Consider the following 53,264-nt stretch of genomic DNA (forward strand, 5'->3'; position numbering starts at 1 on the left):
GGTAATTTTCAGCTATGAAGAGTTTTTTCTTATGGTTTAATTTTTCCAAATGGTAAATTTTTTATTAAGCAAATGATTTTTTGATAAAAATTTTGGATTTTAATCGTGGTAAGAGAAACGGTAGTGGTGTTGAATGCTATGCAAAAGTCTAGTATTTATTAAAAAACGATGATGTGAGTATCGATTTGAAGTCTATTTTTTTTACGGTCACTGTTTTATCCAGCGTGATTGCATTCATGCCAAATGTTTATGCAAAAACACCTGCTCAAGCGGATAAAGTCCTTCGGGTTGCTTTTGAAGCACCAGATGATGGTTTTGACATGGTTAAAACTTTCAATTTTTATAGTGGGAATGTGGCGGATGTAATTTTTGAAAGGCTTGTGCAATATGATTATCTGGCAAATCCAGTTAAACTGATCCCTGCAACAGCGAAAAAAATGCCGACTATTGAAAAAAATGGGCAAGTCTATATCTTTAAAATAAAATCAGGGATTTATTTTACGGATGATCCTGCATTTAAAGGCAAGCGCAGGGAGCTGGTAGCCGAAGATTATGTTTATTCCATTAAACGTATTTTAGATCCTAAAAATCATGCCTCATCATTTTCTTTTATTGATAATAAAATTGTGGGTGCCAATGCACTGGTCGAACAAGCCAAGAAAACTGGAAAGTTTAATTATGATGCCAAGATAGAAGGTCTTAAAGCATTAGATAAATATACGATTCAATTCACATTAACTCAACCTGATTATAACTTTCCTTATATTCTTGCTTATAGTTCATTTGGTGCAGTTGCACGTGAAGTTGTTGAATATTATAAAGATCGTCTTGCGATGCACCCTGTAGGTACGGGGCCTTATATGCTAAGTAAATATGTACCTCGCAGTAAAATTGAGTTGGTGGCCAATCCTGATTATCGAGGCTTTGTCTGGAATTTCAAATCCTCAGGGACGGAATGGGACAATCAACTGGTCAGGGAAATGAGCGGCAAGCAAATGCCTCAAATTGGCAAGGTCAATATCAGCATTATCGAAGAAGAACAGTCTCGCTGGTTAGCATTTCAATCCAAGCAACTTGATTTTGATAAAGTCACAGAAAATGCCATCCCCAAAGTTCTGGATCAAAATAACCAGTTAAAACCCGCGATGCAGAAACAGGGCATTCGTCTCTATGCCAATAAAGAGGCTGAGATTACCTATTCTATGTTGAATATGCGTGATCCAGTGGTGGGCGGAAACAGTCTGGATAAAGTGGCTTTAAGACGTGCCATCGCTCTGTCTTTTAATGTGAATGAATATATCCGGATATTACGCAAGGGACAGGCAGTGAAAGCAGAAATGCTGGTGCCAGAAGGCGTGAGTGGGCACAATCCAAATTACCGCAGTAGCATTGCTTACAATCCTGTATTAGCCAATAAACTGCTGGATCATTTCGGTTATAAAAAAGGCGCAGATGGCTATCGCAATCTTCCAAATGGAAAGCCGCTGACGTTAAAAATCAATACGGAAACCGGTTCGGCAAAAGTGATGTATTCGGAACTCTGGAAAAAAAGTCTGGATGCAATTGGAATACGTTCTGATTTTAAAGTCAGTAATTTTGCAGATAATTTAAAAGCTTCATCACAGTGTAAATACATGATGTGGAGCGGTGCATGGCATGCTGACTATCCAGAGGGGGAAAACTTCACTCAATTACTTTATGGCCCAAATGTTGGACGTGGCAATCAGTCCTGCTATCAATCTGTCGCTTATGACAATTTATATAAGCAGGCGATGCAGCAACCACCTGAAAAACGCATGCCATTCTATGAAAAAATGAGTCGTCAAATTGAAGCAGACAATATCTGGATCTTGCAGGATACCCGTATTCGCAACTGGTTGATTCAGCCAGAAGTGCAGGGATTCAAGGCTCATCCTATTATGAATAGCAATTGGCAATATCTAGATATTGCTGAACCAAATCAAAAATAAGTGATGTATACCTGATGAAGCAAAATTTTAAACTTTCTATATCACGTATGGGGTTGGCACTGTTAGTGGGGACAACATTTGCGAGTGCAGTCAGTACAGCAATCGCTAAGAGCCCAGCAGATCCTAAAAAAGTATTACGTTATGCCTTTCCTGTTGCGGAAACAGGTTTTGATCCTGTAGCTGTACAAGACCTTTATTCTGCTCATATTTTATATTCAGTCTTTGAAACGCTCTATACCTATGATTATTTAGCATCCCCAGCAAAACTGGTTCCCAATACTGCAGTTGCTTTACCTGAGGTGAGTGCAGATGGTCTGACCTATACCATCCGACTGAAGAAAGGGATTTATTTTGCTTCTGATCCTGTGTTTAAAGGCAAGCGTAGAGAGTTGACGTCGGCAGACTATGCCTATTCCTATAAGCGGTTACTTGATCCGAATTTACGTTCGCCGAATAGTTGGTTATTCGAAGATAAAATTGACGGGATGGATGCCTTAATTCAACAGGCCAGTAAAACGGGAAAATTTAATTATGATCAGCCGATCAGTGGCATCCAGACACCTGATAGTTATACCTTGGTGATTCGCTTAAAAGAGCCGAATCATAATTTCCCTATGTTGCTTGCCCATCAACCGACAGGTGCAGTGGCACGTGAAGTAATTGAGCATTATCGGGATAAAACAACAGGCTATGCGATGGCGCATCCTGTTGGAACAGGCCCTTATGTGCTGGCACATTGGACGCCAGGTTCACGGATTATTCTAAAGGCGAATTCTGATTATCGTGGTTTTACCTGGAATTTTAAAGCAAGCAGTCCAGATGAGCAGAAAATCGTCCAGCAAATGCAAGGCAAAAAAATGCCACAGATTGGTGTGATTGATATTCGAGTGATTGAAGAATCACAATCGGGATGGTTAGCTTTTCAGAAAGATGGACTGGATTTATTTACGCTGGATGGTGAATTGCCGGCACAAGCGATACAACAAGATGGAAGTCTAAAACCCGAGTTAGCCAAAAAGGGCGTTCAATTGTCACGTATCCCAGATCCGTCGATTGATTATTTATACTGGAATATCCAGAATCCTGTTGTCGGTGGTTTTGGTAAAGATAAAATTGCATTACGCCGTGCCATGTCTATGGCGATTTCCAAAGAAAAATTTATCAGCATTTTAGCCAAGGGCAATGCCAAAAAACTGGAGTCTCCGATCCCTTATGGGGTTGCGGGGCATGACCCTGATTATAAAAGCAGTGTGCCTTATTCTGTGAAGGCAGCCAATCTGTTACTGGATCGTTATAACTATAAAGTCGGTGCAGATGGATGGCGAAGATTTCCTGATGGCAAGCCGCTGGTGATTGAGTTTATGCCTTCTACCAGCAGTGCCCGTAGTATGCAAATGGCTGAGTTACTCAAGAAGGATTTGGGCAATATCAAAATTAATATGGTGTCCAAGCCAGTGCCTTTTGCGGAAGGTTTAAAGGCTGAAAAACAATGTAAGACCATGTTCAAAGCCTCAGCGTGGATTGCCGACTATCCTGATGCCGATAATTTTATGCAGTTGTTCTACGGCAAAAATATTCATGCAACCAACCATACCTGCTTTAAATTACCAGAATATGACCGTTTATATGAGCAAACACTCAAACTGGATGATGGGCCTGAACGCGATATGCTGTATCGCAAAATGTCACGTCTTTTAGAGTTTTACTCACCCGTACAATTCATGTCGACCCGTTACCGGACTGTGGTCGCACAGCCTCGTGTGCTGGGCTATAAAAAGCATCCTATCTTGCCAGCAGAGTGGATGTACATTGATATTCAAGACAAAAAATAACGAACAAATCAAATTGGAGAGAAAAAATGGCGAAAAAAATATTGCAATTATCGAGTCTGGCTTTGTTATCCATGACAACTGTAGGGATGAGCCAAAGTATCTGGGCTGAAAGAACCACCTTACCTATTTTAAAAACAGCAGCTAGCGCGCAATGGTGTGATGCAAACTTAGAAAAATTACAACAGCGTATTGCTCAACTCGAAACACAATCTGTGAAGCCACAGTCTGCGGCTGGGCCAGTATTGGCAGAGTGGGATCAACTGATGGCAACATTTGAGGATTTTGCAGGTCCGATCAGCTTATATAGCAATGTTGATCCAGATGCGAAATTGCGTAAATCTGCCGAAGACTGTGAAGTTAAATTGAACCAGCTACAAACAGAAATCTATCAGAATCCAAAGCTGTATCAACGAATTAAAAATACCAAGGCAGTAGATGCAATTGATCGCAAATATCGTCAGGACATCCTCGATGCTTTTGAAGATACCGGTGTGCAATTAGCGCCTGAAAAGAGAACTCGGGTTAAAAATATTTTTGATGAATTGACGAAACTTTCGCAAGAATTCTCTCGTAATATTCGTGATAATCCTGAAAAACTCGAGTTTACTCCAGCGGAACTGAAGGGCTTGCCAGACAGTTACATTGCAGGTTTAAAGAAAAATGACAAAGGCAATTATTTATTAGGATTTGAGTATCCTGAGTACCAACCTTTCATGGAACTGGCAGACAGCGATGATGCTCGCAAGCGTTATCAAACCGCTTTTACCCGTCGTGGCACAGAAAAGAACCTCGTTTTACTCAAGCAGATTATTGATTTACGTTATGAACTGGCACAGTTATTTGGTCAGCCAAGTTATGCCGATTTAGCATTAAAAAAACGTATGGCGAAAACGCCAAAAGCAGTAAATAACTTTCTCGCTGATGTGCATAAAGTTGTGGCGCCTTTAGAGCAAAAAGAAGTTGAAGAACTACGAATTTTTAAAGCCAAAAGCTTAAACACGCCAATTGAAAAAACAGAAATTAATCGCTGGAATGTGAATTACTGGAGCGAAAAGTTACGTAAACAGAAATACCAGATTGATCAGGAAAAGCTTCGTGATTATTTCCCGACGCTTGCGGCTCAGAAGTGGTTGTTTGCAATTTCTTCTGACTTATACGGCATTGAATTCAAGCCTGCCAAAGTCGATACATGGCAAGATGAAGTTGAATATTATGATGTAACGGATAAGAAAACAGGTGAAGTGCTGGGCGGCCTATATATGGATAAATTTCCGCGTGAAGGCAAATATGGTCATGCGGCTGTGTGGGGCGTATATGGCGGCAGTACCTTAAGCAAGCGTAAGCCGATTTCAGTATTGGTCACTAATTTTAACCGCAAAGGGTTAAATAGCGATGAATTAGAAACCTTTGTCCATGAGTTTGGTCATGCGCTGCACGGCATTTTATCGAAAACCCGTTATTCAGGTCAGTCAGGCACCTCTGTAGAACGTGATTTTGTTGAAGCACCTTCACAAATGTATGAAGAATGGGCTCGCCGTAAAGAAACATTATCGAAAGTTGCTGACTATTGTGATCCCGCTTGTCCGCGGGTTGATGATGCACTGATCGCACGTCTGAAGTCGGTACACAATTATGGACGCGGTATGCGTTATGCACGTCAAACCCTGTATGCACAATACGACATGGCTTTACATGGCGCAGATGCCTTAAAAGTACAGCCGATGGATGTCTGGAAAAAAATGGAATCGGCAACGGCATTGGGATATGTGCCAAGCTCAGAATTTCCAGGCCAGTTTGGGCATTTAATGGGGTATCAGGCGGGTTACTATGGCTATATGTGGTCAGAAGTACTGGCGCTGGATATGTTGTCGGCATTTGGAGATAACCTGAATAATCCAGCAGTCGGTCAACGCTATCGCCAAGCCATTCTTTCACAGGGCAGCCAGAAGAGCGCTGCGCAACTGGTCAAGGACTTCTTGGGCAGAGAACCAGATAACAAAGCCTTCTTTAGTGAAATTACAGGTCAACGGGTCAAATAAGGATTTGCCATTATGCTTGCTTATGTCGTGCGTAGACTATGGCAAATGATCCCGACCATGTTGGGTGTTATTTTGCTGATTTTCTTTTTATTTAACTGGGTGGGGGGCGATCCTGCATATATTCTGGCAGGGAAGATGTCTAACCCAGAGCAAATTGAAAACATCCGTAAACAGTTAGGCGTAGATCAACCTTACTACGTGCAGTTGTGGATTTTTATTAAACAGATTCTGACCTTTGATTATGGTGTGAGTTGGAGTACTGGTGAATCGGTCTCACAGATTATTCTGACCCGTTTAGGGCCATCGCTGACGTTATTGATTCCACTGACCATTTTACAGACTGTGATTTCAATCATCTTGGCTTTAGCGGTTGCTTCGGTACGTGGCTCACTGACAGACCGTATGGTCATGATGCTATGCACCATTGGAATGTCGATCAGTATTCTGGTTTATATCATTGTTTTTCAATATGTGTTGGCGTACCAACTGAGCTGGTTTCCCGTTCAGGGCTGGAGCGATAATTTTAGTGAAAACCTAACCCAGTACGCATTATTGCCGATTCTAATTATGCTGGTGGTGAGTATTGCGCCGACTTTACGTCTGTATCGCAGTTTTGTGCTGGATGAGATTAATCAGGATTATGTGCGTACTGCCCGCGCCAAAGGTGTAGGCGAGTCGCGCGTACTGGGGGTGCATGTGCTCCGTAACGCGTCCATTCCAATTGTGACTGAAGTCATGGCTAGCTTGCCTGCCTTATTAATTGGCGCATTCCTGATTGAGCGTTTTTTCGGGATTCCGGGAATCGGGCGAGAAATTATTATTGCAGTAGAGCGTAGTGACTTTTCTGTGATCAAAGCGATTACCGTTTATATCGCCGCAATGACCATGATTTTTAACCTGATCGCCGATCTGATTTATAAGCTCCTCGATCCTCGTGTTCAGTTGAAGTAGAGGAGATGACTATGCTCAGTACAATTTTTAAAAGCAAAGCATCTTCTGATGAATCCACTGCTGCGACAGGATTATGGCAACTGGCACTAAAGCGACTGAAATCAGATCGTATTGCGGTGGTCTCATTTATTGTGGTGCTGTTTTATTTCATCCTGCTGGCTTTGTCCATGACAGGTGTGATTGCATCAAACTGGAATAAGGAAGTTGCGGTCAGTTATGCGCCACCGACTTTTTTGGGGGCAGATGCAGATTCTTCCCATGTGAAAGAAGCGGCGAAAAGCATAGAAAGCTTGCCTGAAAATCCAGTTGATCCCTTGAAAGATGTGATCCAGCAATTGAATGCCGAGATCCAGAGTGAGCAGCAAAGTGGTTACATCGATGATTATGGTATGGTCGACCCGTTAGCTGAGGATATGAAGCAAATTAATCAGCAACTGGGTGGAAATTTGCTGGAACAAAAACAGGAATTAAAAAGTACCTTGCCTTTTGGTGCCGATAAATGGGGGCAAGATATCTTGCTAAAAACCATTAAAGGGGCTGAAACGTCGATTCTGGTTGGCTTGTTGTCGGCCGTATTGGCCGTGGTAATTGGTACTTTTCTGGGGGCAATTGCAGGTTATTTCGGTGGTTGGGTCGATGATGTGCTGAACTGGTTCTACAACATTTTTACCTCGATTCCTTATTTGTTACTCGTGCTGGCGATTGCGGCTGTACTCCAGCAAAAAGGCATTTTGTCGATTGTCCTCATTCTCGGTTTGACTGGCTGGACGGGGGTATTCCGTTTGATCCGTGCCGAATATATGAAGCACAAATCGCGTGAATATGTGCTTGCAGCGAAAGCCATTGGCGTCAGTCATTTACGCCGTATGTTTGTGCATATTTTCCCCAATGTGAGTCATATTGCCTTGGTGCAGATTTCAATTCTGGTGGTGTCTTTTATCAAATCGGAAGTGATTTTGAGCTTCCTTGGTTTTGGTGTGCCAGTCGGTGTGGTGTCTTGGGGCAGTATGCTGAATGAAGCGCAAAGTGAACTGATTTTGGGGAAATGGTGGCAACTGGCAGCCGCTTCAATTGCAATGGCTGTGTTGGTCACCGCATTCTCGATGTTCACCGATGCATTGCGTGATGCTTTAGATCCTAAACTGAAATAGCGGAGAGCGAAAATATGCAATATCAGAATGAACTACCGCTATTACAGGTTGAAAATCTTCAAGTCAGCTTTAAAGGTGAAAATAAACAGTGGATTGAAACCGTAAAAGGAATTTCATTTTCGATTCCTAAAAATAAAACGGTGGCTTTGGTCGGTGAGTCTGGCAGCGGTAAATCCGTAACTTCACTGGCGGTGATGGGCTTATTGCCAAAAGGTCAGAGCCAAATTGCAGCACAAAGCAAAATTAAATTTGAAGGCAAGGATTTACTGCATTTATCGGCAGGTGAAATTCGCAAGATTTGTGGTAAAGAGATTGCCATGATTTTTCAGGAACCGATGTCATCGTTGAATCCTGTATTTACCGTGGGCGATCAGATTGCCGAAGTGTTGCGTATTCATCTGGATATGGGACGGAAGGAAGCGAGGGTGCGGGTACTGGAATTGCTACGAGAAGTCGGCATTCCTGCACCTGAAACCAAAATAGATGCTTATCCGAGCCAGCTTTCTGGCGGGCAGCAGCAACGGGTCATGATTGCGATGGCGATTGCCTGTGAACCAAAGTTGCTGATTGCCGATGAGCCAACCACGGCCTTAGACGTCACCATTCAAAAACAGATTATTGATTTGCTGGAATCGTTACGACAACGTCACCAGATGTCGATGTTGTTTATTACCCATGATCTAGCACTGGTCGGGGAAATTGCCGATGAAGTGATTGTCATGCGTCACGGGGAAATTCGTGAATGTGGGCCTGTTGAGCAAGTGCTGGAACGGCCACAGGATGTTTATACCAAAGCATTGCTACATTGTCGTCCGCAGCTTGCTTCACGACCTTACCGTTTACCTGTGACCAGTGATTTTATGAAGCAGGAAAATGGACAATGGGTGGAAGTGAGTCAACTATCTGATTTGAATCTCAGGCAACGTTCTCGTGGTCTGAAGGGTGATGAACAGATTATTTTAGAGGTTAAAGATCTCAAAAAATCTTTTTATAGTCGTAAAGGTTTATGGGGGAGAGATGAATTTCAGGCTGTGAAAGGTGTGTCCTTCCAATTGGCAAAAGGTAAAACTCTGGGACTGGTGGGAGAGTCAGGTTCAGGAAAAACCACCATAGGTTTACTGCTGATGCGTTTGCATGAAGCAACGGGTGGGCAGGCCTTGATTGGCGGAAAGGATATCCTTGCCATGAGTGAGAAAGAGTTTTGTCAGTACCAACGCAAGATTCAGATCATTTTCCAGAATCCTTATGCATCCCTCAATCCACGTTTTACCATCGGACAGATTTTGTTAGAACCGATGCGAATTCATGGCATTGGGCAAAATGATGCTGAGCGCAAGAAAATAGCGCTGGAATTGTTAGAACGTGTCAGTTTGCCTGCACAAGCTTATGATCGTTATCCGCATGAGTTTTCTGGTGGACAACGACAACGCATCGCAATTGCACGTTGCTTAACCCTAAAGCCTGAAATCCTGATTTGTGATGAATCAGTCTCTGCGCTGGATGTATCCGTGCAGGCACAGGTACTGAATTTATTGCAAGATTTGCAGGATGAATTTGGGTTGAGCTATATCTTCATTTCACATGATTTATCTGTGGTGAAATATATTTCAGATCAGGTGATGGTGATGAATCATGGCGAACTGGTTGAAATTGCCAATTCTGATGAACTGTATTTGCATCCACAACATGAATATACCAAGAAGTTGCTGAATGCCATTCCACAAGGGATCGTCCATCATTAAACTAAAGTCATAAAAAAACGCTCTGATCAGAGCGTTTTTTTATTTCAGACCAAAGGATTAAAACTTTTTAAAGCCTTTGTTGAAACCAATGGTTTTACGGCCATTGTTATTGTTGCTATTAGCGCCAGAACGTTGCTGTGACTGATCTTGTTCATCATCACGGCGTTGTTGACGTAAATAACCACCACGACGCGCAGCCAATGGTTTCTCAGCCATTTTTTCAGTACGACGTTTTGCCATACCGAATAGGCCAGTACCTTGACGTGGTTTTAACTCAACTGATTTCGCAAGGTTGTCGATGTCGGTTTTATCCAGTTCCATCCAGCGACCAGTACGTAATTCACGCGGTAAAATCACGGTACCGTAACGGGTACGTAATAAGCGGCTGACTTTGAGGCTTTGTGATTCAAAGATACGACGTACTTCGCGATTACGACCTTCTTTAACCACAACTTGATACCAACGGTTGATCCCGTCACCACCAATTTCAGAGAATGATTCAAATTTCGCAGGGCCATCTTCAAGCTCAACACCCTTCAACATGTTGTTGCGAATTTGTGGTGTAACTTCACCCATCACGCGAACGGCATATTCACGTTCTACTTCGTTTGATGGGTGCATTAAACGGTTCGCAAGTTCACCATCGTTTGTGAATAACAATAAACCAGTACTGTTAATATCTAGACGACCGACCATGACCCAACGGTCATTGGCAATTTGTGGTAAATGATCAAATACAGTTGGACGTTTTTCAGGGTCATTGCGCGAGCAAATTTCACCTTCTGGCTTATAGTAAATTAAAACGCGACGACGAATTTCGTCTTCAATTTGGAATTGTACTTTACGACCATCGATACGAAGTTCATCAGTGGGTTCGATACGCTCACCAACTTGAGCAATACGACCATTGATGCTGACACGACCAGCAGCAATGACTTCTTCCATATAGCGACGCGAGCCTAACCCGACTCTCGCTAAAACCTTTTGTAATTTTTCACTCATGACAGCACAACCTTAGACATAATGATCAACAGTTCACCTTCTCAAGACTTCGGCGCATGTGCATCGAGAGCCATGAATGCTTCCTTGGCGTTCTGCAGGGGAGGCAATTGACCTAGCGACGCTAAGCCAAAAGCATTTAAAAACTGGGGCGTTGTAATCAACAACGCAGGTCTTCCGGGTAAATCTCTGAAACCGGCTTCTTTAATCCAGTTCCAGTCAAAAAGTGTTCTTAAAATCTGACTATTATTAGATACACCACGAATCTGCTCAATATCGGCACGTGTGACAGGTTGATGATAAGCAATCACTGCGACAGTTTCGAGTAAAGAGGGAGATAATTTGGTTGGACGTTCTGGCCAGACCTGCGCAATGATATTGCGATATTTTGCACGTACCTGAAAACGAAAGCCTTGCGCCGTTTCAATTAATTCAATTGAACGACCGTGCTGTAACATTGCCAATTGCTGCACAAAAGTACGTAATTGCTGCTTATTATATTGGTTTTGAAATGCTTCTTTTAGACGGGCAATTGAGACTGGTGAGTCACTGGCGAATAGAATGGCTTCAATTTGCAATAAAACATCATGATGAATGTCTTCAAGAGACATACTTTCACTTTGTTCTAACTGATCTAAACTCATGCGGCAACTCCCTGAATGGTCAACGGAGCTTCAATTCCTGTATGAATAATCTGGATTTTTTGCTGACGTGTAAGTTCAAGTACTGCCATAAACGTAACCACCATCCCCATACGACCTTGCTTGGGATTTAATAATTCAATAAAACTCAAGGCTTCACCTAATGCGAGCTGACTTTGAATAAAGGCGATACGTTCTTCTAGCAATACTGGTTCCTGCGCGACCACATGCGTGATCGGTTCAGGACGGTTAAACACACAAAATAAGGCATCATGTAAGGCAGCTACATCATAGCCTTCATAAATCGGTGCAATATGTCCAATACTGACATTGGCACTAAAAGTATCACGCTCAAAGATTGGCATTTGCCCCAATCGTTCAGCGGCCTGTTTAATACGTAAATACGTTTCCAAACGGTCAATCAATTCTTGTTTTGGATCTTTTTCAAATTGATCAACAGCAGTCGGTTTCGGTAATAACAAGCGTGATTTTAGATCCGCCAGAAGCGCGGCCATCACCATATAATCGGCCGTTAGTTCGATATTCAAGGATTTCATACTGTCCATATAAGACAGATATTGGGTCGCAATCGGTGAAATATCGACTTGTAATAAATCAAAGCCATTTTTTTGAATCAGGTAAATCAGAAAATCCAAAGGACCTTCAAATTGTTCCAGTAAAATTTCAAACGCGGCAGGCGGGATATACAAATCTTCAGGTATGACTTCTTGCCACTCGTCAAGCACGCGAATGGAAGGAGTGGACTCCAAAGGAGAGGGGAGAATTTGGTTCATTACCGTTATAAGCCACGCGAATTTTCAAAAGCATGAGAAAGATATAATTTTTGTGCAAGAAAGGGCACATGCTACCAAGAGCACGCCTATTCTAATCGAAATCCCCCATTTAATAAATTGCTGACTTACAAAAACCTTAAACTTCTCAGGGTATTTTCTATATTTATACGTGATCATCTAGGTCATGTAATAAAGTTATGCTTAAATGAGCAGCGAAAATCATGATTTCTGCTCAATTATAAATCGCTATGAAACAATATTTAAAAACACAACAGAACCCGTTTGGACAAAGTGTTGGCCTTGATGTTGATCACCAGCCATGTTCACTTATTCAGCAAGATCTCGTGGGCCAATACGTTAAACTGAGTCGTATTACAGGTGAAATTTCCGATCAGACCGCAAATGATATCTGGCATGCCGTAGAGACCGAGCCTGATGCATCATGCTGGACCTATTTACCTTATTCTGCGCCCCAGAGCAGAGATCAATTAAAACAAACTTTAGAACAACGATTTGGCTTTCAGAGTGTTACACATTTTCTGATTGAAGTGGATGGTGAAGTTCAAGGCTGGATTGCACTCTTACAACCAAGACTGGAACACGGTGCGATTGAAATCGGCAATGTCTATTACTCGCATAAGATGAAAAAATCAAAAGCGTCGACTGAAACGATATTTCTACTTTTACAACAATGTTTCAAGCAGGGCTATAGACGGGTAGAGTGGAAATGTGATGACTGTAATGCACCCTCTAAAGCAGCCGCTTTGCGCTTTGGTTTTCAATATGAAGGATTATTCCGCCATGATCGGGTTAGCAAAGGTCGTAACCGCAATACGGCATGGTTTTCAATCATTGATGAAGAATGGCCTGCACTAGAACAGAGTTATCTCCAGTGGTTAAATCCTGAGAATTTCGACGCGCAGGGATTCCAGAAACAGCGGTTATCAGATTTTTTTGAAATCTGAATTTGATCATTCGTTTTAATGAGAAATATTGCGGTACACCACTTCAATGAAAAGAAAAATAATTGTCGGCCTGATGCTGACCTTGGTTATTGTTCTGATTGGTAATTTTATTATCTGGAATAACCCTTCAGTGCAGAAAGAGCTGCTAAGACAATATTTAGGCCGAATGATCGTTAGTAAGATTAATCATCATACAAACCCCACTGCGTCTAAATGGGGGGGTGGAGATTCGCGCAGTCAATCATTACCCGAAGATTATGGTAAGGATGAAACTCAGAAGTGATAAGGATAGTCAAAGTGTGAGTGCAGAACAGCTTAAACAACAAAGTTGTGCTTTTCTGAAAAACTTTCAAACACTGAAGCAAAGTGGCAGAAGTAAAATCTATGGTCTTTTAATTGAAGATCGATTCTCATTTCAAATCGAAGTTTTTAACGAATCAGGCCAGAAAATACAAAGCGCAAGTCAAATTCTGGCTGAATGTCCAAACTTTCCTTATGCCTAGGCTTACAAGAATGAAATAGATGTCAGTACTTATTCAAAAGCACTGACATCACCAATACCGCGACGCACGATTTCAGGATTTTCTCCTGATAAATCTACAATACTGGTGGTTGATAAAGTCCCAAAACCACTATCAATAAATACGTCAATCCGTTTACCGAGCTGATTTTCAATATCGTATGGATCATCTAGGGGATCTTTTTGATCGGGCAAAATTAAAGTACTGGTTAGCAACGGTTCACCGAGTTCTTTTAATAAAGCTTGCGCAACAGGATTACTTGGAATACGCAGGCCAATGGTTTTTTTCTTCGGATGCATTAAACGTTTTGGTACTTCGCTGGTCGCGGGCAAAATAAACGTCGTGACCGCAGGGGTATTATTTTTTAATAAACGATACATGGCATTATCGACTTTGGCATAAGTGGCAATGTCAGAGAGGTCACAGCACATAATTGCATATTGATGCTTTGGCCCCAGACCACGAATTTGCGCAATACGTTCCATCGCATTTTTATTTCCGATCTGACAACCAATTGCATAGGCTGCATCTGTCGGATAAATCACCACATCCCCAGCACGAATACGTTCCACTGCTTGTGTGATTAAGCGTGCCTGTGGATTTTCGGGATGAATATGTAAATGCAACATCTTTGAACTCCCTGATCTATATGGCTAAATTTAGTATGAAACGGGTTGCGGTCAAGTTGCAAGCATTAGATGTGACAATTTTGTCCTTTAATCAAGGTCTTCACGTTTAAATTCATCGAGTTGTAATGGTGTTCCATTGCGGGTAGACACGCAGATGTAATGAATGAAATGTGCTGCATCACGCGGTAATTTTGCTTCACCTGAAAAATAATCTTGTAGCTGAGCAAAAACATGATCTTTGAATCGTTGGCCATTACCGCCATCGCCTGTCAAGTTGTCTAAAGAGACACGGAATTTCCGACCAAAAGCTTTTGCAAACAGCCATTCAATTGCTTGCGGCTTGATTTCAACCTGTTCAAAAAGTGCCTGCTGCTCAGCCGTTCGACCGTCTGGTGCGTACCAATATCCCAGATCTGGAAGTAGGCGACGCTGTGCACCTGAGATGCTCCAGTGACTAATTTCATGTAGCGCACTATTAAAGAAACCATGGGCAAATTGGATTCTTGCAGGCTGTCCATTTTCCGCCGGGAAATATTCTGGTTCAAAATCACCTTTAACTAGTGTGACATTATGGTGGGAAAACCAGTGATTAAAGTGTAAAATAAGCCAATCGACCTGTTCTGGTTCTGATGTTAACTTTTGCCAAGATGAGCGTTGCACTTGATCTGGCGTTAATGCAGGAGCAGAGGTTGAATGGGTGCTTACAAGTAATGAAGTTGTTACTTCAAGTTGCGGCTGCAACAGGTGCATTGCTTAATTTACCCCGAGTTCTGTCTAAAGAAGTGCAAAATTGTATCTTAATCTTTGACAGAGTACCGATGAATTTGTAGAATTGCCGCCTTAATTATGTCAGCAAATACCTTTCCGGCACAGATTGAGCCGTTTAAATGGGCTGAACAGGGCTTTACATGGTCAGGCACACTGCCATTGTCTCGCTTTGCTCGTATCGCTCGTGAAGCTGTTGGATCAATTAATGATCGATTGATCAACATAGACTGTAAGCTATCAATGGATGCATATCATCGCATTGTATGGCTAGATGGACGTATTGAAACGAAAGTTCCAATGGAATGCCAGCGTTGTCTGGATACTGTTGAAACTGAACTTGTTTCAGATTTTCATTTAGCTTTGATCGATGATGAGTCACTGATAGAGCGCTTGGATGAGGATGCTGATTTCATCGTTTTAGGTGAAAGCGAGTCTTCGAAAAAAGGTGATTTTGATACACCTGCTTCGATTGATTTGCTCGCACTACTAGAAGATGAACTGTTATTGTTGATGCCTTTATCTCCCAAGCATGATGTTTGTGAGCATAAACATCGACCTGCCATTCAGGACGTTGTCGAAGAGAAACGGGATAACCCGTTTGATGTTTTGGCAAGTTTGAAGGGTAAACTTAACTCATAATTTGTGATATAATGTTGAGTTAAGACAACTGAATTTGTTTCTGATCCATTTTTTCGATCTTTGTAAGGAGCCATCATGGCCGTTCAGCAAAACCGTAAAAGTCGCTCTCGCCGTGACATGCGCCGTTCACATGACGCTTTAACCGAGAATGCATTATCTGTAGACCAAACTACTGGTGAAACTCATCGTCGTCACCACGTGACTAAAGACGGTATTTACCGTGGTCGTCAATTATTCGCTAAAGCAGCTGATGCTGAATAATTGAACCATATGCATTAAGCGTTAGCTTAAAGTATAGAAAAAATGGGAGCGAAAGCTCCCTTTTTTGTTGTTTTTCGCAATTAAAAAACGATTTAATCAATGGTAAATTGCCGCATCGGAAAAGAGTCTGTTGTCATTCTCATGTAGAATCATGAGTGTTGATGAAATTGGCGATAGACCATTTTAAGGATTTTTATATGTCGACTAAGCGACTTGAGCAGGCTGCTCAAGCAACAAAAACAGCATTTGTTTTTCCTGGTCAGGGTTCACAAAAAGCAGGTATGTTGGCTGAACTTGCAGAGCAATTTAGTGTCGTTCAAGATACATTTGCAGAAGCATCAGCAGCAATCGGTTTTGACCTTTGGCATATTGCCCAGAGCGGTGAAGGTTTAGACCAGACTGAAAATACCCAACCTGTGTTATTAACTGCAAGCATTGCCTTATGGCGTGTGTGGTTAGAACTGGGTGGAATTGTGCCAAAGTACCTTGCTGGGCACTCATTAGGGGAATACAGTGCGCTTGTTGCGGCAGAGGCCATGACTTTAGCTGATGCGGTTAAACTGGTTCATTTACGCGGTAAATTAATGCAGAGCGCTGTTCCTCAAGGTGAAGGCGCAATGGCGGCAATTCTTGGCTTGGCAGATGACAAAGTGGTTGAACTTTGTGAAAAGGTTTCTGCTGCGGGCCAAGGTTCTGTTGAAGCTGCAAATTACAATGCACAAGGTCAAGTTGTTATCGCTGGTAGCGCTGCATTGGTTCAGCAGGTGATGGCTGAAGCAAAAGAGCAGTCTGGTAAAGCGATTGCATTGCCAGTTTCAGTACCTTCACATTGCACATTGATGAAGCCAGCAGCAGAAAAGTTTGCTGAAGCTTTGGAACAAACTGCCATTGAGCTACCATGCCTTCCTGTAATACAAAATGTCAACGCGGAAATCGCGACAGATGTTGCTCAGTTACGTCAGGCATTAACAGCTCAATTGTACCAGTCGGTTCAATGGACACGTACCATGCAATATCTGCAAGATCAGGGTATCCAGTACATGGTTGAATGTGGACCAGGTACGGTATTGAGTAATCTTGCAAAGCGATTACCGAACATAGAAAAAGCATTTGCCATTGATAGCAAAGCACGTATGGAAGATGCCCTAAACGCAGTGTTAGTGGCAGAAGGAAAAATTGCATGACACAACAACGAAAAGTTGCGTTAGTGACAGGAGCAAGCCGTGGTATTGGCGCTGCAATTGCACAGCAACTCATTCAAGACGGTTTTTTTGTGGTTGGTACCGCAACTTCTGAATCAGGCGCGCAAAAGCTGACAGAAAGCTTTGCTGAACATGGCGCAGGTGCTGTACTTGACGTGCGTGATGGCGCTGCGATTGATGCACTGGTTTCAGATATCGAACAAAAATATGGTTCGGTGCTGGTATTGGTTAACAATGCAGGCATTACCAAAGATAACTTGCTGCTTCGTATGTCTGAAGATGACTGGGATGACATTCTCAATATTCATCTGAAAGCCGTATACCGCTTATCTAAGCGTGTATTGAAAGGCATGACCAAAGCACGTTTTGGCCGCATTATTAATATTAGTTCAGTGGTTGCACATTTTGCGAACCCTGGACAAGCGAACTACTCGGCAGCAAAAGCAGGGATTGAAGCATTCAGTCGTAGCTTGGCTAAAGAAATGGGTAGCCGTCAGATTACAGTGAACAGTGTTGCACCTGGTTTCATTGCCACTGAAATGACTGATCAGTTAAGCGAAGAGATTCGTAAAAAAATGACTGATCAAGTAGCTTTAAATCGTTTAGGTGAACCTCAAGATATTGCTGATGCAGTGAGTTTCCTTGCCAGCGATAAGGCTAGTTACATTACTGGTACAGTTTTACACGTAAATGGTGGTCTATACATGGCCTAACTGGCGATGTATAAACTTTTAAAAATTTTTATATTCAATTAAACTAGTGGCAAATTAAAACGCCACAAGCAATGAGGAGAATTCCTGTGAGCGATATCGAACAACGCATCAAACAAGCTGTAGCTGAACAATTAGGTATGCGTGCTGAAGAGATTAAAAACGAAGCATCTTTCATGGATGACTTAGGTGCTGACTCTTTAGATTTGGTTGAACTTGTAATGTCTTTCGAAAATGATTTCGACATCACGATTCCAGATGAAGATTCAAATGAAATCACAACTGTTCAATCTGCAATCGATTACGTAACTAAGAAACTTGGTTAATCATCTTGCATGATAAAAAAGCCACCGTCAGGTGGCTTTTTTTATGTGTCCTGAAATGAAAAGAGAATGAATATCTCTTGGTTTTAGTTGATATACATATATTTACAAGACCGCCTTAAATTGAAACTTGAGTCACTTTTTTTTTCGGTATAACTAAAGTAAGTCTATTTTGACGATTTGAGATTAATAATTACAGAGGTAATAACAATGGGTCTTTTTGATTTTGTTAAAGGTATCGGTAAGAAAAATACAGCACCAGCAGAGCCACAAGCTGCGCCAGCAACACCAGCTGAACCATCAGCTCAAGAGATTGCAAATAAATTATTAGGTTTGATTAAAAGTTTAGGTCTTGGGGTTGAAGGCTTATCTGTAACGTATAACGGCACGACGGATACTGCAACGATTAAAGGGCAGGTAAAAAGTCAGGCAGATAAAGAAAAGATCGTATTGGCAGTTGGTAATATTGATCATGTAGCGCAAGTGGATGATCAGATGACTGTAGAAGCGCCTGAGCCAGAAAGTAAATTCTATACAGTGAAATCAGGTGACAACCTGTCTAAGATTTCAAAAGAATATTATGGTGATCCAAACCAGTACAACAAGATCTTTGAGGCGAATCGTCCATTACTTAAAAATGCGGATGACATCTTCCCTGGACAAGTTTTACGTATTCCACAATAATTTGTAAGTATTAAAAAAGGCGCTTGATGCGCCTTTTTTAATAAAAAATTTTTGAAAAATTGAAAGATTTCTGGAGGGCTTAAAAGCGTTTTGGAATCTTTTGCCCATTGGGTACAGGTGTTTCTGCATGTTTGAGCACGCCAAATAACCATGTTTCTGCATGCTGAACGGCAATTTTTAATGAATCACCGAGTGCTAGACGACCTGCAATGAAGCTTGCGAGAGAACAACCTGAACCATGATATTGACCTTCCAGACGTGGACAACGGCTTTCGGCAATCATTTTATCCTCAGCATAGAGGACATTACGAATGTGATCTGGCGTGTCTTCATGACCGCCTTTGACTAAAATGGCTTTGGCACCCATTTCGAACAGCTTTTCTGTTGCTTGTTCAATATCCTCAATTCCTGTTAAAGCTCTCAACTCAACCGTATTAGGCGTGATCACAGTCGCTAAAGGGATTAACTCGACAAAGGCTTTTACCAGTGTGGCCTGATCGCCGAGTGAGCCACCACTATTGGCCACCAGCACAGGATCAAGCACATATAAATAGTCGGGATGAGCGCGTAAGAATTCAGCCAGTGCAGCAATATTATCGGTTGTGCCCAACATGCCAGACTTTACACATTTAATTGGTAAATCACCGACCACGGCGTTGGCTTGTGCGAGCAGTAATTCTTTTGATGTGGCTTCAAAGCCAAATACTTGCTGCGAGTTTTGAATGGTTAAAGCAGTACATGCAATCGCTGCATGCGCACCACTTTGTCCAATTGCTTCAATATCTGCTTGTAAGCCAGCACCGCCAGATGGATCTAAACCTGAAAAACAAAGCACGGTCGGACGCACTGCAATTTCCTTTTAGTCTTCAATATACGGTAGTATAGGGAATTTTCGAGAAACTCTCGACTATGTTGTGTAAGGCTGCAAGAGATTGAACGAATGACGATCAAAAATATTCTAATCGATTTAGATGGGACTTTAACTGACCCTAAAACAGGAATTCATGGTTCAATTCGTTTTGCTTTGCAAAAGTTAGGTCAGCCTTTGACTGATGATGTGGATCTGGACTGGACGATTGGTCCGCCCTTAAAAGCTTCTTTGGCAAAACTACTGAATACCCAAGATGATGAGCTGGCTGAGCAGGCATTACTGGCTTACCGTGAACGTTTTTCAGTAACAGGTCTATTCGAAAATGAAGTTTATCCGTCAGTCGCAGAAACATTGCAGCAATTACAGGCGGAAGGCTATAGACTATTTCTTGCAACGGCTAAGCCTGTAGTCTTTGCCAAACAAATTTTGGCTCATTTCAAGCTAGATCAGTATTTTACAGCAATCTATGGTAGCGAGCTGACAGGTGAGCGGACCAATAAAGCAGATTTGATAGCCTATATTCTTGAGCAAGAACATTTAGATGCCCAGCAATGTATCATGGTCGGTGATCGCCAATATGACATTATTGGTGCGCGTGTTAATGGAATTGAAACCATTGCCGTTAATTATGGTTATGGTCGGGCAGATGAGTTAGCTCAGGCACAGCCGTTAACGCAAATTTCTCAATTTAGCCAGTTAATTGCAACGGTGGCTGAACTGAATGCAGAACGAAAAGTTTCTTAAAAACAACGCAATAAAAAGCCTCGATCATTCGAGGCTTTTCTATCATATCTCATCAGACATTATGTTTTAAACGGTATTGAGCCAGTTCTTCAATGCTAATCACGGTTAATCCATGTGTTTGAGCATAGGCTAGCACTTGAATACCTGATGCCATAGAACCATCAGGATTGGTCAATTCGCACAAGACACCAGAAGGTTTTAAACCTGCCAGACGAGCCAGATCAATCGTACCTTCGGTATGACCACGACGGGTCAGAACACCACCTTCACGTGCGCGTAGCGGGAAAACATGGCCTGGGCGGCTCAGGTCGCTGGCAACAGCACCATCTTTAGTTGCAGCTAAAACTGTCGTCACACGATCTTTTGCAGATACACCTGTCGTTACGCCTTGAGCAGCTTCAATGGTCACGGTAAACGCAGTTTTAAATTGGCTTGAGTTATCAACTACCATAGGTGGAAGTTCTAAATGATCTGCCTGTGCTTCAGTCAAACATAGGCATACAATGCCTGAACCATCACGAATCATTTGTGCCATGGTTTCGACTGTTAAGGTCTCAGCGGCAATAATCAGGTCAGCTTCATTTTCACGATCAAAATCATCCATGACCAAAACAGGCTTGCCTTGGCGGATATCTTCTAAAGCTTGTTGAATACGTTGTTCAGCCGGAGAAAGGGCTGAAAAGAAAAGTTCGGGTTGGATTAAACTGGACATAATGAAACGCTCTCGTAAATAGGATACGGTTGAACATTTCAGGACTGATGTAAAAATAAGCGTGCACAAAAACAACCCAAAAGAGTGTTTCGGTGGTTTCGTCTTCTTTCATCCGGACTATACCGTCGGCTTTGGTATCTCACCAAATCTGCGAGTATATAAAAATATATACAGGCTCGTGGGCTGATCAGGTCATTTTATGGTCATGCCTGACTTACCACCGGTGGGGAATTTCGCCCCGCCCTGAAGCGATGTCCTTCGATTATAGCCAGATTTTTAAGTGAAAAGGGAACTTTTTATAGAATGTATCGTTCTATAAAAATGAAGAAAATTGCTGAGACGTAGCGCAAATTTTTCTCATGATCTTTGAAACTGGCAATCCATTTGAATTGGGCATACACTGAAAAGATAAAACAACAATAATGCGGAGTAAGCGCTATATGGAAAAGGCGGAGAAAACCGAATTAGAACAACTGGCACAACAATTACATCGACCTGTCATGAGTCTAAAAGCATTTTCACAATTGCCTCAACAGGATTTGGCTTGGCTCAATCAGCAATTACGCCAAACCATAGAAAATGAAGATCAGAAAATGAATCAACGGCTGTATCAAATCCCTTTTTTTCTACGCTGGTTATTTAAGCCGAAATCATGATGGAGCAATGTCATGACACGACTCGCTGTGCAGGCCGAAATCATTAAACTTGCCCGAATCCTAAATGTACCAGAGCAACAATTGGCCTTTATGCAGGTTCTGGCCCCTGAAAATCTCAGGCAATTTCGTTTTGCGATATTGGAGTTATTGCAAAGCCAGCAAAAAAGCCGTTTTCGTCATTTAGCAACTTGGGTGAACTGGTTGCCCCGCTGGATCAGTATTTTCTGGGTAAAGCATTTTTTAGAGCCTTTTATTGTGGCGCAAATTGCAGTGTATCTCTCTACTGAAAGCTCCTACCGTATTGCCAAGCATTTACCCGCAAAAACAATTGCAGCAATTGCGGTGTATCTGGATCCACGCTTGGCGAGAGAGCTACTGAGTTACCTGACGACTCATCAGATTACTGATATTACCCAAGTTCTACTCGAACAACGGGATTTTGTCACCATAGGGCGTTTTGTCAGTATGTTATCTGACGCGGTGTTACAGGATGTGGCGCAGATTGTAGAGAATGAAAGTGATCTATTGGAAATCGCTTTTTATATTGAATCCAGAGAACAGATTGATCATTTGGTGCATGTCTTACCCCGAGAGAGAATTGAAAAGGCTTTATTGATTATTGGTGATCCCGCACAGCGTTTATTGTGGCCCAAAGTATTGGCCTTGATGAGCTACATCAGTTATGGACTCAAACAGGAGCTGGGGGATTTAGCTGTTCAGCAAGGTGAACCTGTGATCAATGCCATTATTCAGGCCACTCAGGAAGACCAGTTGTGGGAAGATATGTTGCCTGTGGTGGCATGTTTATCTGCACATGCACAAGATTTTGTTGCCAATTTGCCAGCCTTAAGACGTGTTGAAATTATCCAAAGCATTGTGGAAGCGGCTGATCGTTGTGATTTATGGGCGGATATGCTGGTGATTGTCAATTATATGCAAGATGAGGCAAGGGAAGCGGTCGCATTGGCAATTGCACAAATTGATGAGCAGGTACTGCATCATATTGCTTATGCGTCATTATTGCGTTCACAGTGGGAAGTGACTTTCGATATTATGCGTCGTATGCCGATCGATAAACAGCGACAATGTCATCGTATTTTGGATGGCTATATGCAGCAATTAGATCCGGAAACGTATCGCTATTTAGATACTTTACTGGATCGTTACCAGATTCAGTCCTCTGTTGCTGGGTCGTAAAGCTTCAATCAAGAGTAGGGAAGTGTTTCCCGAATTGGGACTAACATTTCTAGCGCATGGTCATAACCACGTTCAACCAGTTCATCCAGTTTATGCCAGTCGAACATGCCAATGCCAGCAATGGGCATACGCACATGCAAATTTGCCCGCTCAATCGCTGCGGTTTGAATCATGGTATCGCTGGCTAAAGTTGCCGTGCGCATTAAGATTTCTGCCAGTTTGGGGGCATGTAGTAGCTTATCTTTAATAATTTTATTCCAGTTGAGTAGCGCACTTTGATCGGGTTCTTCCAGACCAATACCCGGCACTCGAATATCATCATGCAAACTGACATTACTGGCAATGATGGTACCTCTTTCCAGATTTTGCATGACATCGGTGGGGAGGTTATTGATCACACCGCCATCACAGAGCAGGTTTTCATGCCAAGCCACAGGTGGCGCAACGCCGGGTACACTCATACTGGTTCCGACCCAAGTCGCAAGTTCACCTTGATCATGAATCACTGCTTGACCTGTGGTGAGGTTGGTGGAAATGCAGTAATAGGTTTGTCGGAGTTCCTCAATTCGCCGATGTCCAAAAATGGCATGCAAGCGACTATGGAAACGTTGGCCCCGAATCAATGAGACGCGTGGCATGGTGTAATCATTGAGATAGTTACGTGCTACAAAAGTTTCATAAGCAATATGGGTCATCTCAACACTATCAAATCCACAAGCCACAAGGGCAGCAACAAAGGCGCCCATGCTGGTACCACCAACAATATCAATCGGAATGTGTAATTGTTCCAGTGCACGAATCAGACCGATATGGGCAAAACCCCGTGCGCCACCACCACCCAGCACTAAACCGATGCCTTGACTGGAAATCTGACGGGCAACCGCACAGATATCAGCTTGCGCCCAAGGATGAATAAAATAATGGGCGCGGGCATGATAGAGCTGTTTCCAGATCAGGGTATGTGGGGAAGGATCACCTTCTGAACGGAGTAGTACTAACTCGATAGGGCTTTGCCAGTCATGTTGATTTAACACCTCAACTAATTTGGTATGGGTTGGGGTTTGATTGGCTTCTGCCAAAATTAAAATACGATCTGCCTGATGTAAGCAGCGTTTAGACCATTCATCTTCATTGCTGTCAGCGGCATATAGTACATAGCAATGTTTTTCTTCCAGACTGGCTAACCATTGGCGCAACTGAAGATCATCCGTGCCATAGTCGAGCGGAGTTTGACTAAATCCTGCTCCAAATAAGGCATCGACATGCGCGGCTGTGACTAGGCGGACTTGTGGCCAACGTTGTAGATGTTCCGTTAGCTTTTCAGCAAGGTGAGTGGCTGGAATTTGTGAAGAAACAGGGATGACGGAAAGGGTACGACTATGTCCCATGGCATGAGTGAGTTGCTGATCAGGTTGAGATCGATGAATAATCAAGCGAGATAAGGCAAATAATACTTTCGGGTGCTGATTAATAAACTCAATGAATTGCTGTTGCGGAATGCCGACCAGTGCAGTATCACGCACTGCATTGGTTGTACCATGATGAGGCTGGTTAGAAATAACACCTGTTTCACCCACGATTTCATTCCGCCCATAATAGGTCAGTAGACCCGCAGGTGTAGTGAATTTTATACGTCCATAAGCAATCACATAAACATGATCAGCCAGATCATTGACACAGTAAAGCTGCTGTCCTGTTTGTAAATAACGAATATGACAATGCGTTGTTAAGGAAGCTAAGGCACTGTGATCGAGTTCATTAAACAGTGCTGTTTTGTTCAGGATGTTAAGAATATCCATATTATTCAAATTATCGTTATTGTCTATTTATTGAATAAGGCCTAGCACGGTTTTACAAGTGGGGTTGCGTAAAACATGAGCTGATTTTTAAGTGTTTTTGTATGTAGGGAGGCCATATTTGTTGAGCCAATAAAAAAGCCATGGCAAGGCATGGCTTTTTAGGAATCTGTTTTATTGCTTATGCAATTTGCACAGGAATACAGTTTGCTGTGTGATTCACTGTATTGTCTGGATTTGCATAAACGAGGCGTGGTTTGTGAAGATTTGCTTCAACTTCAGTGAAGTCACCGAAAGTTGCGATAATCACTAAATCACCGACATCAGCTTGATGTGCTGCGCCACCATTGACTGAAATAATACCTGAATCATCTTCACCACGAATTGCATAAGTTGTGAAGCGTTTGCCATTAGTGACGTTCCATACGTGGATTTCTTCGTATTCACGAATCCCTGCTAAGTCCATTAATACGCCATCAATTGCACAAGAGCCTTCATAATGAAGCTCTGCATGAGTCACAACTGCACGGTGAATTTTACATTTTAATAAACGAGATAGCATGGCTAGCGTCTCCTGAGTAAGACCTAAGATCAATATCTTATGGTTGACTTGTCACGTTTTCCGCGGGCTATGGGCGGTTTGATGCGCATTTTGCGCTTAAAAATGCAATATGGCAAGCGTGATTGATCAACAATTCAGTTTAAGCGGATTTGTAAGCGTTAATTTGATTCATTGCCTGTGAAACTTGTCCATCAACAAGCATTTTCACTTTTGATAGGGCATGATCAATTGCTGCATCCATTAAAGCTTGTTCACTGCTAGGAGCTTTGCCGAGCACATGACCAGAAACACGTTCTTTGGAACCTGGATGTCCAATTCCAATGCGTAAGCGATGGAAATTAGCACCAATATGAGGAACGATATCACGGAGACCATTATGTCCGCCGTGTCCGCCACCCGTCTTTAAACGGATTACGCCAGGATCCATATCCAGTTCATCATGGGCAATTAAAATTGCTTCTGGTACAACCTGATAAAATTTGGCGAAAGGGGCAACACTTTGACCAGAACGGTTCATAAAAGTGGTAGGAAGTAATAAACGAACGTCATGACCTTCAATTTGACCACGACCGCTGTATCCATGAAATTTTGGATCAGCTTTTAGGGAAATGCCATAACGGTCTGCAAGCTGTTCAACGAACCAGAAACCTGCATTATGGCGGGTTTGGGTATATTCCTTTCCAGGATTACCCAAACCAACAATTAGCGAAATATTTGACACTAATTTACGCCTTTAACACTTATGCGCGTTTGAAGTCAGCGTGCATAGGAGTGTTTTTAGCTGGGTGACGTTGTAACGCTTGGATTTTAACGTTTTCAACTTTGTCACCGATTTTAATTTCGATAACTTCTTCGAAGAAAGCGTTGTTTTCTAAAGCTTTAGTGATTTCACGAAGCTCTAAAGTGATTGTTACAGGCTCAGCGCTACCACCATAGATGATTGCTGGAATTTGTGCTGCGTGACGAAGGCGGCGGCTCGCACCTTTCCCTTGTAGTGCAGCTTCACGTGCTTGAGCGTTTAATACGAAGTTTGCCATGGGCATATCCTCATTGGAGTTTAAGTAACTAAACTTGCGACCAGTTTAGTGATAGAAAAACCCTAGCGAGCTAGGGTTTAAGAAAAAAGCTGGGCTATTATAGATAACTATCGAACATTGCGCTAATAGATTCTTCGTTATTGATACGACGAATTGTTTCAGCAACCATGCTAGCAACAGAAACTTGGCGAATTTTGCCTAAGCTTAATGCTTCATCTGAAAGAGGAATGGTGTCAGTAACAACCAATTCATCAATGACAGAGTTACGAAGGTTATCAATGGCTTTGCCAGATAAAACAGGGTGAGTTGCATAAGCAACAACACGGCGAGCACCAAACTGTTTCAGTGCATCGGCAGCTTTGCAAAGCGTACCTGCTGTATCTACCATGTCATCAACGATGACACAGTCACGATCTTTTACATCACCAATCAAATGCATCACTTGTGATTCATTTGCTTTTTGGCGACGTTTATCGATGATAGCTAGATCGATATCACCCATTTGTTTAGCAACAGCACGGGCACGAACAACACCACCAACGTCAGGTGAAACCACAACGAGATTGTGATGTTGTTGTTGACGTAAGTCAGCAAGTAATGCTGGCGTACCGTAAATGTTGTCAACAGGGATATCGAAGAAGCCTTGAATTTGGTCTGCGTGTAAGTCAATCATTACCACACGGTCAATACCAACAGTTGTAAGCATGTCTGCAACAACTTTCGCAGTAATTGGTACACGGGCAGAACGCGGACGACGGTCCTGACGTGCATAACCGAAGTAAGGAATCACTGCAGTGATACGACCAGCACTTGCACGACGCAAAGCATCAGCCATTACCAGGATTTCCATCAGGTTATCATTGGTAGGGGCACAAGTAGATTGAACGATAAAAACGTCTTTACCACGAACATTTTCAGTAATTTCAACTGAAATTTCCCCATCAGAGAACTTGCTTACAGAAGCAGCACCGAGTGGGATATGTAAATGGCTTACGACTTTTTGGGCGAACTGTGGATGAGCACTTCCACTAAAAACGACAAGATTGGGCATGAAGCACCTGAGCGAGGGTTAAGCGAAGCTATGCTTCGACCGAGCGCAAGGGAAAAATTTTTAATTTTTCCAACGGGTAATTTGGAAACAATCTATTATATGGCAGGGGCGGCTGGATTCGAACCAACGGATGCCGAGATCAAAACCCGGTGCCTTACCACTTGGCGACGCCCCTAATGCGGCAGAACTTTAATCGTTTTATATGACAATGTCAATATATTTGAGCAAATATCGATACAAAACAAGTCTGTCTAAAGATATGGCAGGGGCGGCTGGATTCGAACCAACGGATGCCGAGATCAAAACCCGGTGCCTTACCACTTGGCGACGCCCCTAAATTTGATGATATGTAATGGCAGGGGCGGCTGGATTCGAACCAACGGATGCCGAGATCAAAACCCGGTGCCTTACCACTTGGCGACGCCCCTATTACATATACATCTACAGGTGAAAATTGGCAGGGGCGGCTGGATTCGAACCAACGGATGCCGAGATCAAAACCCGGTGCCTTACCACTTGGCGACGCCCCTAACGTGTAACTGAGAAATGTCTTAACGGAGACTCTGCTAAACTGTTGACCAAGTAAGATTTACAAGGCGAGTTTTGCAAAATTTGCGCTGTATCCATTTCACTGGTTACTTCAATAAAAACACAAGCACCTGTACCTGTAAGCTTTGCTAGACCAAACTGATCTAAATATTGCATTGCTTCATCTACTTCGGGATACAACTGTCGAGCCAGAGGTTCAAAGTTATTTCCAAAATTAGAAGGTTCTATCTGATAGGCGCAAAATTTAGTGATCTTAGAGTCTCTTGTCAATGTTTTTTGCGAAAAAAGCTGTTGAGTGCTGATAAAACAGTCAGGTTTCAGGATTATGAATTTTTTTTGAGCTAAGTCTATGAATGATAAATGTTCACCGATTCCTTCTGCCCATGCATTATGACCAAAAACAAAGATCGGGACATCCGCACCCAGTTGTACCCCATAGTCGGCAAGTTGCTGTTCAGTTAAGTCACATTGCCAGAGTTGATTCAGTACAATCAGGGTCGCTGCAGCATTAGATGAACCGCCACCCAGCCCAGCACCCATCGGAATATTTTTTTCAATCCGAATATTCAGTCCACATGGTTTTTTTGCATGCGGACGTAAGAGCTGTGCGGCGCGATAGATTAAATTCTGTTCGAGCTGTACTTCTGCCAGACCTTCAATCTGAATATTTTCTTCTGCATGCGGTTCAAAAGTCATCCAGTCGTATAAATCAATCAGCTGAAAAATAGTCTGTAATTCATGGTAACCATTTTCACGACGACCTGTGATGTGCAGAAATAAATTCAACTTGGCTGGGGAAGGCACTCTAATCATAAAAAATAATCTAAAAAATTATCGGTTTTGAATCACCATTGTAATACGGTTTTCTTTACCTTCTGCAAGTGCTTGCTTCAACAAAAGCTTATTTGGAAGCGTTTGAGCATCGTTATAACTAAAATCTACTGTCCAGCCATCTTCAATCAATTGTTTAAGACGATTTTGCTCATCTTTACTCACTTGAGCATTCTGAGTTGCTGGTTTCGCTTGAATCCAATAAGCAAGATGCATAATCGGTGCTTGCCAACCTGTTGCTTTTTCAAGTAATTCTTCTGGTGTTGCGGCCGTAATCAAGCCCGTTTTAGCACTATTTAAAGTGACTTGCCCAGGTTTGCCTTCAATCTGGGTTTTCCCCACGCCGAGAATACCTGTCAACTCAATATCAAATTGATCTTGTTGTTGTACCCACGTGAAAAATGCGCTGCCAGACTGTTGTGGTGTGCGCACACCAATCTTGCCTTGCAGGTTAAAATTATTTTCATCTTGTACTTGTGGCGAAGTCATCACTTTATTCGGCTGGCTCAAACTCTGACAACCCGTTAAAAATAAAATGCTACTGCTACACACGGCAAAGCATAATTTTGAAAACACGCGCATGGATTTAACTCTTTTTTACAGTGATGGGTAAGATTAAGCTATCAAGCTGTTGTAATTGTGGGGCATTGGCATGTTTTTGTTTCAATTGCTGTAACACCTCGCTAAATTGCGTGAGTGCACCTTGCATATACAATGCTTTGGCATAGCGAACACCAATATTCACATTTTGACTCAGTGAATAAGCCTGACCTAAAACTTTGGCAGCAGTATCAAAGTCATTTTGCAAGAAGGCGATATAGCCCAGTGTATCGAGGATTGATGCCTGTTCAGGTGCAAAGTCCAGCGCTAGCTCTGCGTATTTACGTGCTTCTTTTAGGCGACGGTTTTGCAAGGCCAGCGTATAGGCATACGCATTTAGATAGGTTGGGCTATTAGGTTCAAGAATGAGCAACTGCTTCAAGGTTTTGTCGAGTTTGTCTCGATCTGTATATGGATCGAGTAACAGCACTTCAGCATAAATTAGTTCAGGATCATCAGGTAAATTCTTGATGGCTTCATCCAGCAAAGCCAAAGCAGCCTTTTTATTATCCATTTTCTTTAAAATATCGGCCTGTGCCTGATACAAGAAACTGGCATGTTGTGGATAATTAACACGTTCCTGCGTCAGGAAGCGTAAGGCATCATTCAATTGGTCCTGTTTCTCAAAAATCGCAATCATATTACGTCGGGAAACGATATAAAGGCTGCCATCTACCAGACGATAATAAGCCTTTGCCGTTTCATAATGCTGTTTGCGCTGAGCATTGATTGCCAGATAGTAATAGGCTTCATTTTGATATTTGGCAGATGAACGCAGCTCTACCAGATATTGCTCGGCTTTTTCATATTGCTTCAAGTCAATACTGGTCAAACCTGCAATAAACAGGGCTTCTTCCGCTTTAGGATGATCTTTAATGATATCTTCAAGTTTGTCTAAAGCTTGCTGTTGCTGATTGATTTGAATGTAATAGCGTGCTTCTGCCAGACGAATATCAATATTGTTTTTATTTTTTCGACTTGCCTTTGCAAACCATTTTTGTGTTTCTTCATCATCTTGCAAAGCCATGAGCAGATTGGCTTTCATTAAAATGAAACTGGTGGTTTTTGAGCGTTTTCGTAAGGCCCGATTAATATTTTTGAGCGCTTGCTCGTACAAGCCATCTTGTGCTTCTAAACCTGCAATCAAGGCCAGGATAGAGGGATTGTTACGTTCTTCGCTAGCACGCAGGGCATTTAAGAGGACTTCGCGGTCTTGTGCCTGTTCGGGGGCAATCCCGGCTAAAATTTCTTCCAGATCAGCAGTTGGATCAATATTTAAAATTTTATCCAGTGTTTTGGCCGCAAGCTCGTACTCATGCGTTTTGAGTGCGATATGCGATAAATAAAATAGCGCGGGTACATCTTTAGGTTCTTGCTCAACCCAATGAGTTGCGATGTCTAAGGCAGACTGTAAGTCATTATATTCTAAGGCAACATCTAAGGCGCGCTGCTTGATTGTGGTTGAATTACTACGAATCGCAAGCACAGTATAATTGTGTAGAGCGGTTGCAATATCATCATAAGCAAGAGAAAATTCAGCAACCATGCTCTGTTGTAAAGCATTTTCAAAGCTGTTCTCTGCATACATGTCGTGTATTGCTTGTGCAGAGACATAAGAGCTCATGCTACCTAACAACAAGATTGTGGTAGAATACCGTCTAATCGTCTTGCCGCTAAAAAGGGTACGGCGATATAGCTGACGCAATTTTTATTGATCCAAAGTAATGCTTTTTATGACACCGATGTTGCACAATAACATAAATTTAGCGAAATGATGATCTGATATGTCTTTCTTTGCATTGGGTGTCAACCATCAAACAGCTTCTGTTGAACTTCGTGAACAAATTGCTTTCAATGCAGAGCGATTAGCTGCGCTATTGCTTGAACAAAACCAGAAGTCATCCTTGAATGACCTTGTGGTGGTGTCGACTTGCAACCGTACCGAAGTGTATGCCATGACAGAAGATGCGGATAGCGTCCTGAACTGGCTGGCCCAAGTGAATAATATTGATGTAAAACAGTTAATTCATCATGTTTATCGTTACGAGAATGCTCAGGCTGTTACACATTTGATGCGTGTTGCCAGTGGTTTAGACTCGTTGATGCTGGGCGAACCTCAGATTTTAGGGCAGGTGAAAAGTGCTCTGGCGCTGTCAAAAGATGCCGAAACGGTTTCACCTGAGCTAAATAGTGTCTTTGAATATGCCTTTTATGCAGCCAAGCGGGTTCGTTCTGAAACCTCTGTCGGAAGTCATGCAGTTTCAATGGGTTATGCGGTTGCTCAGTTGGCCTTGCAAGTATTTAGTCGTCCAGAAAAATTGACTGTGATGGTTGTGGCTGCGGGTGAAATGAATAGTTTAGTCGCTAAACACCTTGCGGAAATGGGGGTGGCGAAGATTCTGATCTGTAACCGTAGCCGCGAACGTGCAGATATTCTGGCACAGGAAATTGCTCATCAGGTCGATGTTGAAATTATTCCTTTTACGGAACTTGCACAGAATTTGCATAGAGCAGACGTCATCTCAAGTTGTACAGGTAGTTTGCATCAAGTGATTGAATATTCAGACGTCAAATCGGCATTGAAAAAACGCCGCTATCAACAGATGCTCATGGTCGATCTGGCCGTGCCACGTGATATTGACCCGAAAGTTGAATCATTGGATAACGTGTATTTGTATGGCGTTGATGATTTGCAAAGTGTGATTGATGAAAATCTGGCACAACGTCGTCAAGCTGCGGTTGAAGCCGAGATTATGGTTAATCAATTGGCAACTCAATTGATGACCCAGCAAAAAGTCAAAGAGGCGAGTGGTACGATTCAAGCCTATCGCCAGCATAGCGAAGAAGTAAGCCAAAAAGAGCTGGCTCATGCGATGGAATCATTACAGCATGGTCATGCCGCAGAGCAGGTGTTACAAGAGTTCGCGCATCGTTTAACACAAAAGTTAATGCATCCGACTTCAATCTTGTTAAGAGAAGCCGCTAAAGCAGAAAATCCTGATTATTTCGAATGGCTACAGCAGCATTTACAAGACGTGTTCGAGCACGAACGTAAACCGAGACAGTAAGTTTGCGGTGCTAAGATAGCAATCGCAAACTAATCTGTTTGGTGAGTTCGTTTAATTGCTGACGTAAATTGCGAGATTCGATCAAAGAAATGGGTGATTTAAGTTTTAATCGCAGATATTTTTCTTGTAATCCCAATGCGTATTCTTTGGCAAGTTTATCTGCAATTTCAGGCGCCTGAGTTAATGACTGAATATTGGTGCGTTGCATAATATCAGCCAACTCATGACTATAACTACTACATGCACCCAGCACATAATAGGTTGCCAGTTCCTGATCATCAGGCAATTCATCAAAGACAATATTCAATACGGCTAAAATTTTTGCCAACAGTTCATCTTGATCAATCACCGCACGCAGTTCTTCAAAATGAATGTACAAGAAGGGGTGGTGCATCAAAATCGCCACCGCGAAATCTTCATCTTTGGTCTGAATGTTAAAAGATAAGGAGGCATCATGGCTGACTTGGGGGGTAAAACGTTTCCCTAACCCTAGCTTTTCACGGAAAGATTGACTCAACAAATAACGGAATGAACCATGTTTAGGCAATAATTCAGTCAATTCACGCAGTTCACCCATCACCAGACTTTTGCCTTCAGGTGTGCTGACATCATGCTGTCCAGTTAAATGGGCAAACACAAAGTCAGATAACAGGGGCGCTTGCTGTAGCAATTTCTGGAAATTTTCCAGACCTTCACGGCGGATCAGCGAGTCAGGATCATGCTCATTGGGCAAAACAAAGAATTTTAATTCACGACCATCATTGAGTAGTGGCAGTGCGATTTCCAAAGTACGTCGCGCGGCCTTTTGTCCTGCGGTATCACCATCAAAGGCGATGGTAATTCTAGAATTTTGTTTGAATAACGTCGTTAAGTGATCCGCATTACTGGCTGTTCCAAGCGTTGCGACAGCGCCATTGATACCGTATTGCTGTAAGGCAATCACATCCATATAGCCTTCCACCATCAACCAGTCATTGGCTTTCAGTTTACGGCCTTCGTATAGACCGTAAAGCAACTGGTTTTTATGGAACACTTCAGAGTCAGGCGAGTTAATGTATTTGGGTTTAATCTCGTCATTGAGCGCACGACCACCAAAACCGACCACACGACCTTTATGATCGCGAATCGGAAAAATAACCCGTTCACGTAATAAGTCAAAATCTCGACCACTGTCGCTTGAACGAATCAGGCCGAGCTGTTTTAAGCCTTCAATATCTTGTGGAAAGGCTTTTTCAAGATGCTGCCAGTCTTCTGGTGCATAACCTAAACGCCAGAATTGAATGGTTTGTGCCGAGAGGCCACGTTGTCTGAAATAGTGTTGAGCTTTTTGACTATTCGGTAACTGACGTTCATAAAACTGCGCCACATTCTCTAGCAGATCATAAAGATTACCTTCCTGTACCTGCTCATCCATGCTAAATGATGGATCAAACTGGGCAAAAGGATCATCCATTACACGATCCATATCGACAAAATGTCCATCGATAAATTCATCGACTACAGGTGGTGCGACTGGATTTTCTGGTGCTGGTTTTACTGGCTGAGGTGTAGCGGCTTGTTGTGGACTGCGTTTATAAGAGAGTTTTTTATTGTCGTGATTATCTTTGGGGAGGTCGACGCCTGTCTTGTTGGACAGCTCTTTCATCACATCGACAAAGTTGCGACCGTCGATATCCATCAGGAAGCGGATGGCATTACCATTGGCCTGACAACCGAAGCAGTGGTAGTACTGCTTGTCACGATAGACATGGAAAGAAGGCGATTTTTCCTGATGAAATGGACAACAGCCAGAGTAGGTACGCCCCGTCTTTTTTAACTTCACACGTTGACCGATCAAATCGACAATGTCGGTTCGATCTAGAATTTGATCAATCGTATGTTGTGGAATTGCCATGTGCGTTTAACCATTTCAGACAGGGAGTAAAACATTATTGCACTGCAAAAATGTCAGGAATCATTGTTGCATAAAATAAAAAACAGGCAAGTGAGACTTGCCTGTTTGGTGTATCAGATGATTGCAAATTAGTTTGCAGCATCATCCTCAGCCGTTGTTTTTGCTTCTGGCTTATCTAATAGACCAAAGCTTAAACGATTTTTCCAGCTTGGTTTTTCTGTGCTTGCAGGTGCTTCAGGAGCGGCCACGGGCGCTGGCGCAGCAGATTGTTCAGTCGCTGGTTTGCCTAGTAAACCAAAACTTAAGCGGTTGGTTAAACTGCGTTGTTCAGATTCACCACTTGCTTCATCTTTGACTTCTACAGTTTGAGACTCACGTCCTAATAAACCTAAAGTTGCACGATTGACCCAGCTACCTTCTTTACGTGCTGCACGTAAATTAACTTCACCATTTGATTTCACTAAATTTGGATAGTTCAGCTTTAGAATTTCAACGTATTGTTGAGAAGTCGCCTGATCACCAAGTTTTTGATAGCTATATGCCAAAGTTGCTAAAGCTTCAGGTGTTTGCGGAGTTTGTGGATAATGTTCAATCACCCATTGTGCGCGTTCAGCCGCAGCCAACCATGCTTTACGTTCAATATTGAAACGTGCTGCATTCATTTCACTTTCAGCAAGTTCCTGACCAATAAATTTCATGCGCTGTGCAGCATCAACTGAATATTGGCTACTTGGGAAACGACGGATCAGGTCGACAAAGTTTTGATAAGCCACTTTGACATAGCTCACATCACGGTGTGATTGCTGGAGTGAAGTGTAGCGAATCAAGCTGTCGTAATTCATTTCCATGTTGGCTACACCACGAACGTAGTAAGCATAATCAACATTTGGATGTTGAGGATTTAAACGAATAAAACGCTCTGCAAGCGCAATCGTACCTTCATAATCTTTTTGTTTGAATTTCGCGTAGAGAAGCTCAAGCTGTGCCTGTTGAGTATATTGACCCGTTGGATAGTAGGTATCTAACGCTTCAAGTGATTTAACCGCATCGGTATATTGATTACGCTCAAGTGATTTTTGCGCTTTTTCGAAATAAACTTGTTCACTTGATTGTGGTCCTTTATCAACCACTTCTTTCTTACTTGGATTGCTGCTACAGCCCACAAATGCAGACGCTACACCTAAAGATAGTGCAAGCACCGTAATTTTATAACGTGGTAGCGACATAAAAACTCCTCTGTTATTCTGGGCAATGAGCTACAATGGTGCTATTAAACCATTTTTGTACCGATCATCAAATGACTTCAGCACAATCTTCCAATTCAAACATCTCTGAAACAGATTTCTTACTCGAAGATTCTGTCGATGCAGATAATCATAATTCTGACTCAACTGCAACACGTTTATCGTTGCAAATTCAACTCGATGAAAACTATTTAGGGCAACGTATTGATCAGGTTGCCGCATTGGTGTGGAGCGAGTTTTCACGGGAAAAACTCAAGCAATGGATGAAAGATGGTCATCTGTTGGTAAATGGTAACATTGTTAAGCCAAAGTACCGCTGTGAAGGAAATGAGCTACTCACGCTTGAAGTTGAACTTGAAGCGCAAACTTCAAGCCAGCCTGAAAATATTCCTTTAAATATTGTCTATGAAGATGACGATATTATCGTGATCAATAAAGAAGTTGGCATGGTGGTGCATCCAGGTGCAGGGAATCCGACAGGTACCTTGGTAAATGCATTGCTTTATCATGAGCCAAAACTTGCCGAACTTTCTCGTGCTGGTCTGGTGCATCGTATCGATAAAGATACCAGTGGCTTACTGGTAGTTGCTAAAAATCTGGAAGCGCAATTTTCACTCAGCAAGCAATTGGCAAAGAAGTCGGTTTATCGCGTTTATGATCTGGTTGCGTATGGCAATATTATTGCAGGTGGCACCATTGATGAGCCGATCAAACGTCATCCAGTGGATCGTGTCAAAATGGCGATCTTACCGGGCGGTCGTGATGCCGTGACACATTATAATGTGAAAGAGCGCTTCCGTGACTTTACCCGTGTACAGGCTCAGCTTGAAACAGGACGTACCCACCAGATCCGTGTCCATTTCAGCTATTTGGGACATGGTTTGGTCGGTGATCCAGTGTATGTCAATCGTGTGCGTTTCCCCGCAGGTGCTTCAGCGAAATTAACAGATATGTTACGTAGCTTTAAGCGTCAGGCTTTACATGCAGCCAAACTTGGGTTGGTGCATCCGCGTACAGGCGAAGAAATGATGTTTGAAGCGCCGTGGCCAGAAGACTTTACTCAATTGGTTGAAGTGCTTCGCAGTGAAAATGAAGCCTATTAAGTGAAGCTCTACCTCCCTCTAAGTCTCCCTCCTTTAAAGAGGGAGACTGTCGTGAATTTAATGCGTTACAGTACTTAAAGCTCCCTCTTCTTTTAGGAGAGGTTGAGGGTAGGAAATATAGCTCAGGAGATATTTATGGAATTTGTACAAGGTCTGCCTAAAGGTGTTTTTGTCGGGCAAACACGCATTGCACATCCAGAAACAGTCGCAACGCCGAATCAAAGCCTGTCTGGGTTTAATTTGGCTTTGCATGTCAATGATGATGCACAGCGCGTCCAGCAACATCGTATGATCTTGCTGAACCAATTGTCTGCATTCGGTGTGGATAAAATCACCTGGATGACGCAAACCCACAGCACTATTTGTCATACCGTGAATGAACAAGTTCCATTCGTTGCTCTTGAGGGCGATGGTCTGGTCACACAACGGGCAGGCCATGCCTTAATGATGATGACTGCCGATTGTCTTCCTGTGGTGTTGGGAAATGCCGAAGGTACAGAAGTTGCCAATCTACACGCAGGCTGGCGCGGATTAGCCGCAGGGATCGTGGAAAATACGGTTACTGAAATGAAATCCCAACCAACTTGGGCATGGTTGGGGGCAGCCATTAGCCAGCCTTGTTTTGAGGTTGGGGCAGAAGTCAAAGCCGCTTTTTGTGAGAAATATCCTGAGCTGGAATCTGCATTTATTGCAGGTCAGGCTGAGGGTAAATATCAGGCTGATCTCTATGCCATTGCACGTTTTATTTTAAAGCGTTTAGGCGTGGAAACTATTATTGGTGGTGACCAATGCTCGTATCAGCAAGCTGAGGATTATTTTTCTCATCGCCGTGATGCCAAAACGGGTCGCATGGCAAGCTTTGTATTTATGCAATAAATTGCCGCCATTGCATTGTCGATTGGCCTTGTCGCATTTAAAAATGTTAAACTTGATCTAATTCATTGGTTTTTAAATTTCCCATGTCTGTTATTGAGCAAATTACTCCCCAAGTTAAAGTTTGTGTGGTTTATCACAGTCCTTATGGGCATACAGCCAAAGTTGCGCAATATGTTGCTCAAGGGGCAGAACAGGCGGGTGCTGAAGTGCATCTGTTGTCTGTAGCTGCGCCTCAATGGGACTTGCTTGATCAGGCAGATGTGATTGTTATGGGCTGCCCAACTTATATGGGAAGCCTCACCTCTGCCTTGAAACAGTTTATGGAAGATTCGTCTAAACGCTGGTTGGCACGTACATGGCAAGGCAAACTGGCTGCTGGTTTTACCAATGGCGGTGGACTCAGCGGTGATAAGCTGGCTGTGTTGCAGCAGATTAATTTATTTGCAATGCAACATGGCATGTTATGGGCGGGTTTACCGTTTATGCCGACTGGACGTGGTCAATCCGATATTAACCGCATGTCGAGTTTTTTAGGATTAATGACGCAATCTGACAATGCCAGTGTTGAAGTGACACCACCCGAAGGTGATCTGGAAACAGCACGTAAGTTTGGCCAATATTTGGCAGAGTTAAGACTCAAACACGTATAAGTTGAAGATTAAAATAAAAAACCTCCATTGATTGGAGGTTTTTTTTATTTGTGCAATATACGTGCTTTATCACGTTGCCAGTCACGATCTTTTTCGGTCGCACGCTTGTCATGTAATTGCTTACCTTTTACCAGTGCAATTTCAAGCTTGACCAGATGACCTTTCCAGTAACATGCCAATGGTACGCACGAATAACCTTTTTGATTCACCGCACCTAATAGTTTTTCCAGCTCACGACGAGACAAGAGCAACTTACGGGTACGCGTTGCTTCTGGAACCACATGTGTTGATGCAGACAATAACGGCTGAATTTGTGAACCAAATAAAAAGGCTTCACCATTTTTAAAAATGACATAACTTTCCGTCAAGCTCATACGTCCAGCACGTAGAGACTTTACTTCCCAACCTTGGAGGGACATGCCTGCTTCAAATTTTTCTTCGATAAAGTAATCGTGGCGCGCTCTTTTATTTTGAGCAATCGTGCCACCATTATGTTTCTTCACTACTGTTGCTTGCGCCATAATTCAAACTTCCACAATTGCTTCTATTGTGCCGCAAAATGCAATCTTTTTCCAATGTTTAGGAATTTCGCGTTTAGGCTGAAGATTTGTTAAAATACGCACCTTATCTCATTCACTAGAGTACACCGCATGTCTAAAACACGTGTGATTTATCCGGGGACTTTCGATCCAATAACCAATGGACATGTTGATTTGGTTGCAAGAGCATCAAAAATGTTTGATGAAGTTGTGGTTGCCATTGCGATTGGTCATCATAAAAATCCGGTATTTAGTTTAGAAGAGCGTGTTGAATTGGCAAAAGCATCACTCAGTCATTTGAACAATGTTGAGTTTGTTGGTTTTGATGGCTTATTGGTCAATTTTTTCCGTGAACAGCGTGCGACAGCAGTACTTCGTGGTTTAAGAGCAATTTCAGATTTTGAATATGAATTTCAACTGGCCAATATGAACCGTCAGCTTGATCCTCATTTTGAATCGGTATTTTTAACTCCATCTGAGCAATATTCATTTATTTCATCGACACTGGTGAGAGAAATTGCCCGTTTAAAAGGTGATGTAAACAAATTTGTGCCTGCCGTTGTGGTCGAGGCCTTTGAACGTAAACATCAACAAGGTTGGTAACGTGTCTTTATATATTACAGATGAATGCATTAACTGCGATGTCTGTGAACCTGTCTGTCCCAATGACGCCATTTATATGGGTGAGCTGATTTATGAGATTAATCCAGCACTCTGTACCGAGTGTATTGGACACCATGATCAGCCACAGTGTCAGTTATTTTGCCCAGTCGATTGTATTCCTCTGGATCCTCAACATGTGGAATCTCATGATGAGTTGATGGAGAAATATAAAAAACTGACTGCGCAAAAAAATGCGAGCAATTAACAGCGAACTTTGGTAAGATGCGCCACGAAGTGGGCCGGACGGTCGCTGCTGTGGAGGTCTCCGTGACTGAAACAGGGGAGGAAAGTCCGGGCTTCAAAGGGCAAGGTGCCAGGTAACGCCTGGGCGGCGAAAGCCGACGGCAAGTGCAGCAGAGAGTAGACCGCCTCATTCGTGAGGTAAGGGTGAAAGGGTGCGGTAAGAGCGCACCGCGTGTCTGGTAACAGTTCACGGCAAGGTAAACCCCACCTGAAGCAAGACCAAATAGGAATCCTGAGGCACGGCCCGTGCTGGATTCGGGTAGGTCGCTTGAGCGTATGAGTGATTGTACGCCTAGAGGAATGATCGTCCTCGACAGAACCCGGCTTATAGGCCCACTTCTTAAATTTTTTGAAAATTGTGCTTGACGTGTGTAGCGAAAGTTAAGATAATGCGCCCACAGTTTTCGGCTATGTAGCTCAGTTGGTTAGAGCACCGCACTCATAATGCGGGGGTCACAAGTTCAAGTCTCGTCATAGCCACCATTTTATAGACCACGCTCCTGCGTGGTCTCTTTTTATCTGCTGTTTTTAAATGGATATTTCTAATCCGACTTTCACCCGATCTAAAACGATCAGCGTCCGATAGGTTCTGACATCCTGATTATCTGCAAAGTGCTTACGTACCAAGGCTTCAAAGTGAGATAAGGTGTCTGAAATCATAATGATAATAAAAGAAACGCCCCCATTGACGAAATAGCACTGCTGAATCTCATCGACATTGGCAAAATATTGTTTGGCGCGATCCATCACAATAGAGCGGTCTTCTGCTAAACGGACTTCAATAATTGAAGTAATCTTTTCGCCAAACTTTTTCGGATTAAGCACGGCACAATTTTTTTCAATCACCTGTTCTTCTTCAAGTCGGGCTATACGCCGTTGTACTGAAGCTTGAGAAAGATTCACCAATTCAGCAATTTTTCGATGCGACATTTTATTGTCGTGTTGTAGTTGCCTTAAAATTGCATAATCAAACTGATCCAGTGAAATATCTGACACGATTAAATCTCTCATCCTAAGAAAAATATAGAGTAATTTACTCATATTCTTGCATAAAATCGCAGAATTAAACGTGGATGTGTGAATTAAAATTGCATTTCTACATCGCAGGGTATGGTCATGGTGAGACTGGATTCTAGGCAAGGCATGGCCTTTCTTGCTGTTTCTTTATCTTTGATATCTGTACAGGTGGGGGCCGCCGTAGCCAAAACGTTATTTCCTGTTTTGGGTGCAGAAACTGTCGCTCTGGTTCGTCTTGGCTTGTCCGCTATTCTTCTGTTTATTGTTTTCAGGCCGTGGCAATTGTTCTATCGGCAGACCAACTGGTGCGATTTGCTAATTTACGGCATGCTCGTTAGTGGCATGAATCTATTAATTTATAAAGCTTTTTCCTATATGTCAGTTGGTATCGCCATTTCAATTGAAGTGTTAGGGCCTTTGGCTGTTGCGATGTTGATGTCCAAGCGCAGGCAGGATCTGCTATGGGTAGGGTGTGCACTTATAGGCATAGTGATATTGCCATTTGGCGGAATTAACCAGAATTTTAGTTATCTCGGCATGTGCTTTGCGTTAGGTGCGGCTGTCTGTTGGGGGCTTTATATTATTTATGGTCGACGGGTGGCTTCATCTGGTGGAAGTTCTGTGGCGGTCGGGATGCTAGTCGCGACTTTATTTGCTCTCCCTGTTGGTGTCCAGCATTTAGATTTAGTAATGAGTTCCTATAAAGTTTTCTTTACTTGTGTATTTGTTTCCTTGTTCTCAAGCATGATTCCTTTCTTACTGGATATCATGGCGATGAGGCAACTGGCAGCACATGTTTTTGGGATTTTACTCAGTGCTTCACCTGCGATTAGTGCTTTGGCTGCGTGGTATATTTTAGGAGAAGCATTAAATATTTATCAGGTTCTGGCCATTATGATGATTATGGTGGCATGTATTGGCTGTTCCTACACATCGTATAAGGAAAAGCACTAAGTTCAAAAGCTGTGTTGTGGGAAGTTCAAGCAGGAAGATTGCACAGAAATTTCGACTAGAATAGCTATTGAATTAAAAAATGTACAATTGATAAGGTCTTTGTGCAAAAACCGTGCATATATCTTCTATTTTCAAGATCATAGACTTGACCCATCAGAAGTAAAACTAGATAATGCGCACACAGTTTACGGCTATGTAGCTCAGTTGGTTAGAGCACCGCACTCATAATGCGGGGGTCACAAGTTCAAGTCTCGTCATAGCCACCATTTTAAAAACCACGCTCCTGCGTGGTTTCTTTTTATCTGTATGATGTAAAAAATTAATGAGATGCGCAGCCTGTAAATGCTAAATTGATTTACAGGCTTTATTTTTTATAGGTGTTTTTCGATCGTCGCGAGCGTGTCGGAACTTTCATAGAATGGTTTCAGGATGAGATTAATGATCGGTTCGAGTACATCATGTTCATCTAAAGCAACCACAACTTTTGGGTAAAAACGTACCGCTTCATTCAGCAGGTCTGCTTCTTCCAAGCCAATTGCAGCGAAGACATCTGCAAGACTTTCATCTTTATAGAAATCATAAAAGACTTTGACACCATAGAGGATTAAATCCTGTATGAAAGAAGACTGGCGTAATTCTTTCCAGTATTCATAGATCATGACGAAGAATTCTTCCACATCCAGTGGAGTCACCTGTTTGGTATATTCCGATAAAGGTTTTGCTTTATTATCATCCCAGACATTACGCGCCAGACTTTCCAGATCATCATTGGAAAGTAGGCTAAGATCAGCTAGTTGCTCTTGAATAAATCGGGCAATGCTTTCTTCGATTTTCTGTTCAATACGTTGCTGCTGACGATGAGAAAAGCTTTTTAGTTTTTGTTGCCACTCATATTTACTTTCGGAAATTCTTTCTTCATCTGATTGGGTAAATAATTTAGGTAACTTGTTTTGTAAGGTCGTCGTTGCAATGTATTGGCACAATTGCTGAATAGAAGGGCTTTCTTTTAAGAACTGATTTAAATAATGGCGGATATTTTCAAGTTCCAGAAATTTGGAGAGCCACATTTCAAATTGATGGTCTGAAAATACATCTTGTAATTGCGCTGATGATTGTAGGGAAAAGACATGCAGTCTTTGCGCAATTTCTCCAATAAACTCCAGTAAACCAGCACCAAGCTGCATTTCAAAGGCATAGCGTTTCACAACGGCCTGAATTTGCGCTAATTCAACCACTTCTTTGAGTTGTATGTTGGGTGCGTGTTGTAGAAAGAGCTGAATAAATTGCTGAAAGAAATCAGCAGAAAGTTGTGTTGTGAGTTGGTTTTTATAAAACTTAACTTGCTCAAGCAAAAGTGCTTGAGCAAGTAATTGTGACTTTTCAGAAACAATTTTTTCAGTCATTCGCGGTCCATCCGTTGACGATCGGGTAGCGTCGTTCACGACTGAAAGCACGTGAACTGATACGTGGCCCAATCGCGCCCTGATGACGCTTGTATTCATTGCGATCAACCAGACGAATTACTTTCTCGACAACATCGCTTTCATAACCTTTGGCAATGATATCGGCCTGGCTGAGATCTTCTTCTATATAAGCATACAAGATAGCATCAAGTACATCATAAGCAGGTAATGAATCCTGATCTTTTTGATCTGGACGAAGTTCTGCTGATGGTGGGCGGGTAATTACACGTTCAGGAATAACTGGCGTTTCTTCCAGTGTGTTACGGTATTTAGCCAATTCAAATACGATGGTTTTGTAGACATCTTTAAGTACAGAGAAACCACCAACCATATCACCGTAAAGGGTACAATAACCTACCGAAATTTCAGATTTGTTCCCCGTAGAAAGCACAAGATTACCAAACTTGTTTGATAAGCCCATGAGCAGGGTACCGCGAGTACGTGCTTGCAGGTTTTCCTCTGTTGCATCGGCAGGTGAGTTGCCAAAGAACGGGAACAGTGTTTGCATGAAGCTATTCACGATTGGATGAATCTCGGCAATACCGAAAGTCACGCCCATACGACGTGCTTGTTCAGTCGCATCTTCTACGCTCATTTGTGAGGTGTAGGTATATGGCATCATGACGGCTTGTACTTTATCCGCACCAATTGCATCAACAGCAATCGCCATTGTTAATGCTGAGTCGATACCGCCAGACAATCCGAGGATAACCCCTGGGAAACCTGAGCGTTGCACGTAGTCACGGGTTGCCATAACCAATGCTTGATAAATTTCAGCAAAGGTTTCCAATGCTGGAATGGCTTCAGCAGTTTTGAACTGTTTTTGTTCAGCATCATATTCAGCAAAATGAACAGATTCTTGGAAACTTGGCGCTTGTAATGCAAGTTGACCATTATTGTTGCTTACAAAGCTAGAACCATCAAAAATCAGGTCATCTTGTCCGCCAACTTGGTTAACGTAAACAATATTCAGGTGCAGCTGTTTCGCCAATTCATTCAGCGTCTGAATACGATGTTGTGGTTTACCCACTTCATAAGGAGAAGCATTTAAGACCAGTACGGTTTCAACATTGAGTTGGCTAAGTTGCTTAACCGTGTTGAGCGACCAGACATCTTCACAAATCAAGACACCGAATTTGTGTCCCAAATATTCAAAAACAAGGTGCTGGTGGCCTTCCTGAAAGTAACGTTTTTCATCAAACACGCCGTAATTTGGCAGGTTGTGTTTATTGTAAATACCCAATACCTGACCATCTTTCATCACCGCAGCAGAATTATAACGGTGGCCATCTTCGGTTTGGTGCACGAAACCAAATATCATTACGATGTCTTTTACTTCACTTAACTGAGCAAAAGCTTTTTGAGTGCGTTTTTGAAGATTTGGGCGAAGAATTAAATCTTCCGCTGGATAACCGATGGTTGAAAGTTCTGGAAAGACGATCAAATCAGCCTGTTGTTGTTTCGCTAAATTTGCTTGCTCAATCATCTTTTGAGTATTTGAGTCAACATTGCCAATATGCGGAGAGAACTGAGCAAGGGCAATTTTAAAATTTTTCATTCAAACCTAATCCTAAGTCTTAACAAGTTTTGATACACAAGTTTTTGATTTATATAAGTATAGTTGTTAAAAACGATTGTATATCATGGCGCCAAACATTTTATATCTTAAAGAAAAATGACAAGTTTACTAATATATACTAAATGCACATTTTTCTGCGTAAAAATAACGAGTTTTTCTGTATGAAAAAGCAACATTTCTCAATGTTTAGGTAGTTATGGTGCATGATTGTGAATAAATTGAATATAACCACATCAAGATTTTTTCATGTCAGCTTCGCACATTGACATGACGTCTCAGTGACAGTTCCAATAACGTCTAAAATTTCTAATAAAAAGAGTGACTTTAATAAACCTGTTAAAAATTTATGAAAAAATAAAAACAACTGTACTTAATTAAAAATATATTTATTTCAGTTGTTTATGTTTGTATTGGGTGTTTTATATACCGTTTGTCGGGAATATCTTTGCTACACTTGAGTGTACATTTGTGCACTGCTATGATCCTGATTAATGTGAAGGGTTATACATTTTGGGGTCACTCAGGTGTATTACAACACTCAAATCAAGAGGTGGTAGATATGTCAGTTTTATTATTTCCAGTTGTTGCGTTTGGTTTAGCTGTCGTTGTTGGTCGTATTGGTACAGTCATGTTCCGTGAGCAAGAGCCACAAGCTTAAAAATTAGATTCTCTTTTGAATGAAGTGAGGTGAGAGATTATGACTTCAACAATTTTGTTGCCAATCATCGCTTTAGGTTTAGCGATTAGTGTTGGACGTATGGGTACCATTGTTAAGGATGCAATGCGTGTAGATTTTACAACTGATATGGATGTCGATCATGAACCTACGAATGAAACTCGCAAAGGCACAGCTGCATAATACCAATTGCGATGGTCTAACTTAAAAAGCCCTGTACATGAATGACAGGGCTTTTTTATTTTCTCAGAATAATATTGGGAATTTTCTTGAAAAAAATATCGCGTGCGATATCTCCTTGCTGTTCGATGTTGTAGCTGGAAAAGGCTTTATTGGGTTTGAATTGATATTGATAAGGATCGTAGTGCTTGAAACTGAGATAATAAGCCAATTGAAGAATTGCACCTTTGATAATCACATTGGTGCGTTGCTGAAACTGTAAAATATGGGCAAGCTCATGGATAAAAATCCCTTGTAAGGGAAGAGAGCACTTTGAATAATCAGCACTAAAATATTTTTGATGCACAAATAAGTTGCCATTCGGCGCCATAAAAATATTTACGGGTTGCCAAGGTAAATAGGGGATATTAAAAATTTTGATCTGTGCATAATTAATTAGGTCGCCAAAGACTGGGCGTGCAATTTCAATCTCGCCAGAGGTTAAGCCGCGATAGTTGAACTGATTCATTTTGAGACAAACGATTAAGTTAGCAATGAACCGGTTTTTTAATTGTTGTATAGGCTGTTGAAGTGCTTTGATCATCTGACATTCAAGTGTGAACAAAATGATGGTATTTATTCTAGAATAAAAAAACCTCAGTTAGAACTGAGGTTTTACGACAACGAGAATAACCACCGCAAATAAGATCAAGGTTGGCATTTCATTAAAGAAGCGCCAGAACTTATGTGTTTTGTAGTGGGCATTGCCAATGAGCTTTTTACGGTAATAACCACACACTAGGTGATAAATCACCAAAAGACCGACCAGACCGACCTTGAGATAAAACCATAAGGCTTCATGATAATGTCGGGTTGCATCACCCCAGTCGACCAGAAAGTGGGCTGTAATTAATGTGGCAATCATAGACGGCCACATGATCCCGCGATATAACTTACGTTCCATGACTTCAAAGCGTTGATGACTAACGGCATCTTCGCTCATGGCATGGTAGACATAAAGGCGTGGTAAGTAGAACAATGCAGCGAACCAGCAAACCACGGCAATAATATGTAATGCTTTTACCCACAAGAAAGCATCAGAAGGTGCATCCATCGATAATCCTACTAAGTAGGATTATGCATCCCACTTCTTGAAAATAAGGCAGGCGTTAACACCGCCAAAACCAAAACTGTTACTCATTACAGTATTCAGTTTTGCATCACGTTTTTCAAGTACAATATCGAAACCTTGTGCGCCTTCATCAAGCTCAGTCACGTTGATGTTTGGTGCAATAAAGTCATTTTGCATCATCAATACAGAATAAATCGCTTCCTGAACGCCAGCAGCACCTAAGCTGTGACCAGTCATTGATTTAGTTGAACTGAGTGGAGGAACCTGACCTTCACCAAATGCGCGTTCCATTGCTTTAAGCTCGGTTACGTCACCCGCTGGTGTTGAAGTACCATGTGTGTTGACATAGTCAATTTGCTCTACACCATGCTGTTTTGCTTCATCCAATGCCATGATGATACAACGTGTTGCACCTTCACCACTTGGTGCAACCATGTCAGCACCATCACTATTTGCTGCGTAGCCAATGACTTCAGCGAGGATGTTCGCGCCACGTGCTTGTGCATGTTCAAGTGATTCAAGTACAACGAAACCACCGCCACCAGCAATCACAAAACCGTCACGGTCTTTTGAATATGGGCGTGAAGCAGTTTCTGGTGTGTCATTATATTTTGAACATAATGCACCCATCGCATCAAACAATAAGCTTTGTGACCAGTGATCTTCTTCACCACCACCAGCAAGCATCAAATCCTGTTTACCCAATTGAATCAGGTTATAAGCATAACCAATTGCATCGGCAGAAGTTGCACATGCACTGGTAATCGAATGGGCCACACCTTGCAATTTAAATGCAACACCTACGTTTGCAGTAATGGTGTTTGACATGTTACGTGGCACGAAGAAAGGACCGATTTTACGCGCACCTTTTTCTTCTAGCAGTTTGATCATTTCTGCAACAGATGCAGTCGAGTTACCACCTGAACCGCCAGCAATACCGTAACGTGGATTGTTTGCCAAATCTTCTTGTTTCAGTCCAGCATGTTCAACGGCTGCAACAGCTGCATTGTATGCATACATCGCACAAACGCCCATAAAGCGTTTCAGTTTACGATCAATGCCATCAAAATCCTGTTCAGCTGCAGCGCTAACATGGCTCTTGAAATTCAGTTCTGCATAAGTTGGGTTTAAACGTGTGCCTGAGATTCCATTTTTTAAAGAATGAGTGACCTCTTCTAAAGAGTTACCGATACATGAGTTAATGCCCATACCAGTGATTACAACACGTTTCATTTACAGATCCCTTTTATGGTAATACTTAAGCCCTGTGCATCTCGCTATGAATACAAATCAGGAGAAAATAACGATTAAAATGGCTTATGAGTGAATGACACCATGATAGCAGAAAGGTTTTTTATTTCTTATGGCAAATTTTATGCCTATTTCCAGTTGTGTAAATATTCGTAAATATTGCACTTATGGTGACGAAACGTAATGAAAGTACACACATAAAAGTTGAGATAAATCTGCATTCAACCTAGTATTTACCTAGAAATGCACACATTACACAACAGAGGTACTTGATGACAAAATCTAAAAACAAGCAATCTTCAGGTTTATTTGCACAAGCCTTTGGAGTGGCTAAAAAGCTCAGTTCAGAATTACAAAAACTGCAAGTGGCGCCAATCACCTCTGGGGCCGATCTTGCAAATTCATCTCATACAATAGAAGGAAAAGCGCGTTTTAAAAGTCCATTTGAAGTGGAAAAATACGAAAGTCCGCAACAAATGTTACGTCAGCAATTCCCGAAACTTTCACATCAGTTCCTCGGTCGTCATTACACACGCGTGAACAGTATTGCGTCTTTTGTGTCTCCTGATTTAGGTGAAAAAGCATCTGACTATTTATTCCAATGGTTGAATGAGTTTAGTTCGAATAGTTCCCTGACAGAGAAAATCCTTGAAGAAGCAGGGGTGAAGGACATTATGGAACTCACTAAAGATACAGGTCGTTCGCAACGTTTGAGTCAGGCGCTTATTGAACAAAATAAATTGTTGGCAGCTGTTCAGGGCGCTGTGACAGGTGCAACAGGTGTCTGGGGCGCGGCTATTGATATTCCTGCATCGATTGTTTTGACCTTGCGAACTATTTATCAGACTGGGCGTTCACACGGCTTTGATTTGTCAGAAGAGAATGATCAAGAGATTGTTGCTTTCATTTTTAAAGAGATTGATTTAAGTCTGGTTGCTGAAAAACAAACCTTGTTGGTTGCATTAAAAGCCTTGAAATCGATGTTGGAAACGCATGACCTACAACAGTTCCAACAATTGCTTGGATCAAATAATGATTTTGATTTAGTCAAAAAATGGCTGGTAGATGAACAAGGACAGTTTAAGTTTGGATGGTTAAACCGTGTTCCTCAGGTGTCCGTGGTGGGTAAGTTAACCCCAGTTGCTGGCGCTGCTTTAAGTGGTTTTTATAGCTGGCGATTGCTGGAAGATGTCGGACATAAATCACAATCTATTTTTGGTGCGGCACGTTTCTATTTAAATGAACATCCGAACGAAAATATTTCTCCATTAGATGCCTACTATAAAGCGGAAGCTTTATTGAAAAAAGCGACGCCGCGTTTATTGAATGCAACCGAGGAAGAGGCTAAGCAAGGTTTAACTTCTGAGACATCAAAAAATGATGTGATTACCAATGTTTCGATTCAGGCCAAAGATACAGACGCGCCCAAAACACCAGTGGATGAAAAAGTAGAAGAGGGAATTCAACAACTTGCAGAACAGCATGTAGTTGAACATGAACATACGGAACAGCAACCCGCGTTGAAGGCAGAGCAAGACGAGATATTTGACGAGAGCGAAACAGAACTCACGACTGAACAGAAATCAATTGATGTAGAACCTGCTTCAACAAAACATAGCTAATTATGGTGTGATGTTCTAGACATCAAAACACAACAAACCCAAGAAATGGTCAGCACTTACAATGTTGACCATTTTTACTTCTTAGCTTACAATTATGTGCCCTTAAAAAGAGGTTCTTTTCTTTTTTTAAGGTTGTTTAATAACGGGAGAATTGCCAAATGGCAACAACAAATCAGTTGATCCGTAAGGGTCGTACGACTTTGATTGAAAAATCAAAAGTTCCTGCGTTGAAGGCTTGTCCACAACGTCGTGGTGTATGTACACGTGTTTATACTACTACACCTAAAAAACCTAACTCAGCAATGCGTAAGGTTTGCCGTGTTCGCTTAACTTCAGGTTTTGAAGTATCTAGCTACATCGGTGGTGAAGGTCATAACCTACAAGAGCACAGTGTTGTTCTTATCCGTGGTGGTCGTGTTAAAGACTTACCAGGTGTACGTTACCATACCGTTCGTGGTTCTTTAGACTGTGCTGGCGTTAAAGATCGTAACCAGTCACGTTCTAAATATGGTGCTAAGCGTCCTAAGAAGTAATTCTAGGAAACTAGCCCAAGCATTCCTTTAGCGTTTCGCTTGTTTGAATTCTTCATAGATTTGTAATTCAAGCGACGTATAGTAAGGCCAGCGTCGTGTACATGACACTTGTACAAACTGCTGGATTATCCTGAAGTGTCATATTATTAGGTGTATTAAAATGCCAAGACGTCGCGTAGTCGCTGCTCGTGAGATCCTTCCAGATCCAAAATTTAGCAGCCAAACAATCGCTAAATTCATGAACCACGTAATGCAAGATGGTAAAAAATCTATTGCTGAAAGTATCGTTTACGGTGCTTTAGACCGCGTTCAAGAAAAAAACAAAGTAGACCCAGTTGAATTTTTCGAGACTACTCTTGAAAAAGTTCGTCCTATGGTTGAAGTAAAAGCACGCCGTGTTGGTGGTGCTACTTATCAAGTACCTATGGAAGTACGCCCATCCCGTCGTACTGCTCTAGCTATGCGTTGGTTAGTAGATGCTGCTGCTAAGCGTTCTGAAAAAACGATGGCTTTACGTCTTGCTGGTGAGTTGCTTGATGCAGCTGAAGGTAAAGGTGCAGCGATCAAAAAACGTGAAGACGTGCATCGTATGGCTGAAGCCAACAAAGCCTTCTCTCACTACCGTTTCTAAGCGGATAAAACAGTCCCTAATCAGGAGAATATTCATGCGTACTGCAGCTCGATTCAACATCGCTCTCTATCAAAGTGGAGGCTTTGCGGGTATTTAAGTTGCCTGCTTGGATATTCGTGCGCATCAATTTAATTGATGCGTCCTGTTTTAAATATAACATTTAGGAATGTAGACATCATGGCTCGCCAAACCCCAATTAGTAACTACCGTAACATCGGTATTTCTGCGCACATTGACGCAGGTAAAACAACTACAACAGAACGTATTTTGTTCTACACAGGTGTATCTCACAAAATTGGTGAAGTACACGACGGTGCAGCAACAATGGACTGGATGGAACAAGAGCAAGAGCGTGGTATTACAATTACCTCTGCTGCTACAACTTGTTTCTGGTCTGGTATGGCTAACCAATTCCAACAACACCGTATCAACGTAATTGATACACCGGGACACGTAGACTTCACAATCGAAGTTGAACGTTCTATGCGTGTTCTTGACGGTGCGTGCATGGTTTACTGTGCAGTTGGTGGCGTACAACCTCAGTCTGAAACTGTATGGCGTCAGGCAAACAAATATAAAGTGCCTCGTTTAGCATTCGTGAACAAGATGGACCGTACTGGTGCAAACTTCTTCCGTGCTGTTGAGCAAGTTAAAACTCGTTTAGGCGGTAATCCTGTACCTATCGTTGTGCCAATTGGTGCAGAAGATACATTTACAGGTGTAGTTGACCTCATCGAAATGAAAGCGATTATCTGGGATGAAGCATCTCAAGGTATGAAGTTCGAATACGGTGAAATTCCTGCTGACCTCGTTGATACTTCAAACGAATGGCGTACTAAGATGGTTGAAGCTGCGGCTGAAGCATCTGAAGAGTTAATGGACAAGTACCTAGAAGAAGGCGATCTTTCTAAAGAAGAAATCATCGCTGGTTTACGTGCTCGTACATTAGCATCTGAAATTCAAGTTATGCTTTGTGGTTCTGCGTTCAAGAACAAAGGTGTTCAACGTATGTTGGATGCTGTAATTCAATTCTTGCCTTCTCCTACAGAAGTTAAAGCAATTGAAGGTATCCTTGACGACAAAGACGAAACTAAAGCGTCTCGTGAAGCATCTGACGAAGCTCCGTTCTCTGCGCTTGCGTTCAAAATCATGAACGATAAGTTCGTAGGTAACTTAACATTCGTACGTGTTTACTCTGGTGTTCTTAAACAAGGTGATCCGGTTTATAACCCAGTTAAATCTAAGCGTGAACGTATCGGTCGTATCGTGCAAATGCATGCGAACGAACGTCAAGATCTTGATGAAATCCGTGCAGGTGATATCGCAGCGTGTGTAGGTCTTAAAGACGTTACTACTGGTGATACATTATGTGATGAGAAAAACATCATTACACTTGAGCGTATGGAATTCCCAGAGCCAGTAATTTCATTGGCTGTTGAACCAAAAACTAAAGCTGACCAAGAAAAAATGTCTATCGCTTTAGGTCGTTTGGCTAAAGAAGATCCATCGTTCCGCGTTCGTACTGACGAAGAATCTGGTCAAACAATTATTGCTGGTATGGGTGAGCTTCACCTTGACATCATCGTTGACCGTATGAAGCGTGAATTCAGCGTTGAAGCGAACATTGGTAAACCAATGGTTGCTTACCGTGAAACCATCAAGAAGTCTGTTGAACAAGAAGGTAAATTTGTTCGTCAAACAGGTGGTAAAGGTAAATTCGGTCATGTATATGTTCGTTTAGAGCCTATGGATGTTGAAGAAGCTGGTAAAGAATACGAATTCGCTGAAGAAGTTGTCGGCGGTACTGTACCTAAAGAATTCTTTGGTGCGGTTGACAAAGGTATTCAAGAACGTATGAAGAATGGTGTATTGGCTGGTTACCCTGTTGTGGGTATCAAAGCGACATTATTCGACGGTTCTTACCACGATGTCGACTCTGATGAATTGTCGTTCAAAATGGCAGGTTCATACGCTTTCCGTGACGGTTTCATGAAAGCAGATCCTATCCTTCTTGAACCAATCATGAAAGTTGAAGTAGAAACTCCAGAAGACTACATGGGCGATATCATGGGTGACTTAAACCGTCGTCGTGGTATGGTTCAAGGTATGGACGATCTTCCTGGCGGAACTAAAGCTATTAAAGCTGAAGTACCACTTGCTGAGATGTTTGGTTACGCGACTCAAATGCGTTCTATGTCTCAAGGTCGTGCGACTTACTCTATGGAATTCGCTAAATACGCTGAAACTCCACGTAACGTTGCGGAAGGCATCATCGCTAAGTTCCAAGCTGGCGGTAAAAAAGGTGACGACGAGTAATCTTTCGATTACTATATTACCCAACTAAAATTTAGTTAAAAACCAAGTGCTCATGGGCGACCCTCATGAGCAGTTTATAAAGGAAGATCATCATGGCTAAAGCCAAGTTTGAACGTAATAAACCACACGTAAACGTGGGTACAATTGGTCACGTTGACCATGGTAAAACAACTTTAACTGCTGCGATTGCAACGATCTGTGCAAAAACTTACGGCGGTGAAGCT

Annotated in this window: 53 protein-coding genes, 6 tRNA genes, 1 other RNA gene and 1 riboswitch; of the genes, 32 read left to right on the forward strand and 28 right to left on the reverse strand. The window is 42.2% G+C overall.

All coding sequences use genetic code 11. The features are described from left to right. Positions 1–185 precede the first annotated feature (185 nt). From IEV36_RS14775 to IEV36_RS14800, 6 genes are read left to right on the forward strand one after another with little or no spacing between them, the layout of a single operon-like run. The gene (locus IEV36_RS14775; protein ID WP_005256299.1) at positions 186–1,970 is read left to right on the forward strand and encodes an ABC transporter substrate-binding protein; all 1,785 of its coding nucleotides are present in this window, start codon (positions 186–188) and stop codon (positions 1,968–1,970) included. A 14-nt stretch (positions 1,971–1,984) separates the two neighbouring features. After that, the gene (locus IEV36_RS14780; protein WP_005256300.1) at positions 1,985–3,802 is read left to right on the forward strand and encodes an ABC transporter substrate-binding protein; all 1,818 of its coding nucleotides are present in this window, start codon (positions 1,985–1,987) and stop codon (positions 3,800–3,802) included. 26 nt (positions 3,803–3,828) lie between these two features. Beyond that, complete coding sequence (locus IEV36_RS14785) at positions 3,829–5,841, forward strand: M3 family metallopeptidase (RefSeq protein ID WP_005256303.1); 2,013 nt, start codon at positions 3,829–3,831, stop codon at positions 5,839–5,841. 12 nt (positions 5,842–5,853) lie between these two features. Then, entirely contained in the window at positions 5,854–6,792 is a 939-nt protein-coding gene (locus IEV36_RS14790) for an ABC transporter permease (RefSeq protein WP_005256305.1), read from the forward strand. Positions 6,793–6,803: 11 nt separating this feature from the next. Beyond that, positions 6,804–7,943, forward strand: coding sequence for an ABC transporter permease (locus IEV36_RS14795; protein WP_005256307.1), 1,140 nt, complete (start codon positions 6,804–6,806; stop codon positions 7,941–7,943). Between the two features lie 14 nt (positions 7,944–7,957). Then, on the forward strand, positions 7,958–9,685 hold the full coding sequence (locus IEV36_RS14800; protein WP_005256308.1) for an ABC transporter ATP-binding protein: 1,728 nt from the start codon (positions 7,958–7,960) through the stop codon (positions 9,683–9,685). 57 nt (positions 9,686–9,742) lie between these two features. Here the strand turns inward: IEV36_RS14800 and rluB are convergent, their stop codons facing one another. The 3 genes from rluB to IEV36_RS14815 are packed head-to-tail and all read right to left on the reverse strand — an operon-like array spanning position 9,743 to position 12,119. Then, complete coding sequence (rluB, locus tag IEV36_RS14805) at positions 9,743–10,687, reverse strand: 23S rRNA pseudouridine(2605) synthase RluB (protein WP_005256310.1); 945 nt, start codon at positions 10,685–10,687, stop codon at positions 9,743–9,745. A 41-nt stretch (positions 10,688–10,728) separates the two neighbouring features. After that, entirely contained in the window at positions 10,729–11,328 is a 600-nt protein-coding gene (gene scpB, locus IEV36_RS14810) for an SMC-Scp complex subunit ScpB (RefSeq protein ID WP_004770881.1), read from the reverse strand. Continuing rightward, complete coding sequence (locus tag IEV36_RS14815) at positions 11,325–12,119, reverse strand: segregation and condensation protein A (protein WP_005256313.1); 795 nt, start codon at positions 12,117–12,119, stop codon at positions 11,325–11,327. Before IEV36_RS14815 ends, scpB begins: the two co-directional genes overlap by 4 nt. 248 nt (positions 12,120–12,367) lie before the next feature. Here IEV36_RS14815 and IEV36_RS14820 point away from each other — a divergent pair, with 248 nt between their 5' ends. Beyond that, the gene (locus IEV36_RS14820; RefSeq protein WP_005256315.1) at positions 12,368–13,084 is read left to right on the forward strand and encodes a GNAT family N-acetyltransferase; all 717 of its coding nucleotides are present in this window, start codon (positions 12,368–12,370) and stop codon (positions 13,082–13,084) included. 532 nt (positions 13,085–13,616) lie between these two features. Here the strand turns inward: IEV36_RS14820 and IEV36_RS14825 are convergent. Both IEV36_RS14825 and IEV36_RS14830 read right to left on the reverse strand, forming a co-directional pair. Continuing rightward, positions 13,617–14,234 (reverse strand): L-threonylcarbamoyladenylate synthase, encoded by a 618-nt coding sequence (locus IEV36_RS14825; RefSeq protein WP_005256321.1) that lies wholly within the window; start codon positions 14,232–14,234, stop codon positions 13,617–13,619. Positions 14,235–14,321: 87 nt separating this feature from the next. Then, entirely contained in the window at positions 14,322–14,984 is a 663-nt protein-coding gene (locus IEV36_RS14830) for an elongation factor P hydroxylase (RefSeq protein WP_005256323.1), read from the reverse strand. Between the two features lie 96 nt (positions 14,985–15,080). On the opposite strand from IEV36_RS14830, the gene IEV36_RS14835 reads away from it, so the two are divergent. The 6 genes from IEV36_RS14835 (at position 15,081) to lysM (ending at position 18,821) form a co-directional block, all read left to right on the forward strand. Next, complete coding sequence (locus IEV36_RS14835; protein ID WP_004770887.1) at positions 15,081–15,641, forward strand: YceD family protein; 561 nt, start codon at positions 15,081–15,083, stop codon at positions 15,639–15,641. A gap of 75 nt (positions 15,642–15,716) precedes the next feature. Then, positions 15,717–15,902, forward strand: coding sequence for a 50S ribosomal protein L32 (rpmF, locus tag IEV36_RS14840; protein WP_004638135.1), 186 nt, complete (start codon positions 15,717–15,719; stop codon positions 15,900–15,902). 197 nt (positions 15,903–16,099) lie between these two features. Further along, on the forward strand, positions 16,100–17,086 hold the full coding sequence (gene fabD, locus IEV36_RS14845) for an ACP S-malonyltransferase (protein ID WP_004770889.1): 987 nt from the start codon (positions 16,100–16,102) through the stop codon (positions 17,084–17,086). Next, positions 17,083–17,817, forward strand: a complete 735-nt coding sequence (gene fabG, locus IEV36_RS14850; RefSeq protein WP_004770890.1) for a 3-oxoacyl-ACP reductase FabG — start codon at positions 17,083–17,085, stop codon at positions 17,815–17,817. The genes fabD and fabG overlap by 4 nt, the downstream gene beginning before the upstream one ends. A gap of 86 nt (positions 17,818–17,903) precedes the next feature. Further along, on the forward strand, positions 17,904–18,140 hold the full coding sequence (acpP, locus tag IEV36_RS14855; protein ID WP_004655272.1) for an acyl carrier protein: 237 nt from the start codon (positions 17,904–17,906) through the stop codon (positions 18,138–18,140). Between the two features lie 207 nt (positions 18,141–18,347). Further along, a complete protein-coding gene (gene lysM, locus IEV36_RS14860; RefSeq protein ID WP_004770891.1) occupies positions 18,348–18,821 on the forward strand; it encodes a peptidoglycan-binding protein LysM in 474 nt (157 codons plus the stop codon). 79 nt (positions 18,822–18,900) lie between these two features. Here lysM and IEV36_RS14865 read toward each other — a convergent pair whose 3' ends face one another. Beyond that, positions 18,901–19,668, reverse strand: a complete 768-nt coding sequence (locus IEV36_RS14865; RefSeq protein WP_005256325.1) for a hydroxymethylpyrimidine/phosphomethylpyrimidine kinase — start codon at positions 19,666–19,668, stop codon at positions 18,901–18,903. 93 nt (positions 19,669–19,761) lie between these two features. Between IEV36_RS14865 and IEV36_RS14870 the strand changes: the two genes are divergently transcribed. Continuing rightward, positions 19,762–20,436: an HAD-IA family hydrolase gene (locus IEV36_RS14870; RefSeq protein WP_005256326.1), complete on the forward strand. Its 675-nt coding sequence runs from the start codon at positions 19,762–19,764 to the stop codon at positions 20,434–20,436. Between the two features lie 52 nt (positions 20,437–20,488). Here IEV36_RS14870 and ribB read toward each other — a convergent pair whose 3' ends face one another. Then, a complete protein-coding gene (ribB, locus tag IEV36_RS14875; RefSeq protein ID WP_005256328.1) occupies positions 20,489–21,148 on the reverse strand; it encodes a 3,4-dihydroxy-2-butanone-4-phosphate synthase in 660 nt (219 codons plus the stop codon). Positions 21,149–21,244: 96 nt separating this feature from the next. After that, positions 21,245–21,402: riboswitch (FMN riboswitch) on the reverse strand. A 186-nt stretch (positions 21,403–21,588) separates the two neighbouring features. On the opposite strand from ribB, the gene IEV36_RS14880 reads away from it, so the two are divergent. Next, entirely contained in the window at positions 21,589–21,804 is a 216-nt protein-coding gene (locus IEV36_RS14880) for a hypothetical protein (protein WP_004770896.1), read from the forward strand. Between the two features lie 12 nt (positions 21,805–21,816). Then, positions 21,817–23,001 (forward strand): hypothetical protein, encoded by a 1,185-nt coding sequence (locus IEV36_RS14885; protein ID WP_005256329.1) that lies wholly within the window; start codon positions 21,817–21,819, stop codon positions 22,999–23,001. Positions 23,002–23,009: 8 nt separating this feature from the next. Here IEV36_RS14885 and IEV36_RS14890 read toward each other — a convergent pair whose 3' ends face one another. The 12 genes from IEV36_RS14890 to IEV36_RS14945 all read right to left on the reverse strand — a co-directional run bounded on the left by IEV36_RS14890 (position 23,010) and on the right by IEV36_RS14945 (position 31,132). Continuing rightward, on the reverse strand, positions 23,010–24,800 hold the full coding sequence (locus tag IEV36_RS14890) for a patatin-like phospholipase family protein (protein WP_005256331.1): 1,791 nt from the start codon (positions 24,798–24,800) through the stop codon (positions 23,010–23,012). A 178-nt stretch (positions 24,801–24,978) separates the two neighbouring features. Then, positions 24,979–25,359 carry an aspartate 1-decarboxylase gene (gene panD, locus IEV36_RS14895; RefSeq protein WP_004655255.1) on the reverse strand — a complete coding sequence of 127 codons (381 nt, stop codon included), beginning with the start codon at positions 25,357–25,359 and terminating at the stop codon, positions 24,979–24,981. 139 nt (positions 25,360–25,498) lie between these two features. After that, entirely contained in the window at positions 25,499–26,080 is a 582-nt protein-coding gene (gene pth / locus IEV36_RS14900; protein ID WP_005256334.1) for an aminoacyl-tRNA hydrolase, read from the reverse strand. Positions 26,081–26,099: 19 nt separating this feature from the next. Then, positions 26,100–26,396, reverse strand: a complete 297-nt coding sequence (gene rplY / locus IEV36_RS14905; RefSeq protein ID WP_004770904.1) for a 50S ribosomal protein L25 — start codon at positions 26,394–26,396, stop codon at positions 26,100–26,102. A gap of 97 nt (positions 26,397–26,493) precedes the next feature. Then, a complete protein-coding gene (locus IEV36_RS14910; RefSeq protein ID WP_004770906.1) occupies positions 26,494–27,447 on the reverse strand; it encodes a ribose-phosphate pyrophosphokinase in 954 nt (317 codons plus the stop codon). A 100-nt stretch (positions 27,448–27,547) separates the two neighbouring features. Beyond that, positions 27,548–27,622: transfer RNA gene (locus IEV36_RS14915), tRNA-Gln, on the reverse strand. An 85-nt stretch (positions 27,623–27,707) separates the two neighbouring features. Then, positions 27,708–27,782 (reverse strand) — tRNA-Gln (locus tag IEV36_RS14920). A gap of 18 nt (positions 27,783–27,800) precedes the next feature. Continuing rightward, a tRNA-Gln gene (locus tag IEV36_RS14925) sits at positions 27,801–27,875 on the reverse strand. 27 nt (positions 27,876–27,902) lie between these two features. Beyond that, a tRNA-Gln gene (locus IEV36_RS14930) sits at positions 27,903–27,977 on the reverse strand. Continuing rightward, positions 27,976–28,809, reverse strand: a complete 834-nt coding sequence (gene ispE, locus IEV36_RS14935) for a 4-(cytidine 5'-diphospho)-2-C-methyl-D-erythritol kinase (RefSeq protein ID WP_005256343.1) — start codon at positions 28,807–28,809, stop codon at positions 27,976–27,978. Before ispE ends, IEV36_RS14930 begins: the two co-directional genes overlap by 2 nt. A gap of 18 nt (positions 28,810–28,827) precedes the next feature. Continuing rightward, complete coding sequence (gene lolB / locus IEV36_RS14940; RefSeq protein ID WP_004770909.1) at positions 28,828–29,409, reverse strand: lipoprotein insertase outer membrane protein LolB; 582 nt, start codon at positions 29,407–29,409, stop codon at positions 28,828–28,830. A gap of 4 nt (positions 29,410–29,413) precedes the next feature. Continuing rightward, complete coding sequence (locus tag IEV36_RS14945; protein WP_004770910.1) at positions 29,414–31,132, reverse strand: tetratricopeptide repeat protein; 1,719 nt, start codon at positions 31,130–31,132, stop codon at positions 29,414–29,416. A gap of 79 nt (positions 31,133–31,211) precedes the next feature. Here IEV36_RS14945 and hemA point away from each other — a divergent pair, with 79 nt between their 5' ends. Next, positions 31,212–32,495 carry a glutamyl-tRNA reductase gene (gene hemA / locus IEV36_RS14950; protein WP_005256345.1) on the forward strand — a complete coding sequence of 428 codons (1,284 nt, stop codon included), beginning with the start codon at positions 31,212–31,214 and terminating at the stop codon, positions 32,493–32,495. Positions 32,496–32,505: 10 nt separating this feature from the next. Here the strand turns inward: hemA and IEV36_RS14955 are convergent, their stop codons facing one another. Together IEV36_RS14955 and IEV36_RS14960 are read right to left on the reverse strand one after the other, a co-directional pair. Beyond that, complete coding sequence (locus IEV36_RS14955) at positions 32,506–34,389, reverse strand: DNA primase (RefSeq protein WP_005256346.1); 1,884 nt, start codon at positions 34,387–34,389, stop codon at positions 32,506–32,508. 128 nt (positions 34,390–34,517) lie between these two features. Next, positions 34,518–35,615 carry an outer membrane protein assembly factor BamD gene (locus tag IEV36_RS14960; protein ID WP_005256348.1) on the reverse strand — a complete coding sequence of 366 codons (1,098 nt, stop codon included), beginning with the start codon at positions 35,613–35,615 and terminating at the stop codon, positions 34,518–34,520. 71 nt (positions 35,616–35,686) lie between these two features. Between IEV36_RS14960 and rluD the strand changes: the two genes are divergently transcribed. From rluD to IEV36_RS14975, 3 genes are all read left to right on the forward strand, one after another. Beyond that, a complete protein-coding gene (gene rluD / locus IEV36_RS14965; RefSeq protein WP_032864011.1) occupies positions 35,687–36,736 on the forward strand; it encodes a 23S rRNA pseudouridine(1911/1915/1917) synthase RluD in 1,050 nt (349 codons plus the stop codon). Positions 36,737–36,871: 135 nt separating this feature from the next. Further along, the gene (pgeF, locus tag IEV36_RS14970; RefSeq protein WP_005256352.1) at positions 36,872–37,612 is read left to right on the forward strand and encodes a peptidoglycan editing factor PgeF; all 741 of its coding nucleotides are present in this window, start codon (positions 36,872–36,874) and stop codon (positions 37,610–37,612) included. Positions 37,613–37,695: 83 nt separating this feature from the next. Further along, complete coding sequence (locus IEV36_RS14975; RefSeq protein WP_005256353.1) at positions 37,696–38,262, forward strand: flavodoxin family protein; 567 nt, start codon at positions 37,696–37,698, stop codon at positions 38,260–38,262. Positions 38,263–38,306: 44 nt separating this feature from the next. On the opposite strand, the gene smpB is transcribed toward IEV36_RS14975, so the two are convergent. Next, positions 38,307–38,783 (reverse strand): SsrA-binding protein SmpB, encoded by a 477-nt coding sequence (smpB, locus tag IEV36_RS14980; RefSeq protein ID WP_004770917.1) that lies wholly within the window; start codon positions 38,781–38,783, stop codon positions 38,307–38,309. A gap of 129 nt (positions 38,784–38,912) precedes the next feature. Between smpB and coaD the strand changes: the two genes are divergently transcribed. From coaD to IEV36_RS15000, 4 genes are all read left to right on the forward strand, one after another. Then, on the forward strand, positions 38,913–39,404 hold the full coding sequence (coaD, locus tag IEV36_RS14985; protein ID WP_004770918.1) for a pantetheine-phosphate adenylyltransferase: 492 nt from the start codon (positions 38,913–38,915) through the stop codon (positions 39,402–39,404). Between the two features lies 1 nt (position 39,405). After that, positions 39,406–39,669, forward strand: a complete 264-nt coding sequence (locus IEV36_RS14990) for a YfhL family 4Fe-4S dicluster ferredoxin (RefSeq protein WP_004770919.1) — start codon at positions 39,406–39,408, stop codon at positions 39,667–39,669. Positions 39,670–39,695: 26 nt separating this feature from the next. Beyond that, positions 39,696–40,051: RNase P RNA component class A (gene rnpB, locus IEV36_RS14995), an RNA gene on the forward strand. A gap of 62 nt (positions 40,052–40,113) precedes the next feature. After that, positions 40,114–40,190: transfer RNA gene (locus tag IEV36_RS15000), tRNA-Met, on the forward strand. A gap of 45 nt (positions 40,191–40,235) precedes the next feature. Here the strand turns inward: IEV36_RS15000 and IEV36_RS15005 are convergent. Beyond that, a complete protein-coding gene (locus tag IEV36_RS15005; protein ID WP_032864012.1) occupies positions 40,236–40,703 on the reverse strand; it encodes an Lrp/AsnC family transcriptional regulator in 468 nt (155 codons plus the stop codon). Positions 40,704–40,823: 120 nt separating this feature from the next. Here IEV36_RS15005 and IEV36_RS15010 point away from each other — a divergent pair, with 120 nt between their 5' ends. Next, entirely contained in the window at positions 40,824–41,678 is an 855-nt protein-coding gene (locus tag IEV36_RS15010) for an EamA family transporter (protein ID WP_005256356.1), read from the forward strand. A 189-nt stretch (positions 41,679–41,867) separates the two neighbouring features. Then, a tRNA-Met gene (locus IEV36_RS15015) sits at positions 41,868–41,944 on the forward strand. A 105-nt stretch (positions 41,945–42,049) separates the two neighbouring features. Here IEV36_RS15015 and IEV36_RS15020 read toward each other — a convergent pair. Both IEV36_RS15020 and IEV36_RS15025 read right to left on the reverse strand, forming a co-directional pair. Continuing rightward, positions 42,050–43,081 carry a hypothetical protein gene (locus IEV36_RS15020; RefSeq protein WP_005256358.1) on the reverse strand — a complete coding sequence of 344 codons (1,032 nt, stop codon included), beginning with the start codon at positions 43,079–43,081 and terminating at the stop codon, positions 42,050–42,052. Next, positions 43,074–44,699, reverse strand: a complete 1,626-nt coding sequence (locus IEV36_RS15025; protein WP_005256359.1) for an NAD+ synthase — start codon at positions 44,697–44,699, stop codon at positions 43,074–43,076. Before IEV36_RS15025 ends, IEV36_RS15020 begins: the two co-directional genes overlap by 8 nt. Before the next feature lie 718 nt (positions 44,700–45,417). On the opposite strand from IEV36_RS15025, the gene IEV36_RS15030 reads away from it, so the two are divergent. Beyond that, positions 45,418–45,579: a hypothetical protein gene (locus IEV36_RS15030; RefSeq protein WP_004770926.1), complete on the forward strand. Its 162-nt coding sequence runs from the start codon at positions 45,418–45,420 to the stop codon at positions 45,577–45,579. 55 nt (positions 45,580–45,634) lie between these two features. Here the strand turns inward: IEV36_RS15030 and IEV36_RS15035 are convergent, their stop codons facing one another. Genes IEV36_RS15035 through IEV36_RS15045 form a run of 3 tightly spaced genes read right to left on the reverse strand, consistent with a single transcriptional unit; the run spans position 45,635 to position 47,920 of the window. Then, positions 45,635–46,159: a hypothetical protein gene (locus IEV36_RS15035; protein WP_005256363.1), complete on the reverse strand. Its 525-nt coding sequence runs from the start codon at positions 46,157–46,159 to the stop codon at positions 45,635–45,637. 57 nt (positions 46,160–46,216) lie between these two features. After that, positions 46,217–46,669, reverse strand: a complete 453-nt coding sequence (locus tag IEV36_RS15040; RefSeq protein WP_005229045.1) for a CopD family protein — start codon at positions 46,667–46,669, stop codon at positions 46,217–46,219. 21 nt (positions 46,670–46,690) lie between these two features. After that, positions 46,691–47,920: a beta-ketoacyl-ACP synthase II gene (locus IEV36_RS15045; protein WP_004805136.1), complete on the reverse strand. Its 1,230-nt coding sequence runs from the start codon at positions 47,918–47,920 to the stop codon at positions 46,691–46,693. 290 nt (positions 47,921–48,210) lie between these two features. Between IEV36_RS15045 and IEV36_RS15050 the strand changes: the two genes are divergently transcribed. The 5 genes from IEV36_RS15050 to IEV36_RS15070 all read left to right on the forward strand — a co-directional run. Further along, the gene (locus IEV36_RS15050; RefSeq protein WP_005256365.1) at positions 48,211–49,560 is read left to right on the forward strand and encodes an EcsC family protein; all 1,350 of its coding nucleotides are present in this window, start codon (positions 48,211–48,213) and stop codon (positions 49,558–49,560) included. Positions 49,561–49,718: 158 nt separating this feature from the next. Then, entirely contained in the window at positions 49,719–50,093 is a 375-nt protein-coding gene (gene rpsL, locus IEV36_RS15055; RefSeq protein ID WP_004638184.1) for a 30S ribosomal protein S12, read from the forward strand. Positions 50,094–50,253: 160 nt separating this feature from the next. Further along, positions 50,254–50,724 carry a 30S ribosomal protein S7 gene (gene rpsG / locus IEV36_RS15060; protein WP_004655203.1) on the forward strand — a complete coding sequence of 157 codons (471 nt, stop codon included), beginning with the start codon at positions 50,254–50,256 and terminating at the stop codon, positions 50,722–50,724. A gap of 177 nt (positions 50,725–50,901) precedes the next feature. After that, positions 50,902–53,040 (forward strand): elongation factor G, encoded by a 2,139-nt coding sequence (gene fusA, locus IEV36_RS15065; protein ID WP_004770932.1) that lies wholly within the window; start codon positions 50,902–50,904, stop codon positions 53,038–53,040. Positions 53,041–53,132: 92 nt separating this feature from the next. Beyond that, the coding region (locus IEV36_RS15070; protein WP_227591698.1) for a GTP-binding protein at positions 53,133–53,264 on the forward strand (132 nt) is incomplete at its 3' end.

This window comes from Acinetobacter vivianii (assembly GCF_014635885.1).
GTDB lineage: Bacteria > Pseudomonadota > Gammaproteobacteria > Pseudomonadales > Moraxellaceae > Acinetobacter > Acinetobacter vivianii.

Excerpts from the sequence above, each read along its gene's own strand:
- IEV36_RS14780 (WP_005256300.1), top strand. The coding sequence starts at position 1,985 with ATGAAGCAAAATTTTAAACTTTCTATATCACGTATGGGGTTGGCACTG.
- IEV36_RS14785 (WP_005256303.1), top strand. The coding sequence starts at position 3,829 with ATGGCGAAAAAAATATTGCAATTATCGAGTCTGGCTTTGTTATCCATG.
- IEV36_RS14790 (WP_005256305.1), top strand. The coding sequence starts at position 5,854 with ATGCTTGCTTATGTCGTGCGTAGACTATGGCAAATGATCCCGACCATG.
- IEV36_RS14795 (WP_005256307.1), top strand. The coding sequence starts at position 6,804 with ATGCTCAGTACAATTTTTAAAAGCAAAGCATCTTCTGATGAATCCACT.
- IEV36_RS14800 (WP_005256308.1), top strand. The coding sequence starts at position 7,958 with ATGCAATATCAGAATGAACTACCGCTATTACAGGTTGAAAATCTTCAA.
- rluB (WP_005256310.1), bottom strand. The coding sequence starts at position 10,687 with ATGAGTGAAAAATTACAAAAGGTTTTAGCGAGAGTCGGGTTAGGCTCG.
- scpB (WP_004770881.1), bottom strand. The coding sequence starts at position 11,328 with ATGAGTTTAGATCAGTTAGAACAAAGTGAAAGTATGTCTCTTGAAGAC.
- IEV36_RS14815 (WP_005256313.1), bottom strand. The coding sequence starts at position 12,119 with ATGAACCAAATTCTCCCCTCTCCTTTGGAGTCCACTCCTTCCATTCGC.
- IEV36_RS14820 (WP_005256315.1), top strand. The coding sequence starts at position 12,368 with ATGAAACAATATTTAAAAACACAACAGAACCCGTTTGGACAAAGTGTT.
- IEV36_RS14825 (WP_005256321.1), bottom strand. The coding sequence starts at position 14,234 with ATGTTGCATTTACATATTCATCCCGAAAATCCACAGGCACGCTTAATC.
- IEV36_RS14830 (WP_005256323.1), bottom strand. The coding sequence starts at position 14,984 with ATGCACCTGTTGCAGCCGCAACTTGAAGTAACAACTTCATTACTTGTA.
- IEV36_RS14835 (WP_004770887.1), top strand. The coding sequence starts at position 15,081 with ATGTCAGCAAATACCTTTCCGGCACAGATTGAGCCGTTTAAATGGGCT.
- rpmF (WP_004638135.1), top strand. The coding sequence starts at position 15,717 with ATGGCCGTTCAGCAAAACCGTAAAAGTCGCTCTCGCCGTGACATGCGC.
- fabD (WP_004770889.1), top strand. The coding sequence starts at position 16,100 with ATGTCGACTAAGCGACTTGAGCAGGCTGCTCAAGCAACAAAAACAGCA.
- fabG (WP_004770890.1), top strand. The coding sequence starts at position 17,083 with ATGACACAACAACGAAAAGTTGCGTTAGTGACAGGAGCAAGCCGTGGT.
- lysM (WP_004770891.1), top strand. The coding sequence starts at position 18,348 with ATGGGTCTTTTTGATTTTGTTAAAGGTATCGGTAAGAAAAATACAGCA.
- IEV36_RS14870 (WP_005256326.1), top strand. The coding sequence starts at position 19,762 with ATGACGATCAAAAATATTCTAATCGATTTAGATGGGACTTTAACTGAC.
- ribB (WP_005256328.1), bottom strand. The coding sequence starts at position 21,148 with ATGTCCAGTTTAATCCAACCCGAACTTTTCTTTTCAGCCCTTTCTCCG.
- IEV36_RS14880 (WP_004770896.1), top strand. The coding sequence starts at position 21,589 with ATGGAAAAGGCGGAGAAAACCGAATTAGAACAACTGGCACAACAATTA.
- IEV36_RS14885 (WP_005256329.1), top strand. The coding sequence starts at position 21,817 with ATGACACGACTCGCTGTGCAGGCCGAAATCATTAAACTTGCCCGAATC.
- IEV36_RS14890 (WP_005256331.1), bottom strand. The coding sequence starts at position 24,800 with ATGGATATTCTTAACATCCTGAACAAAACAGCACTGTTTAATGAACTC.
- panD (WP_004655255.1), bottom strand. The coding sequence starts at position 25,359 with ATGCTATCTCGTTTATTAAAATGTAAAATTCACCGTGCAGTTGTGACT.
- rplY (WP_004770904.1), bottom strand. The coding sequence starts at position 26,396 with ATGGCAAACTTCGTATTAAACGCTCAAGCACGTGAAGCTGCACTACAA.
- IEV36_RS14910 (WP_004770906.1), bottom strand. The coding sequence starts at position 27,447 with ATGCCCAATCTTGTCGTTTTTAGTGGAAGTGCTCATCCACAGTTCGCC.
- ispE (WP_005256343.1), bottom strand. The coding sequence starts at position 28,809 with ATGATTAGAGTGCCTTCCCCAGCCAAGTTGAATTTATTTCTGCACATC.
- lolB (WP_004770909.1), bottom strand. The coding sequence starts at position 29,409 with ATGCGCGTGTTTTCAAAATTATGCTTTGCCGTGTGTAGCAGTAGCATT.
- hemA (WP_005256345.1), top strand. The coding sequence starts at position 31,212 with ATGTCTTTCTTTGCATTGGGTGTCAACCATCAAACAGCTTCTGTTGAA.
- IEV36_RS14955 (WP_005256346.1), bottom strand. The coding sequence starts at position 34,389 with ATGGCAATTCCACAACATACGATTGATCAAATTCTAGATCGAACCGAC.
- IEV36_RS14960 (WP_005256348.1), bottom strand. The coding sequence starts at position 35,615 with ATGTCGCTACCACGTTATAAAATTACGGTGCTTGCACTATCTTTAGGT.
- rluD (WP_032864011.1), top strand. The coding sequence starts at position 35,687 with ATGACTTCAGCACAATCTTCCAATTCAAACATCTCTGAAACAGATTTC.
- pgeF (WP_005256352.1), top strand. The coding sequence starts at position 36,872 with ATGGAATTTGTACAAGGTCTGCCTAAAGGTGTTTTTGTCGGGCAAACA.
- IEV36_RS14975 (WP_005256353.1), top strand. The coding sequence starts at position 37,696 with ATGTCTGTTATTGAGCAAATTACTCCCCAAGTTAAAGTTTGTGTGGTT.
- smpB (WP_004770917.1), bottom strand. The coding sequence starts at position 38,783 with ATGGCGCAAGCAACAGTAGTGAAGAAACATAATGGTGGCACGATTGCT.
- coaD (WP_004770918.1), top strand. The coding sequence starts at position 38,913 with ATGTCTAAAACACGTGTGATTTATCCGGGGACTTTCGATCCAATAACC.
- IEV36_RS15010 (WP_005256356.1), top strand. The coding sequence starts at position 40,824 with ATGGTGAGACTGGATTCTAGGCAAGGCATGGCCTTTCTTGCTGTTTCT.
- IEV36_RS15020 (WP_005256358.1), bottom strand. The coding sequence starts at position 43,081 with ATGACTGAAAAAATTGTTTCTGAAAAGTCACAATTACTTGCTCAAGCA.
- IEV36_RS15025 (WP_005256359.1), bottom strand. The coding sequence starts at position 44,699 with ATGAAAAATTTTAAAATTGCCCTTGCTCAGTTCTCTCCGCATATTGGC.
- IEV36_RS15030 (WP_004770926.1), top strand. The coding sequence starts at position 45,418 with ATGACTTCAACAATTTTGTTGCCAATCATCGCTTTAGGTTTAGCGATT.
- IEV36_RS15035 (WP_005256363.1), bottom strand. The coding sequence starts at position 46,159 with ATGATCAAAGCACTTCAACAGCCTATACAACAATTAAAAAACCGGTTC.
- IEV36_RS15040 (WP_005229045.1), bottom strand. The coding sequence starts at position 46,669 with ATGGATGCACCTTCTGATGCTTTCTTGTGGGTAAAAGCATTACATATT.
- IEV36_RS15045 (WP_004805136.1), bottom strand. The coding sequence starts at position 47,920 with ATGAAACGTGTTGTAATCACTGGTATGGGCATTAACTCATGTATCGGT.
- IEV36_RS15050 (WP_005256365.1), top strand. The coding sequence starts at position 48,211 with ATGACAAAATCTAAAAACAAGCAATCTTCAGGTTTATTTGCACAAGCC.
- rpsL (WP_004638184.1), top strand. The coding sequence starts at position 49,719 with ATGGCAACAACAAATCAGTTGATCCGTAAGGGTCGTACGACTTTGATT.
- rpsG (WP_004655203.1), top strand. The coding sequence starts at position 50,254 with ATGCCAAGACGTCGCGTAGTCGCTGCTCGTGAGATCCTTCCAGATCCA.
- fusA (WP_004770932.1), top strand. The coding sequence starts at position 50,902 with ATGGCTCGCCAAACCCCAATTAGTAACTACCGTAACATCGGTATTTCT.